Raw genomic sequence first — 50649 nt, 5'->3', positions numbered from 1 at the left:
GCGGCCCCGCCGGACCCGACGGTCCGGCGGGGCCGCCGACGTGTACCCGGGCCGTCACACCGACCGGTTGCCGGCTCACGCCCACGGGTCTGCGCCCGCCCGCCACTGCTCGACCCACTCCGCGAAGCCCTGTACCCCGGCGCCCGGAAGCGGGGCCGCGCCGACCTCGGACACCGCCCACACCTCCCCGCGACGGGGCCCGGTCGTCACCAGCAGCCAGAAGACCGGGCCCTCGTCGCAGCCGAGGACCACCGATCCGTGGGTGAACACGGCGGCGACGCGCGGATCGTCGGCGGCGGTGGCCCCGTCGTCCTCCCACGGCCAGGCGGCCTCCAGGGGGAACGGTTCGCCCGGCAGGCGCGGTCCCAGGTCCGGCCAGGTGTCGGGCAGCCATCCCAGCGGCTGGAGACCCCCGTCCTCGGGCGGTCCGAGGCCGCTGCCGTTGCCGATCCCGGCGATGAAGGTCCGGTAGGGCTCCGGAAGCGTCACGCCGTTCCCGGCCTCCCACGCGGCCACGCCCTCGTCCCCGAGCGCCGGCTCCCGCCACTCCGGCGCGAACGCGGAGCGGAGTGCGGCGAGTACGGCCTCATCGGGGCGCCCGGCCTCAGCGGAGTGCCCGGCCTCAGCGGGGCGCCGGTCGAACATGCCGGTCATGGGGGCATGCTCGCAGAGGCGTCCGACATCGCGACCCGAGGCCCGCAGGGGCGCCGCCCGCCCCGGTGGACGAGGAGCACCGGGCGCGGCGGCCCCACGTCCGGACGCGCCGACGCGGAAGCCCCGCCCCCGGCCTGTCGGCGGGGGCGGGGCGGGTGTGGCGGGAAGAGCGGGCGCGGCGGGCTCAGCGGCTGAGTCGCCCGTGCAGGACCAGGGCCCGGCCGAGCGCGACCAGGGCGGCGACGCACGCCACCGTACGGGCCGTGTTGGACAGCACCCAGGTGTCCTCGAAGCGGGCCCGCACCGCCGCCAGGTCGGCGATCGACGCCGGGTCCCCGGCCTGCGCCAGCTCGTTGTTGAGGGGCACGTTGACGCCCATGGTCAGTCCCAGCGCCACCGTGTACAGCACCAGCGCGGCCAGGATCCACGGGACCACCGCGTGCCGCCCGGCCCGCCGCTCCAGCCAGGCGGCGACCGCCGTCGCCACGAAGGCGCCCAGGAACACCAGGCCGAACACCCCGTTCTCGATCGCCTTGTTGATGTTCTGCATCACCGTCACGTAGGAGCGGTCGTCACCCTTGGCCAGCCCCGGCATCACCGACACGCTGAAGGCGAACAGCAGACCCGCCATCAGGCCCATGGCCACGGTGGCACCCAGGAGCACCCGCCCGCCGAGGGTGGACGCGGTCCGCGAGGCGGCGGGGGCGCCGCCCTCCCCGCCGGGTGCGGAGGCGGCGAAGGTGGTGGTCCGGTCGGTGCTCATGCTGTTCCTTCCTCGGGCGCGGTCACGGCGACCGCCGGTGGGGCCAAGTCACGTGCGTGGTGCGGTGATCGGTGACGCGGGGTCGGTGCTCAGACGGTCCAGACGCCGGCGGCGGCCGCGTCCCGGGCGTACCGGGTGAAGTCCTTGGGCGCCCGGCCCAGCGCCCGGAACACCCCGTCCGTCACACTGGCGTTGCGCCCGTCCAGGATCGAGGTGAACAGGTCGGCGAACTCCCCCGGCAGTCCGGCCTCCTGAAGGATGGCACGGAACTCCTCCGGCCGCAGCGGTACGAAGCGCACCTCCCGTCCCATCGCCCCCGACAGCTCCGCCGCCACCTCGGCGAAGCCCAGCAGCCGCGGCCCGGTCAGCTCGTACACCTCACCGTCGTGGCCCTCGTCCAGCAGCGCCGCCACCGCCACGTCCGCGATGTCGTCCGCGTCCACGAACGGCTCGACCGCCGCGGCGACCGGCAGCGCCAACTCGCCCGCCAGCACCGGCTCCAGCAGGAAGCTCTCGCTGAAGTTCTGGTTGAACCAGGCACAGCGGACGACCGTCCAGCCGGTGCCGGCCTCGCTCACGGCCTTCTCGGCGGCCAGCGCCGCCTCCTCGCCGCGGCCCGACAGCAGCACCAGCCGGCGCACCCCGCGCTCGGCCGCCAGCCGGGCGAAGTCGCCGACCGTCTCCACCGCGCCGGGGAAGGCGAGGTCCGGGGCGTAGGCGAGGTACGCGGCGTCCACGCCCTCCAGCGCCGGCCCCCAGGTCGCCCGGTCGTCCCAGTCGAACGGGATCTCGGCGCTCCGCGAGCCGATCCGCACCCGGGCGTCCCGCGCGGCCAGCCGCTGCGCCACCCGGCGGCCGGTCTTGCCGGTGCCGCCGGTGACCAGGACGGTGGGGGCGGCCCCGGTGCCGGCGGCCTGCGTGTTCTCTGCGTTCTTCGTGTTCTCCGTCATGACCACCAGTCAAGTCCACCGGCCCGGCCGCGACCATGGTCGTGGATCTCACCCCCATGCGAGATCGTCCACGATCGCGGCCGGGAGGCTCCGCGCGGGGTCAGCCGCAGAGCGTCGGCCCCTGCTCGGCGAGGACGGTCTCGGCGAGCGACTTGAGCGCGGACTTGAACGGGGTGACGTCGGCGCCGGGCTCGGGCATCTGGTCGGAGCCGAGGAACACGCTGACGTGGACCACGCGGGTGCGGTCCTTCGGGCAGTAGTCCACCATCATGCCGGTGGTGGAGGCCGAGACTGCGCCGCGGCCCAGGAGGTACGCGGGCTGCGCCTCGTCGTCCGTCGGCGGTCCGACCGTGTCGGCGGGCATGGCGATGGCGAGGACGTGGACGGCCTCCTTGCCGTCCACGGTGACGTCGCAGGACACCTGCTTCCCCGGCTCGTCGCTCTCCCCGCGTTCCTCGACGCCCGGCCGGCCCTTGGGCAGCAGGACGTCGAGCGGCGAACCGGCCTTCCGGGGCAGGCCGCACAGGGTCTGCACCGGCCCGCCCTCCTCGTCCTGGGCCGTCAGGTACAGCCCGACCCCGACCGCCACGGCCACCGCCACGGCGACTGCGCCCAGCAGCGGCCCCCACCGGCGGCGCGGGGCCGCCGGGGCCTCACGCCCGTCGGTGTCGGCCACGACGTCCGGCCCGTCGGCATCTATCCCGGTCACTCGTCCGCACTCCCCTCGAAACATCAAGATCGCCGGCGAAGCGTAGTACGTGGGGTGAGCCGGTGGGTACGAATATCAGCCGGAACGTGGTCCGGATCGATCCAGGGAGGCCCGATGGAGGCGTGGACGCTGCCCGCGGCGGACGAACTGCCGGCGGAGCTGGCGGAGTTGGGCGTACCGTTCGAGGAGGTGAACGACCTGCTGGCACTGCGGAACCGGCTGACCCGGGACACCGCCCTGCGGGCGGCCTTCGACGAGGCCGTCACCGCGGAGGCCGCGGCCGTCGGCACCCTCGGCCGGCCCTCCGCCCTCCCGGCCGGCTGGCCGCCGGACGGGCTGGACGAGCGGGAGGCCCGGCAACTGGCGACGCTGCTCTTCGTCGCGCTGGCGCCGCGCACCCGCGCCCTGCACCGCACCCGCGGCATCGCCCCCGAGGTCACCCGGCACACCCTCGCCGACCTGGGCCGGCAGATGGCCGCCGGCCGCCGCCGGGACGGCGACGCCGGGCTGCGCAACCCCTCCTGGATGCGCCACGTGTTCCGGGGGGAGCTGTACCAGCTCGGCCGGCTCCAGTTCGAGCGGCGCAGACTGACCGGCACGGAGGCGGCGGCCCTGGCGGACGCCGGGTTCGGTGGGTTCGGCGGGTGGAGCCTGGCCGTGCACATCCCCGGCTTCCACGGCCCGCTCGACCCCGCCGCCTGCGACCGGGCGTTCGCCCTGGCCAGGGGGTTCTTCACCCGCCACTACCCCGAGGAGCCGTACGGCACCTTCTGCATCCACTCCTGGCTGCTCGACCCCCAGCTCGCCCGCTACCTGCCCGCGGACTCCAACATCCTGCGGTTCCAGCGCCGCTTCACCCCGCTGCGCCCGCTCGGCGAGCCGGAGGACGACAACCCGCTCGCCTTCGTCTTCCGGGACCCGGACCTCCCGCTGGAGGAGCAGCCGCGCGACACCGTCCTGCGCCGGGCGATCGCCGGGCACCTGCGCGACGGCGGGCACTGGCACGTGGCCGCGGGGTGGTGCCCGCTCGCGGTCGACGGCTGAGCGGTCGGCGGCCTCCCGGGGGCGGGCGGCCTCCGGGCTGGCGGCCTCCCGGGGGCGGGCGGACGGGACGCACCGAAAACCGGTGGGTCCCGACCGCTCCCCCGGAGGGCTCCGCGCGGCTATCCTCGGCCGGACCGGCCACGGGCCAGTCCGGCCGGCGCAGCACAGCTCAGCCCCCGGAGGACGTCGTGTCCCGTGCCGCCACCGCAGTCAGCCAGCCGTCCGAGCCGGGCGCCACGCCCCCGGCCGGGCCCGTCCCCGCGCCGGAGCCCGCGCCGGAGCCCACTCCGGTGACCACGCGGGACGAGATCCCCGGCTGGTTCTTCCGGCTCGACCAGGAGGCCTTCGCGCACCTGCTGGCGGGCCAGAGCGCGGCCGGCACCACCGGTGACCTGCTGGAGCTGGGCAGCTACCTCGGGCGCAGCGCCGTCCTGCTCGGTGACCACCTGCGGCCGGGCGAGACCCTCACGGTCTGCGACCTGTTCGACTCCGAGGCGGGCGACGCCGACAACGCGGCGGAGATGGTGATGTCGTACCGCCGGACGCTCACCCGGGCCGCCTTCGAGGCCAACTACCTGGCCTTCCACCCCGAGCTGCCGGTGATCGTGCAGGGGCCGACCTCGCTCCTCGCCGACGGGCGGATACCCGCCGGCAGCTGCCGCCTCGTCCACGTCGACGCCTCCCACCTCTACGAGCACGTCGCCGGTGACATCCGGGTGGCGCGGGCGGCCCTGGTCGAGGACGGCCTGGTGGTGCTCGACGACTACCGCTCGGAGCACACGCCGGGCGTCTCGGCGGCGGCCTGGGAGGCGGTGTTCACGGGCGGGCTGCGGCCCGTGCTGCTGACCCCGATGAAGCTGTACGGCACCTGGGGCGACGCGGAGGCACTGCGGAGCCTGCTGCTGGAGCGGGACTGGCAGGCCGCCGGGTACGCGCTGGACGTGGACACCATCGCCGGGGCGACGGTGCTGCGGCTGAACGAGCTGCCGCCGTCCGCGCCGGCCCGGCCGAGCCGGTCGCTGCCGCGCCGGATCGCGCTGGACCTCCTGCCACCGGCGGCGACCCGGGCGACCCGGCGGCTGCTGGCGGAGCTGCGGAGGCGGCGGGCGGGGCGGTAGGCGGGGCGGTAGGCGGTACGAGCGGGGCCGGCCCGGAGTTTCGGGCGCGGCCGGCCCGGGGCTCTCCGACGGACGGAAAACCGGGTGCCCCGTGACGTGCCGTCGGCTAGCCTCCGGCGGATGAGTTGGCTTCCCCTTGATTTCGTCCACCCCGTCCGGGTCGAGCTGCCCGGCGGACACCACCTGCGCCCGATCCGGGGCACCGACACCGATATCGACTACCCCGCGGTGATGGGCTCGCGCGAGCGGCTCTGGTCCATCTACGGCAAGGCCTGGGGCTGGCCCCCGGCCTCCATGACGTACGAGCAGGACCTGGAGGACCTGATCCGCCACGAGAACGAGATCGCGGCGCACGAGTCCTTCAACTACGCACTGCTCGACGACGCCGAGACGGTGCTGCTCGGCTGCGTGTACATCGATCCGGCGCGGAAGGCCGGATTCGACGCCGAGATCTCCTGGTGGGTGGTGGACGACCGGGTCGGCACCGCTCTCGAACGGGACCTCGACGCACTCGTCCCCCGCTGGATCGCCGAGGACTGGCCGTTCGAGCGGCCGGCGCTCATCGGCCGCGAGATCTCCTGGGAGGACTGGCTGGCTCTCCCCGACGGGGACTGAGGCGCTCCCTCTCGCTCAACCCTCCGTCCACGAACTCCTGATTCCCGGGCAATAGTCATACGGATATCCCTCGAAAGGGCTTAATTCCCGTAAAGATTTGCCCACGGAAGATTAAAGCGCGCATAGTGATACGGGATCAGCCGGGCCTGGGACGCACCACGTTCGGGCAGCCTCCCGCACTGTCGCGCCGGTCGGCGCTTCCACGGCCGAGCAGGAGACCACGACCTTGAACCACGGACCCAGGACCCTCGACCACGGCCGCCGGCTGCGCGAGGCGATCGCCGCCCCGGGCACCACCCCGCTCATCGGCGTCCACGACATGTACTCCGCCTCCATCGCGGCCGGTCACTACGACGGGATGTTCGTCTCCGGCTTCGGGTTCGCGGCCTCCTACTACGGCCTGCCCGACATCGGGTTCATCGCCTGGCCGGACATGGTCGCGTTCGTGGAGCGGCTGCGCGGCGCCTTCCCCGAGCACCACCTGCTGGTCGACATCGACGACGGGTACGTCGACCCCGAGGTCGCCTGCCACGTGGTGCGCCGGCTGGAGCGGACCGGCGCCTCCGGGGTGATCCTGGAGGACCAGAAGCGCCCGCGCCGCTGCGGCCACGCCGACGGCAAGCGGGTGCTCCCGCTCGACGAGTACCTGGAGAAGCTCGACCAGGTCCTCGCCGCGCGGACGGACCTCGTCGTGGTCGCACGGACCGACGCCACCGAGGAGGGCGAGATCCTCCGGCGCGCCGAGGCCCTGGCCACCACCGAGGCGGACGTCGTGCTCGTCGACGGGGTGCGCAGCGAGGAGTGGATCCGCCGGATCCGCCGGGTGGTCGGCGACAAGCCGCTGCTGTTCAACCAGATCGCCGGGGGCAAGTCCCCCCGGCTGTCGCTGTCGGAGCTGACGGCGCTCGGGGTCGACGTCGCCATCTACAGCACCCCGTGCCTGTTCGCGGCCCACCAGGCCATGGACGAGGCGCTGGCCGGGCTCAAGGTCGCCGACGGACGGCTGCCCGTCGGCACCCCCGAGCTCCCGCAGATCGGGGTCGCCGAGTCAACCCGGCTGCTGGAGCGCAACCTCACCCGCCCCCGAGAGACGGTGACGGCCTGAGCCCCGGGCACGGCCGAGCACCGGAGCGAGCACCCCGCGGGTAGCGGGTGGCGGCCCCTGCCCAGGGCCGCCGACGGCTGCGGCAGAATCGGACGTCATGAGCGCGAACACCGATCCCGCCGTCCTCTATCCCGATGTCGCGGCCCACGGCGGCCTCGGTGCGGCACTCCGCGCGGCGGCCGAGGCGGGCGGTCTCACCGTCCCCGTCGAGTCCTCGGAGTCCCAGCCTCTGGGCGGTGCCACGGTGATGAGCCCGCTGGCGCACCGCAGGCCCCTGTCCATCAGTTCCTGGGCGGCCGAGCGGCGGTGGTCGATCCGCGGCGAGGAGTCCTTCCAGGGCATGGCCCTCGTCGAGGGCTCCACCGACGACCTCGCGCAGCTGGCCCGGGCCGCGCACGCGTGGCACGAGGGCGCGGCGTTGGAGGACATCCCGCGGGCCGCGCCGTTCGTACGGCTGACGGGCCGGTTCGAGGTGCCCGACCAGGACCTCGCGCGGCTGACCGAGTCCGAGTGGCACCACCTGCGCATCGAGGCGGAGGAGCAGGGCGCCGCCTACCGGGCGCTGATCGAGGCCGCGTACGCCGAGCCGGTGCTGCGCGGGCTCTTCCCGTTCACCAGCCACTGGGTGCTGAGGTTCTCGACGTCCACCCGCCCGTTCATGACGGCCGTCGGGCCGTGCCTGTTCGCCTCGGGGGTCGACCGCTACCGGGTGTGCGACGACATCCTGGGCGAGCACGTCCTCGACGTGGCCACCACCCCCGAGAAGGCCGTGGCCGCGGCGCTGCATCACCTGCCTGCCCGCCTCGGACCGATCACCTCGGGCGCCGTCCGCCCGAAGAGCGGCTGACCGGAGAGCGATCGACCGGAGAGCGATCGACCGGACAGCGACCCGGGGCCCGCCGGGCGAGGCCGACCGGCAACCAGACACCGCCGCCATCGGGCTCGGCTACGCGGGGCGCGCGGTCTGCCGAGGCGCGGTGACGGCGGAGGCGAAGGAGGTGTCGGCCATCGCCTCCCTCACCGTGTTGCTGGAGCTCCTCTGAGCCGTACTCCCCCGCTGCGGCCCGGTCAGCGGTCGGCGGTGATACGGAGGTTGGCGAGCAGGGTGGCGCCGTCCGGGCTGGTGGCGAGGACGCGGCCGCTGCGGTGCCAGTAGGTGACCGCGTCCGCGTGGCGGCGGAGGTGGACGGGGGTGAGGCCGGCGGCCGGCGCGCCCGGGGCGCCGGCGGCGGGGAAGACCGCCGTGAAGGACGGCGCCTTGGCGCCCCGGCCGGCGTGCAGGCGCAGGTCGGTGTCGGCGGGGGCGGCGAGCGGCGTGGTCAGCGCCCAGTGGTCGCCGTCCACGAGCGGCGAGGTCAGGGCCGCGCCCGCGAACAGCTCGTCGGGCGTGTACTCGCCGATGAAGCGGAGCGCCGTCCGGCCCTGACCGCCCTCCGGAGCCGGTTTCCGGGTGGTGGCGAGCAGCTGCCCACCCGCCAGCGTGCTGAACGGGTCGACCGTGCCGTCGGCGCCCTCGATCTCCTCCCGGCCCAGCGGGAGGCGGGAGCGCAACTCCCAGCCGGGCAGATCCCAGCGCCAGCGTTCCACCAGCGGGGTGCCGACATGGGTTCCGGTGACCACGACGGCCGAGCACCGGCTCGGCGTGCGGCTCACCCCGCCGAGGACGCGCTGCCCTCCGGGCGTGTGGGCGCCGCCCGGCTCCCGCCAGGTCACGGTGGGGCGGTCGGCCAGGGTGTCGAGGACGGCGATCCCGTCCTCGTCCTGGGTGATCAGCAGGCGGCCGTCGAAGGACGGGACGATCTGCCGGGTGCGCAGGGTGGCCCAGCGGCGTACGGCGCGGGTGGCGAGGTCGAGTCGCGAGACCTCCTGGACGCTCCCGTAGTCGGCGACCAGCAGGGCGCAGCCGCCGTGGTCGGCGAGGACCAGCCGGTCGGCGGGGACGTCCCAGCGGGCGCGGGTGCGGCCGTCGGGGGTGAGCAGCCGGACGCCCGCCTGTCCGCAGGCGATCAGCAGCGAGCCGGACGCCAGCAGGGCGGCGTCCAGGACGGGGAGTGTGCCGGGCCGGTCGGCGGCGACGATCTCGGACCGGGCGGGGGCGGCCGCATCGGCCGCCCGGGCCCCGGTGGCGGCCGTGGCACGCCGGGGTCGGGCCAGGTCGGCGGCGACCAGCGGGTCGGCGCGGCCCACCAGCTGGTCGAAGAGCCGCCGCCCGACGGCGCTGCCGACGGAGTCGCCGAAGCCGCGGTCCCGGACGGCGGCGCGGGCGGCGGCGGTGGCGAGTTCACGGTCGGTGGCCCGGTCGGCGCCGGGCAGCTCGGCGAGCGCCGCGACCAGCGCGGAGCGGCCGCCGGCCACGCCGCTGCCGGCCACCGCGCCGGCGTCGGCCGCGCCGTCGAGGATCGCCAGGGCGAGGTTCCGGGTGGCGTCCCCGGCGCCGAGGGCGAGCAGGTGGGCCAGGGCGCGGCCGCGGTCCGGGCCGCCGAGGGCCACCGCGTCGCGCAGGTCGGCGGCCACCGTGGGGCGCAGGGTCTCGTCCGGCCAGACGGCCTCGACGGCGCCGAGCCGGTCGCCGGCCTGCCGGCGGTGGTCGGCCCAGGCGAGTCGCAGGTCGCGGGCGGCCGCCGGGTCGGTGGCCGTGAGCCGTTCGACGGCGGGGGCGAAGGCGGCGCGGCGGTGGGCGGTCTCGACGGCGCGGGTCCGGTCGCCGGCCCGCCACCAGAGACGGACGACCAGATCGGCGGGGAGGTCACGGCCCTCGGCCAGTTCGGCGGCCTGGGTGGTGCGGCCGTGCCGGTCGAGCAGGGCGACCGCCTCGTCGGGTGCGGTGAGCAGGTCGGCGAGGACGAAGGCGGCCTCCTCGATCCGGCCCTCGCGTTCCAGGGCCTCGGCGGCCCGCCGGTAGAGCTCGGTCAGATGCTGGTGGACGGTGGGGCCGGAGAGCACCGAGGCGCCGCCCGGCACCGAGGGACGCGGGGTGGGGCGCAGCGCTCCGGTGTGCCGTGGGGGCAGGCCGAGGTCGAGCCACCCGGGTCGGTCCCCTCCGGAGCCGTCGGCGAGGTGGATCGCGTCGCGCAGGGCGTCCTCCCAGCGGCGCTGTTCGAAGGCCCGGGTGAGCCGCTGCAGGTAGCGGGCGTGGCGGCCGCGGACCAGGTGCGCGGCGGGGGTGCGCAGGGCGAACCGGGCGAGCAGTCCGCGCAGCGGGCGCCGCCGGGGCCGCGAGGGCTTCGACGCGCCCGCGTCACCGGCCGCGCTCTCCGCACCGGCACCCGCCCCGCTCCCCGAGCCGGTACCGGCACCGGCACCGGCTGCGGGCAGGGCGCCGAGCAGTCGGGGGCCGAGCGCCCAGGCGAGGCCCGCCGCGACGGCGACCGCCAGCAGCGGACGCCACCCGGTCGAGCCCTCGGGCGCGTGGTCGCGGACCGCCCGGCCGAGCAGGACCAGCGCTCCGAGGAGGACCACCACGGCGGCCGCCACCGCGAGGACGGAGGAGATCACGGCCGGGATCACCCTCGGCCGGCGCAGGCCCGGCCGGACGGACGACCCGCGGCCGGACGGGCGCCGACGCCGCCGGGCCCGCCAGGGCCGGCGGCCCGGCGTCTTCCCCTCGCTGCCCGGCCCGTCCTCGTCCGTCCCCGGCATGCCGAGCAGCCTGCGGGCCGCCTCGGAGCGCGGCCCGACGCCGGCCGCCGCGCGCAGGTCGGGCCGCGCGGGCCGCGGCACGCCGTCCTGGAGGACCTCGGGTTCGGCCGGGGTGCCGACCGGGCCGAGGTGGTGCACGGTGAGGCCGCGCGGGTCGAGCCAGCCCGCCGGGTCCAGCCGCGGCAGTTCGGCGGTCCGGTGCCGGACGGCGCGGCCGCCGACGGTCCGGACGAGGTGCCCGGCGGGTACCTGCGAGTCCGGTGCGGGGCCGGCGGGGGTGCCGAGGGCGAGCAGCGCGCCGTCCGCCCGGAGCACCGGCAGGCCGGGGGCCCGGTCGGCCCGGACGGTGACCGGTTCGGGCAGGACCAGCAGCCAGGCGCCGTCCGGCAGCGCGCGCAGCTCGGCACCGTCCTGCCACCAGGTCAGGACCCGCCCGGCGGCCTCGGGCACACCGGTGACGGGGACGTCCAGGACGAAGCCGGCGGCGTCGACGGTGGCCCGGAACGCGCCGCGCCCGGCCGTGCGGGCGGACTCGGCGGTGCTCACCGCTCGCTCCCGATGTGGTGGTGGACCCGGCCGGTCTCGGCGTTGCCGATCACGACGCGGTCGGCGGACGGGGTGGTGGCGATGAGGGGGTGGAGCGGGTGGACGGCGGGCCGGCCGGTGCCGCCCGAGAACCGGCTGAGGGTGCGCACACCGGTGGCCCGGACGGCGCGCACCATCCGGCCGCTGCGGCTGCAGGTGATCAGGGTCGCCTCGCCCAGGTCGTGGACCACGCCGACCACCTCGGCGTCCTCGCGGATGGTGATCCGCGGGTGGTCGCCGTTGCGGGTGCGGAGGTACCAGGCCCTGCGGTCGTAGGTCCAGGCGAGGGCGTCCCCGCCGTGCACCAGGTCGACGGCGCTCGCCGTCTCCGGTGGCAGCGGGCCCTTGTACAGCCGGGGTTCGCGGGCGCGGTCGAAGGGGCGGCCGTCGCGCCCGGTGACGGTCCGGCCCTCGTCGCGGACGTCGCCGTCGGGGCCGATCCGCCACCAGCGCCCGCCGAGCGGGCAGACCAGGTCCGTCCCCTCCAGCAGGACGGGCAGCGGCGGCAGGGTGAGCAGTTCGTCGAGCAGCGCGTCGTCGAGGCCGAGCGTGGCACGGTCCACCCGGTACGCACCGGGTTCGCCGAGCGGTCGGCCGCTGACGTACGGGAGCAGCTCGTCGCCGCGGACGTACAGGGCGATCAGGCGCCGGCCGTTGCGTCCGGCCGCGACGAGGGGGCCGGGCAGATCGTGGCGGCGCGGCCGGACGACGCTGGTGTCCCGTGCCTCACCGGAGGTCAGGTTGACGGCGATCAGGGTGGCGGGCCTGCGGCCGCGGGAGAGCAGGGTGCGGGCCCTGGTGGTGAAGGCGGGCCGCGCCTCGCCCAGGACCTCCCCCGGCAGTTCGACGACGCCCGGGGGCACCCGCCTGAACCCGGCGCCGCGCAGCGCCCGTACGGCGATGTCGGTGGCGGGCAGCGGCAGTTCGACCGCTGCGGCGGCCGAGGCGGCGCCGGGGGTCGGGCCCACCCGGACGGTGACGTGGGTGGCGCCGTCCTCGCTCCACCGGCTGGGCCGGGCGGTCAGCAGCCGTGGCCGGCGGGCCGCCCCGGCGGTGGACGGGCCGGCGGTGGACGGGCCGGCGGTGGAGGTGGACGGATCGGCGGCGAGGCGGGCGGCCAGCTGCTCCGAGGTGAGCACCCAGACCTGGTCGGCGGCGTCGGCCTCCCGCTGGGCGCCCGCCACGTCGGCCGGCGTGGGATCGTCCCCCCGGCGGGCTTCGAGCCAGGCGGGCAGCAGGTCGGCGAGGTCGGTGCCGAGCCAGGTCCCGGGCGGGTCGCCGAGGATGCCGACGCGCAGCTCGGTGCCGCGCGCGGCGGCCCGGCGGTGCAGGACGAGCAGGGCGGCGAGCTGGACGAGGCGTCCGGCGCCGGCCGTGGTGGGGCCGTTGTCGGCCAGGACGACGATCCGGCCGCGGGGCGCGGGGGCACGGAACTCGGGTGCCAGGTGGAGGAGTTCACGGTCGACGAAGCGGCGCAGGAACTCGTCCGGGAACTCCTCGGCGAGCAGCCACTCGGAGGGCAGCAGCTGGTCCGGACGGCCGCTGCGGGTGAGTCCGCCGTGGCCGTCCGGAGCGCCCCCGGGGTCGGTGGCGGGCTCGTCCTCGGTGACCAGCGTGTCCAGGCGGCGCAGCAGCGGGCCCAGGGCGGTGGCCAGTTCGGGGGTGAGCGCGGCGAGGGTGGCCGCCCAGGGGGCGAGGGCGGTGGGCAGGACGGCGGTCATGCGGGTCGGCCTTCGGTGTCCGGGCCGCCGTCCCCGCCCGGGCCGGCACCGTCCGGGCCGGCGCCGTCCGTGAAGCGGGTCAGCGCGGACGGGTCGGTGGCGGGCGGCGGCGGGTCGGCGACCAGGGCGTGGCCGGGGAGCAGGACGCACAGCTGGCCGTCCCGCGCGCCCAGCGCCGTCCGCCAGAGCGGCGCGGCGGGCCGGGGGCGGGCGGTGGTGGGGACCAGCAGGCCGTCCTCGCGCCCGAGGTAGCGGGCGCCGGCGGACCACGGCAGGTCGGCCGGTTCGCCGAGGACCAGCAGGGCGCGGTCGTCGGCGAGCACGCCGAGCCGCGCGCCGGCGCCGATCCGCTCGCGGGTGGCGGCGGCCAGGGCGGGGACGTCCGTGTCGAGGGCGAGCACGGCGGCGACCGGCAGCGGCGGCTCGCGCCGCTCCCAGTTCAGCGCGAACGACGGGCCGGACGACGGGGATCCCGGCTGCGAGGCGGACGGCGGCAGCTCCGGGTGCGGCGGGCTCACGTCGGCGAGACCGCCGCGACCAGCGCGGTGCGTATGCCCGCCAGCACGGCCGGCAGCTCGTCCGCGGCGAACCCGGCGTCGATCTCGCGCAGCGCGGCCTCCAGCCGCAGCCGCGAGTCGCGGCCGTCGGGCAGGGCCCCGTGCTCGGCGAGCAGGGCGGCGCCGGAACGGGCGAGCCGTTCGGCGCGGGCGAGCGTGCTGCGCGACAGCTCCTCGGCGGCGTTGACCAGGCTGCGGTTGGCGGACTTCTCGATCAGGTCGGCGAGGGTCTCGCGGGCGAGCGCCTGGGTGTCGGCGGTCGGGGCGATCAGCGGCAGCACCCACAGGTCGCGGGCCGAGGCGGTGTCGCGTCCGTCGAGCACGGCGGCGGCCGCGACCAGCCGCTGCGAGCGGACGGCCCGCCGGTCGCTGACCGGGACCCCGGCCGAGCGCAGCCGGCGCAGGGCGGTGCCGAGCAGCGGGGTGACCTGGTCGAGGTCGCAGGCGCGGGCGGCGACGGCCAGGCGGTCGAGGCCGCCGAGCAGGTCGCCGTCGGCGGCGGGGAGGGCGGTGGCGGGCCTGCGGCCGGCCTCCAGCAGCTCCTCCAGCCGGGCGTCGGCGACCGGTTCGACGAAGATCCGGGCGAGGAAGCGGTCGGCGACGGCGGCCAGCGCCGGGTCCTCGGGGAGGTGGTTGGCCGCGCCGACGCAGACCCGCAGGGGGCTGGCGAGGACGGTGCCGCCGCGCCGGAAGACCCGCTCGTTGAGCAGGCCGAGCAGGGTGTTGAGGACGGCGGTGGAGCCGAGGAACACCTCGTCCAGGAAGGCGATGTCCGCCTCGGGCAGCATGCCGGCGGTCTCGAACTCGACCCGGCCCTCGCGCAGGCGCCGCAGGTCGACCGGTCCGAACAGCTCGTTGGGCTCGGTGAACCGCCCGAGCAGGTACTCGAAGTAGCGGCCGCCGAGCTGACCGGCGACCCGCCGGACCGCCTCGGACTTGGCGGTGCCGGGCGCGCCGACGACCAGCAGGTGCTCCCCCGCCACCGCGCAGAGGGCGACCGTCTCGGCCACGGTCTCGCGGTCGATCAGCCCGTGGCCGGCGGCGGCCACGGCGGCGCCGATCAGTTCGGCGTCGGCGGCGAGGGCGCCGGGCCCGTCCTGCGGGTCGGCGGCGGCGGTTCGAAGATCGGTCACGAGCACCGGAGTCTACGGTCCGCCCGCGGACGCCCACCAACGGGTTATCGATCACACGCGCGGGCGCCGTCGTATGCTCACCTGCCGCCCGGACGCGCCGGCGGCCGGTACGGGTGAGGGAGTGACGCGGTGTACGGGACGGAGCCGGGGCCGGCCGAGGAGTTCGCGGCGGCGGTCGGCGCGCCGGCGATGGTGCTCTCGGCCGCGGAGGACGCCGCGTTCACCGCGCTGAGCCTGGACCGCTTCGCCGCCGTCGGCTCGACCCGGCTGGACTGGCGGGGCGCCCGGGTGCTCCGCCGCGTCGAGGACTTCGACGCGACGGCGCTGCGCGGACTGCTGGCGGAGCTCGCCGCCCCGCAGGAACTGGCGGTGCTGTTCTGGGGCAATCTGGCCGTGCCCTCGGTGGCCCTGGACGCGGCCCGGCTGGCGGAGCACGCGGAGGCGCTGCTGGACGCCTGCGGCCGGGAGTTCTGGGTGTTCCTGGTGGACAGCGGGGTCCTGATCGAGTTCCAGGACGGCGCGGGCCTGACGGCGGGCCGGCCCCCGGCCCGCTGACCGCCGGGGTCCGTGGGGCGGCGGCGGGCGCGGCGGGGCGTCGCCCGCTCGGGTCAGCCCGGGCGGCGGGGGCGGCGGGGGCCTGGGATCTTCGGAGCAGCGGCCGTGCCGCTGGGGCCCGGTGTCGTCGCCGCCCGGCGGCGACCCCTCGGGACCCGCTGACCCCGATGACCCACAAGACGCCCGACCCGTCGAAGACCCCCCGACCCGCCCGAAGAGCCCGACCCGTCCGAAGACCCTGACGCCCGAAGACCCTGGAGGCCCCGGAATGTGGGACGCTCCCCCTGCCGCCGCTCCCCCGCCCGGTGTCGGCGAGTTCCTGCCGGTGCTGGACCTGCCCGAGCCGGAGCAGCAGAACCGGCTGACCGTACTGCTGCGGCTGCTGCTGGCGATCCCGCAGTTCATCGTGGTGTGGGTGCTGTCCGTGGTGGCGTTCGTCGTCGCCGTGATCGGCTGGTTCGGCGCCCTGGTGCTGGGCCGGCTGCCGGAGTTCGCCGCCACCTACCTGTCCACCTACCTCGGGTACGAGACCCGGCTCACCGGTTACGCGATGCTGACGGTGGACCGCTACCCGCCGTTCGCCTTCCACGCGCCGGAGTACCCGCTGCAGATCGCGCTGAAGCCGGGCACCCTCAACCGTCTGGCGGTGTTCTTCCGCTTCATCCTGGTCATCCCGGCCGCGATCATCCAGAGCGTGCTGCTGACCGGCTGGTGGGCGGTGTCGTTCATCAGCTGGCTGGTGGTGCTGATCCTGGGCCGGATGCCGCGGCCGCTGTTCGAGGCGACGGCGGCGATCGTGCGCTACCGGCTGCGGTACCAGGCGTACTGGCTGATGCTCTCCTCCGCCTACCCGAAGGGGCTGTTCGGCGAGGACGAGCGGGAGCTGCTGGGCGGGCCGGTGCCCGGGTGGTCCGCGATGGGCGGGGCGGGGTCCGCGACCCGGCCGCTGGTGCTGAGCGGGGCCGGGCGCGGGCTGCTGGTGGCGTTCATCCTGATCGGGTTGCTGGCCTCGGCCACCTCCTCGGTGACCGGCTGGTGGACCGACGACGACGGCCGGTCCCCCGCGGTGACCGGCCCGCCGCGGCCCGGCCCGGCCGGCGGCTGAGCGACGGTGAACGGGCCGGGGCCCCGCGGCGTACAGCGCCGCGGGACCCCGGCCCGTGAGGGGACCCGCCGGGATCAGAAGGCCGGGATCAGAAGGTCAGGTTCCAGGCGTCGATCCTGCCGGTGTCCGCCGAGGCGATGTCGCGCACCCGCAGCTTCCAGGTGCCGTTGGCGACGCTGGACGAGGCGTTGACCGTGTAGGTCTTGGCGACGTTGTCGGTGCCGTCGCTGTCGGTGAAGTCCTCCAGCACGCGGACGGTGCCGTCCGGCGCGACCAGGGAGATCACCAGGTCGCCGCGGTAGGTGTGCTTGATGTCGACGCCGACCTTGAGGGTGGCCGGGGCGTTGCCGGTGACCCCGCTGACGGTGATCGCGCTCTCCACCGTGGCGTTGTCGTTGATGGTGACGTCGGTGAGGTTCTCGAAGTACTTGCCGGGCGGCGGGGTGCCGCCGACGGCCTTGAGGGCGTCGACCTGGCCCTCGCCGAAGAAGGCGTTGTTGGCGGTGGTGCCGGTGCAGCGGCTGTCCGACGGGCAGGCGACGTCGTTGGCGTCGGAGGCCAGGCGGGCGCGGAGGTCGGCGGGGGTCAGCGAGGGGTTGACGCTGAGCATCAGGGCGGCGACCCCGACCACGTGCGGGGTGGCCATCGAGGTGCCGTTCTTGTTGCCGTACTTGCCGCCGGGCAGCGTGGAGTAGACGCCGCTGGCGCCGTCACCGCCGGGGGCGGCCACGTCGATGACGCTCCGTCCGAAGTTGGAGTACGAGGCCTTGACGTTGCCGCTGCCCATGGCGGCGACGGTGACCACGCCCGGCAGCTCGGTCGGGATGTCGATGCAGGCGTTGGTGATGGTGCGGGTGACCGGCGTCGAGTCGTTGGGGCTGGTGGTGTCGGTGGTCTTGTTCGCCAGGTCGTAGTTGGAGTTGCCGGCGGCGGCGATCTGGAGCGAGCCCTTGCCCTCGGCGTAGGCCTGGGCGCGGCGCACGCCCTCGATGATGGCGGCCTGGTCGAGGTTGTCGGGGCAGTTGAACGCCCACGGGTCGGTGTAGTAGCTGTTGTTGGTCAGCTTGAAGCCGTGGTCGCCCGCCCACATGAAGCCGCAGACGGTGTTCTCGGCGAAGAACAGCGTGGAGGTCGGCTCGGCGATGCGCACCGAGGCGATCTTGACGCCCGGGGCGACGCCGACGACGCCCTTGCCGTTCTTGGCGGCCGCGATGGTGCCGGCGACGTGGGTGCCGTGGGTGTCGACGTCCCGCCAGGCGCCGGTGCGGGCGTCCGGCTTGCCGTAGGCGCAGGAGACCGAGTCGGCGGCGTTGAAGTTGGGCGCGAGGTCCTGGTGCTGGTCGTCGACGCCGGTGTCGAGGACGCCGACCTTCACGCTCGACGAACCGGTGGTGACGGCCCAGGCCTGGTCGGCCTTGATCTGGGTCATGTCCCAGCGGTTGGTCTCGGTGAGCGTGGTGGCCGACTGCGCCGGGTTGGCGGGCAGGGCCGGGTTGTAGGCGTCCGCCGGGACGTCGGAGGTGCGGGTGGCGCCGACCTGCTGGACGCCGCTGACGCCGCGCATCGTGGCGGCGAAGGAGGCGGAGGTCGAGTGGGCCACCAGGACGCCGATCGCGTCGTAGGCGGCGAAGACGCTGCCGCCGTTGGCGGTGATCGCCGAGCGGACGGCGGTGGTGTCGCCGGGGGTCGTGATGACCAGGTAGGCGCGGGTGCCGGCGGCCCAGGCGCTGCCCGCCGAGGCTGCCGCGGACGACCCGGCCGAGGCGGCGGACCCGGCGTCGGCGGGGGTGGCGGGGGCGGCGACCGCGAACGAGGCGGGCACCGCGAGCGTCATGGCCGAGGCGATGGCCATCGCGGCCAGGGGGCGTGCGAACCGCCGGGATATCAGGGGTGACAAGTGCGTCCTCCGGGAGCACCGGGCGCTGTTGGCGCGCCGATCGATCACCCGTTCGTGGGGCGAACGGGTGTAAGGGGGTGGACGCAACATGCCAGACCACCGGGTGCGCGGGGAAGACTTTTCGCGTGACTATTTGTCACAAGCGCGTCAACTTTTGCGCACCCGGTGGTCCGGCGGTCGTACCGGATCGGGTCAGGTCAGCTCAGTGATCGCCCAACCCCCCGGTCAGTCGGTCAGGTTGACCGGACGGTGGGCGTGGTACCCGTCGCCGGACCGCAGGCCGTAGGTGTGGGTCTTGACCCGGGTGCCGACCTTCCCGGCCTGCTCGTAGGCGACGTAGGAGGTGTGCTTGGCGTCCGTCCAGTGGTCGAACATGACCACGTGCCGGCGGTTGGAGCTCTTGCTGTCGGCCTTGATGACCAGGTCGCCCTGGCGCAGGGCGTCCATGGAGATGGGCCTGGTCCAGCCGTCGTTCTTCAGCTTGACGGTGTTCGGGGCGGGCTTGGGCAGCTTGAGCGCCATCGACACGAAGCCGGAGCAGTCCTGACGGTAGCCGTCCTTCCAGTTCTTCTTCTGGCTGTACGGGACGGGCTTGCCGTTGTTCGCGGTGAGCCAGCCCTTGGCACGCTGGATCGCCTCGTGCCGGGTGACCTTGGGCGCGGAGACCCGCAGGTCACCGGCGGCGCGCCGGTCGCCGCCGGACTGCTGCGCGTCGAGGACGGTCACGACGGCCGGGGCCGGCGGGACGGCCTCGGCGGCGGCCGGACCGGTCAGGGCCAGCGAGCCCAGCAGGGCGGTGGCGGCGAGGGCGGGGACGCTCCAGCGGCGGATGCGGTTCATGGTGGTTCCTCCTGAGATCTCTGATCTGCGATGAGTGGTGATGGGTGCGTGGTGGCGGGTGAGTGGTGACGGGCCGACCGGCGGTCAGCCCAGGTGCGCCAGGCGGCGCAGGGCGGCGCGGTCGCCGTGGAAGACGTTCGCGTCGACCTTGGTGCCGACGCCCGGCACGGGTCGGTGGTCGGAGTACTGCCAGAAGTCCCAGCCCCGGCCGCCCGGCAGCGGCCGCGGCGGGGTGTCGCCGTAGCGGGCGAGCCAGACCCGGTACCCGCTCAGCGCCTCGGTGCCGCCCAGGCACTCGTCCACGAAGGTGCGGCGGGTGTAGACGAGCGGCGCGCTGCCGGTGGCCCGCTCGACCCGGTCGAGGAAGGCCTTCACCTCGGCGAGCTTCAGCCGGTGGCCGCCGCGCTCGCACTGCTCCAGGTCCAGGACGGGCGGCAGCTCGCCGGGGTGGGTACCGGTGAAACCCTCGCGGCGCAGCACGTTCACGAAGTGGTCGGCCTGGGCGGCGCCGCCCTTGTCGGCGGTGAAGAAGTGGTAGCCGGAGCGGATCAGGTCGACCGAGCGGGCGCCGGCGAGGTCCCGGGCGAACCAGGGGTCGGTGAAGTCGGTGCCCTGGGTGGCCTTGAGGAAGACGAAGGACTGTCCGCCCCTGGCCACGGCGGGCCAGTCGAAGGGCCTGGTCTCCCGTTCGCCGTGGTCCCCGTGGTAGGTGTCGAAGCCGCGCACGGTGTAGGCGTCCGGGCCGGCGGCGCGGGGGTCGGCGCCGGCGACGGAGGGGCCGAACAGGGTGGTGCCCAGCGAGGCGGCCAGGGCGGCGGCCATGGTGACCGCCCTGAGTGCGGCGCGGAGGCGGGGGCGGGATCGCGGATTCACGGGGTTCTCCTCTGCTGTGGTTCCCGAGGGGTGTGGTTCCCGGGGATGGCGGGATCCGGCCTGGCGGTCCGTCACCCACCATCACCATCGCCGGGCCGCCGCCCGGGGTGAACCGGTTGCCGGTTGTCGTCCGGGCCTGGCATCACGACAACCCCTCTGACCTGCCGTTCTCACTCCATCGACGGGTTCTCGGCGCGGGGCGTGACCCCGGTACGGCACGCTCGTTGACCGGTCGGGGCCGAGGAGGAACGGGGGTACGGCGGTGACGGACGGTCAGCACCGGCAGGACGAGGCACGGATGGTCCGCCCGCGGACGGGCTCCGCGGCGGCAGCGGGCCGGCCGGCGGACGCGCCCGGGGCCTGCGACCCGGCCGGCGACCCGCTGGGCTTCGCGACCGCCCTGCGCGAGCAGCGGCTCGCCGCCGGCTTCTCGCAGGCCGAGCTGGCCCGGCGGGTCCACTACGACAAGAGCCACATCAGCAAGGTGGAGAACGGCGACAAACCCGCCACCGCCGACTTCGCCCGCGCCTGCGACCGGGCGCTGCGCGCCGACGGCGCCCTGCTGGGGCTGGCCACCCAGGGGCTCTGCCCGTACCCGGGGCTGGCGGCCTTCGGCGCGGCGGACGAACGGTGGTTCCACGGCCGGGCCCGCGCCCGTGCCGAGCTGCTGGGACTGCTCACCGACCGCTGCGCCGACCGCGGCGGCCCGGTGCTGGTGGTCGGCCCCTCGGGGGCGGGCAAGTCCTCACTGCTGCGGGCGGGGCTGGCGCCCGCGCTGCGGCGCGGCGACCTGGCGGGCACCGGGCCGACCGCTCCGGCCGTCCTCACCCCCACCGCCCGGCCGCTGGAGCAGCTGGACTCCCCCGCCGCCGAACGGGCCGCGGTGTGGATCGTCGACCAGGCCGAGGAGCTGTTCACCGTCTGCGCGGACGCCGGGCAGCGGCAGGCCTTCCTGGACCGGCTCTGCCACGAGGCCGGCCCGGACGGCGGCCGGCTGGTGGTGCTGGGCCTGCGGGCCGACCTGTACGGGCACTGCCTGGCGCACGACGGGCTGCTGCGGGCGGTCCGGCACGGGCAGCTGGCGCTCGGCCCGATGACCGCCGGGGAGCTGGCCGAGGCGATCACCGCACCCGCCCGCAGCGCCCGGCTGGAGCTCGAACCCGGGCTGCTCGACGTCCTGCTGACCGACCTCGGGCTGGCCGGAGGCGACGGCCGCACCGCCCCCGGAGCACCGCAGGCCCCGCCCGCCGGGTACGACCCCGGGGCGCTGCCACTGCTCGCCCACACCCTGCGCGCCGTCTGGCAGCAGCGCACCGGACGCTCACTCACCCTGGCCGGCTACCGGGCGATCGGCGGCCTGCGCGGCTCGGTCGCGGCCACCGCCGAGCGGGCCTGGCACCGGCTGGACGGGCCCGGCCGGGTGATCGCCCGGCGGGTGCTGCTGCGGCTGGTCCACCTCGGGCCGGACGGGCAGTGCGCCCGGCGCCGGGTGACCCGCGAGCGGCTGCTCACCGCCGGCACCGACCCGCACGCGCTGGAGCGGGTGCTCGGCTCCTTCGCCGCCGACCGGCTGATCACCCTGGACGCCGACGGGGTCACCCTCTCCCACGAGGCCCTGCTGCGCGCCTGGCCCCGGCTGCGCGGCTGGATCGAGGACGGACGCGCCGGTCTGCGGCTGCACCAGCAGCTCGCCCACGACGCCGAGGGCTGGGCGGAGGCCGAACGCGATCCCGCGCTGCTGTACCGGGGCAGCCGGCTGGAGCTCGCCGGGCAGTGGGCCGCGGACGACTCCGCCCCGGACGACTCCGCCCCGGACCCGCTGCTGACCCCGGTGGAGCGGGAGTTCCTGGCCGCCTCCGCCGAGCGGGCCCGCCAGGAGCGCGCGGCGGAGCGGCGCCGGGTGCGGACGCTGCGCCGGCTGGCGGGGGCGCTGGCGGTCCTGCTGGTCTCCGCGCTGCTGGCCGGGTCCTTCGGCTGGTACCAGCGGAACGCGGCGCTCACCGCCGACCGGGCCAGCCAGGCCCGCGCCCTGGTCGCCGACGCCGAACGCAACACGGCCCGCGACCCGTACGCCACGATGCTGCAGGCCGTCCAGGCGCGCCGGCTCGCCCCGGAAACCCAGCCGGACCTGCGGCGGCAGGCCGAGGACGCCGTGCTGGGCACCCAGGCGCAGTACCTCGCCGGGCGGATCGACGGCTTCGAGTGGGGCGTCAACGCGCTCGCGCTGAGCCCCGACGGGCGGCTGCTGGCCACCGGGGACTCGCAGGGACGGGTGGCGCTGTGGGACGCCCGGACCACGGCGCCGGTGGCCGAGCTGCTGGAGCACATCGGCGCGCCCGTGCAGGACCTGCGGTTCAGCCCGGACGGGACGGTCCTCGCCGCGGCGATCACCCGGGACCCGGAAGCCCGGCGGATCCTGCTGTGGAACGTCGCCGAACGCCGCCCGCTGCCCTCCCCGGTGCTGCCCGCGAGCACCACCGGCAAGGCCTCGGTCGCCAAGCGGCTGGCGTTCAGCGCGGACGGCACCCTGCTGGCCGCCGGCAGCAGCGACGGCGACCTGCCGGGGCGGCTGTGGGTCTGGCGGGTCGGGGTGGCCGAGCCGCCGCTGCGGACGCTGACCGACCAGCAGGGGGTGATCCAGTGCCTGGCGTTCGGTCCGGGCCACCGGCTCGCCAGTGCCTCGACGGACGGCACGGTGCTGGTCCGCGACCTGGACGCGTCCCCGGCCGGGGACGGCGCTCCCCCGCCGCCGGTCTTCTCCGGCCGGGTGCGCGACCCCCGCTCGCTGGTCTACGCCGCCGACGGCGCCCTGCTCGCGGTGGGCGACGGACGCGGCGGCATCCGGATCTGGCACCCGTCCACCGGAGGCGGCGCGGAGGGCACCGAGCTCACCGTCCCCGGCCCTGGCCGCGCCCACACCGGCCCGGTCAACGCCCTCGGACTGACCCCGGACGGCGCGACCCTGGTCTCCGCGGGCGACGACCAGAGCGCCCGGGTGTGGGACCTCGCCACCGCCCGGGTCACCGCCGAACTGCGCGGACACCCCACCTTCGTCCTGGGCCTGGCCGTGGGCGGCGACAACCGGACCGTCGTCACCTCGGCCGGTGTCGGCCGGCCCACCGGCAGCGTGCTCCTCTGGGACCTGCGACGCCTGCCGGACCTCGCGCCCGGCCCGGGCCGCCCGCCCGTCACCGCGGTCGCCACCGGCGGCGGCCGGGCCGCGGTGGGCACCGCCGACGGCCGGACCGCCCTGTGGGAACTCGGCGGCGAACGGCGCCCGGTGAGCGTCTCGCCCGCGAGCGGACGGCCGGTCACCGCGCTCGCCCTGGACCGCTCGGGGCGGCTGCTGGCCGGCGCCGAGGAGGACGGCACGGTCCGGATCCGCCGCGCCTCGGACGGCGTGGTCCAGGAGGTGTGGACGGCCGGGGCCCGGGTGACCGCGCTCGACCTGAGCCCGGACGGTACCCGGCTGGCCGTCGGCACGGCCGACGGCACCCTGCTCACCGGCCCGACCGACGGCACCCCGGCGCGCCCGCGCCTCCACACCGCCTGCGGCGCCGTCCACGCGGTCGCCTTCGTCGGCCCCGCCACGGTGGCCTTCGCCTGCGACGCGCGGGCGGTGCAGCTGATCCCGGCCGACGGCGACGAGCCCGCCCGGCGCAGCGCCACCATGAAGCACGACGACTACCTGCGGCGGATCGCCGTCAGCCAGGACGGCACGCGGATCGCCACCTACGCCGACGACCGGACGATCCGGGTCTGGGACGCCCGGACCGAGCAGCCGCTGCACCCGGAGGCGTTCACCGTGGGCAGCGACACCGTACGGGCGCTGGCCTTCAGCCCGGACGGGCGGACGCTCGCCGACGCCGGCGAGCACGGCGAGGTCCGGCTGTGGGACCCGCTGATCCCGGACGGCCCGCGGCGCACGCTCTCCTCCCCCGGCGGGCCGCTCGACGCGCTGGCCTTCCTGCCGGACGGCCGCTCGGTGCTGGCCGGGGGCGGGAACGGGGCCGCGCCGGTGTGGAGCCTGGACCCGGCGGAGGCCGAGGCCTCGGCCTGCGCCGTACTGCGGCCGCCGCTGCGGCGCTCCGAGTGGACGCGGCTCGCCCCGGGGACGCCGTACCGGGCGACGTGTCCGTGACGGTGGGTCACGGATGCGCACACCCCTGCACCCCCATTGGCCTGCCGATATGACGATCTGGTAGATCATCGGCATGCGATTCTCCTTCGACGCCCGGTGGTGGCGTGCGCTCCTCGTCGACGGCTACCGGGGGCCGGCGGCCCTGGGGCTGTCGGTGGCCGTGCTGGCGGTGTCCCCGGCCTGGGGCGGGGCCTTCGCGGTCCCGCTGTTCGCCCTCGGGATGGTCGGCAACCTCCTCCTGGTGCTCCCGCTGGCCACGGGCCTGCTGCTGGCGGCCACGGTGGTCGGCCTGATGGCCCTGCTGACCGCCCGCCGCGAGCGGATCCGGCGGCCCGGCAACTCCGTACTGGCCGGCTGCGCCGTGCTGGGCGTCACGGCGCTGCTGGCGTTCAGCCTGGCGGCCCCCGACTGGGGCATGCTCGGGCTGGGCGTCACGGCCGCCGGCGCGACGGCCCTGGTCTGGCTGGTCCGCCAGATGCTGATGGACCCGGACGAAGGGGATCGGCCCGAGGGCGCCTGGCGCTGGGCGGTGCCGCCGGCCCTGCTGGTCGCGACCGTCGCGCTGATCGTCCACCAGGTGCCGCAGCAGGCCCGCTTCGAGCTCAGCCGGCCCGCGCTGACCTCCTTCGCCGAGCAGGCGCTGGAGCGGGACGGGAACGGGCTGCCGCAGCCCGAGTGGGTCGGCGCCCTGCCGGTGAAGGACGTCACCGCGGTCGGCGGCACCGGGCTGCGGTTCACCGTCCCCGGCGGCGGCCTCTTCGAGGTCACCGGCTACGCCTATCTGCCGGACGGCCCGCCGGTCGCCCGCGACGGGAACACCTACACCTGGATGTCCGGCGACTGGTACCGCTGGACGGACAACGGGAACTTCTGAGCAGGGCGGCGGCCGGGCCCCTCCCCGGGGTCCGGCCGCCCTGGCGGGATCTTGACGACCATGGGTGATCACGCCGCCCGTGGAGCCCGGTGGCGGCGCGGGAGGATCGTGGCACGCCCTGACCGGGGCACCAACACCGCCCGGCGACCCGAGTCCGGCCCCTGACGCCCGGGCGCCGGGCCCGGCCCGTCGCTCAGGGGTGGTCCGTGCGCAGCACCGCGAACGGGCCTCGGCCGGGGGTGCCGTCCGGGCGGGTCCAGTGGCCGGTGACCGAGCCGACGCAGCGGCGGGATTCCGGGCCGGTGGCGTCCGCGGGCCGGGCGGCGGGCGGGCCGTCGAGCACCCGCGTCAGGTGCAGCGCCGGGGCCTGCGGACCGTTCAGGCCGGGCAGCCGGGTGCCCGCGGCGCCGTCCACGGCCGGGGCGAAGTCCTGCGGCGCGGGGACCTGGACGTCCTCGCCGAGGGCCACGGTGACCTCCGGGTCGGGGGTGTCGCTCTCGGACTGGGCCTGCGCCCGCACCTCGCCGCCGAGCAGCGCGAGCAACTGGGCGACCAGCACGGGATCGTGGGCGCCGTCGTAGACCCAGCGCCGGCCGAGCACGCCGTGCTCCATGGTGCCGACCAGCGCGTGCTCCGCGCCCTCCAGCGGGGCGCCGCGGTAGGTGAGCGGCGTCAGATAGGTCACCGGCCCGGCCCCGGCGGTATCGGTGACCACCATGAACTCGATCCCCACCTCGCCCTCCGGGTCGTCCAGCCGGAAGCCGCCGGCCCGCTCCAGCCGCGGCTCCTGCCCGTCCCCGCGGTACCAGGCCCGGCCGGGCAGCCAGGCGGTCAGCAGCTCGCCCTTGGTCGGGCGGAGCGTGGTGTGGTGGATGACGGCCATGGTGTGAGGTCCCTTCAGCGCGTTCGAGATGGTGCGGGCCGGTCGCTCAGCCCCTGGAGGTACGGGGTGGTCACGCTCGGCGCCCGTACAGGTACGGGGTGGTCACGGTCAGCTCCCGTACAGGTAGGGGGTCGTGACGGTCAGGGCCGCGAAGCCGAGGCGGTGCAGGATGGGCCGGCTCTGGTCGGAGGCGTCGACCTGGAGGTAGCGGTAGCCCCGCTCGGCGGCGATCCGGGCCCGGTGGGCGATCAGCGCGCGGTAGACGCCCCGGCCGCGCCAGCCCTCGACGGTGCCGCCGCCCCACAGGCCGGCGAAGCCCGTACCGGGGTGGAACTCCATCCGGGCGGAGCTGACCGGGGTGTCGCCGGCCATCGCGAGGACCACGGTGATGATGTCCGGGGCCTCGGTCAGCTGGGCGAGGATCCGGGCGCGCAGCCGGGAGCCGTCGGTGCCGAAGGCCTGCTCGTGGACGGCGATCACCAGGTCGACGCCGGCCTCGTCGGTGACGGCGCGCAGCTCGATGCCCTCCGGCACCGCGGTGGCGTCCGGCAGGTCACCGATCCCGGCGACCATCAGCGTCTCGGGGTCCTCGGGCGTGAAGCCGGCCGCCAGCAGCCGGGCCGGGAGGGAGGCCGGGCGGTCGTGGGCGTAGTGCTTCCACTCGAAGTCCACGCCGAGGGCGGTGTAGTGGGCCACCTGTTCGGCGATCACCGCGTCGACCGCGGCCTCGTCGGCCCCGTCCAGGCCGGACCAGAGCACGCCGTTCCAGGCGTCGGCCTCCCCCGTCTGCCGCACCACCGCGCCGGTCCACTCGACCCGTGCCCGGGGGCTGTCGGGCCGGGCCTCGCGGCGTATCCGCTCGTCGAAGAGCCCCAGTACCTCGTCATGATCCATCCGGCTACCCCACCACCGGGCGGGGCGGACACACAACCGGGATTCCGCCTGCTCCGGCCGGGTGCCCCAGGGTGGGCGGGCCGAACCGGGCCAGGTAGTGCCAGACCCGCTTGAGCGCCTGCGGGTCGTGCCGGCCCGACCGGTCGGCGTCGCCGAGGACCCGGGGGTCCAGCAGGCCGTCCACCGCCAGCGCGGTGCCCAGCTCCACGAACTCCGGGCCCCGGTAGTCCGGGTGGCGGCGCAGCAGCTCGGTGCCCAGCCGGAAGCCGCCGTGCCACTCGACCGGGCAGCCCAGGGCCCGGGCCGCCGTCTCCACGGCGGTGCCCCGGTAGCACGGGTCCAGCACCAGCGCCTCCACGTCCCGGGTCAGGCTGACCGGGCCGTGCACCTGCGCCTCGACGTAGTCGTCCAGGTCGTCCTGCCGGTCGGCCAGGGCCAGCTCGATCAGGGCCATCCGGGAGGCCACGCCGAAGTCGGCCGGCTCCAGGTAGCTGTCCGGGTAGCAGAAGGTGGTCCGCTCCAGGGTCGCGGCGGCCAGCCGGAAGTGGGCGGAGCCGAACCGCGGGGCGCCGCCGGCCGGCTTCCGGCGGAAGTTCAGCGCGCCGTACACCGGCCGCTCTTCGGCGGGCGCCCCGTCGTACGCGCCGTCGAAGATCCGGCTCTCCCAGCGCCAGCGGTCCCCGCCGGGAAACGCCGTCAGGCCGCCGTTGCCGGTGCCGGTGACGAACTGGGAGCGGTAGACGCCGTCCTCGGCGAGCCGCTCCAGGATCGGGCGGCCCCGCACCAGCCGGTCGGGGTGGAAGTTGAGGGTCACCCGGAGGCCGGGCTCCAGGGGGTCGCCCTTCGCCAGGCTCTCGACGTGGCGCAGGGCCCGCCGCTGCGGGGTGTCGGGGCTGTCGGTGTGCATGGGCGCAGTCTGCCCGGGGCGGGCCCGGTGGTGCATCAGGGTTTCCGGGGCGCCGCGACGGGCCGGCGGGCGAGCAGGTGGGCCTGGAGGAAGCGTTCGTCCTCGCGCGGCTCGCGCGTCAGCCGGGCGACCTCGACCAGCCCGGCCGTCCGCAGCCGGGCGGAGAGGGCGCCCTGGGTCCAGCGGTAGGCGGGGGCGACCTTGTGGTCGAACGGCGTCGGCGCGGGCTCCCCCGGCTCGTCGGGATCGTCCGGCTCGTCGGGATCGTCCGGCTCGTCGGGATCGGGAGCGGAATCGGGCTCGGGGTCGGCCTGGAAGGCGAGCAGCAGGGGTGCGCCGGGGGCCAGCGCCCGGTGGAACCCGGCGAGCACCGCGGGTACCCGCTCCGGCGGGGTGTGGATCAGCGAGTAGCGGGCCACGATCCCGGTGAGCGAGCCGTCGGGCACGCCGAGTTCCTCCATCCCACCGACCTCGAAACGCAGGCCCGGGTACGCGTCACGGGCCAGCCCGACCATCACCGGGGAGAGGTCCCGCCCGTACACGTCGAGGCCCAGGTCGTGCAGGTACGCGGTCACCCAGCCCGGGCCGCTGCCCAGGTCCGCGACCGGTCCGCCGCCCTCCCGGACCAGCTCGGCGAAGGCGGTCAGCATCGCGCGGTCCAGCGGGCGTTCCGCCAGTTCGCCGGTGAACAGCTCGACGTAGCGGACGGCGAGCGCGTCGTAGCCGTCCCGGGTGATGGCGAGGTCGGTCCGGTCGTCGGTCGTGTCGTTCACCGTGGTCACCGCTTTCAGGAGCCGGCCCGGGGCGCCGGCCGGGGCAGCGGGCGCGGGGCGGCGAAGTCGGAGTTGTCGATCAGCAGGTCCACCCCGGGCAGCGGATCGGCCTCCGCCAGGTAGAGGTGCTCGGCGACCAGGTAGCGGTCCCGGTGGATGGCCTCCGCGTCGGAGCCGGCCCAGTTCCGGTCGCGCTCGGCGCCGCGGCGCACCGAGAGCTCGTCGTCGACCTGGAGCCAGATCCGGTAGTCCCAGTAGTGGTCGATCTCCGGGCGGAACGCGAAGACGCCGTCCACGATCAGGACGGTGTCCGCCGTCAGCGGGGTGGTCCGCGCGGAGTGGTCGACCTGGGTCAGCGGGTCGATGGAGCACAGGGAGCACCGGGTCGCCCCGGAGTCGCGGCAGGGCCCGAGGAGCAGCCGCTCGGCGGCGGCGTAGTCGTACGCGTGGCGGTAGTAGCCCTCGCCGGACTCGCGGTCGTAGAGGTGGCGGTCGCGCCAGGGGTTCTTGAAGTCGTCCAGGGTGGCGCGCAGCACCGGGCGCCCGCCCAGGGCGGCCGTCCGCTCGGCCAGTTCGTGGCCGAAGCTCGTCTTGCCGGCCGCCGTGAACCCGTCGATGCCGACCAGCAGCCGGCCCGGGCCGAGGGCCAGCACGTCCCGCGCCGCCCGCTCCACCAGCGCACCGCGTTCGGTCGAGGCGGGAGCCGGGAGCGGCTGCTGCCAGGTCGACGTCGAGTGGTGGACGGGAGCGGGAGCGGCGGGGGCGTTCATGCGTGGGTCCTCTCGGCCGGGCCGGTGCGAACCGCACCGGCCGACGTTCCGTCAGGGCGGGTACGAACCTAGCAGTTACCCGGTTCCGCCCGGCCGGGTGGCCACCACCACCGTCGCGTACAGCTCCTCGCACTCGGCGACCCGGGCCGTGAGCCCCGCCCCCGTCACCACGGCGAGGGCGTCCGGCACCTGCCGCTCGCTGGTCTCGAACAGCAGGCTGCCGCCGGGGGCGAGCCAGCGCGGGGCCCGCGCCGCCACCGCGCGCAGCACGTCCAGGCCGTCCGCACCGCCGTCCAGGGCGAGCGGCGACTCGTGCTCGCGGGCCTCGGCGGGCAGCAGGGCGACCTCCTCGGTGGGCACGTACGGGACGTTGGCGAGCAGCACGTCCACCCGGCCGCGCAGCCCGTCGGGCAGCGGCTCGTACAGGTCGCCCAGGTGGACCCCGGCGGCGACGCCGTCGAGGTTGCGCCGGGCGCAGGCGACCGCCGCCGGGTCCAGGTCGGCGGCGTGCAGCTCCAGCGGGCCGGGAGCGGCGGCGGCGAGCGCGGCCCCCAGCGCGCCGCTGCCGCAGCACAGATCGACGGCGACCGCGTCCGGCGTGGCCGGACCGCCCGGCGCGTCCGGCGCTGCGGGCCCGCCGAGCAGGGCGGCGGCCTCGCTGACCAGGAACTCGGTGCGCCGCCGCGGGACGAACACACCCGGATCGACGGCGATCCGCAGTCCGCAGAACTCGGCCCAGCCGAGCACGTGTTCCAGCGGCAGCCCGGCCGCCCGGCGGTCGACCATGGCGGCGAGCTCGGCGGGCGTACGGGCGGTGGAGAGGATCAGCCGCGCCTCGTCCTCGGCGAAGACACAGCCGGCGGCGCGCAGCCGGGCCACGACGGAGGAGCGGAGACGGGAGGAGGAGAAGATCGACACGAGAACCCTTCGGATGACCACCGGGGCTCCCTCGACGCCGGGCCTCAGGCCGACGCGAACGTCCGACCGCCCGGGGGGAGCACCCGACCTGACACTGCGGTAATGGGTCTCACCTCCCGGGTTGATCGCGGTACGGACGGGAACGACCCTACCCCATCCTGAGCCAAGGGCTACCGTGGTCGACCGTGACCGAACCGGACTTCCTGAGGGCCACCCGCTCCTCCTACGACACCGTCGCCGCCGACTACGCGGCCCGCTTCCGTGCCGAGTTGACCGGCAAGCCGCTGGAGCGGGCGATGCTCACCGCCTTCGCCGAGCTGGTCCGGGCAGGCGGCGGCGGCCCCGTCGCGGACGTGGGGTGCGGACCGGGTCGGGTGACCGCCCTGCTGCACGGGCTCGGGCTGGACGTGTTCGGGATCGACCTCTCCCCGGCAATGGTGGCGGTGGCCCGCCGGGACCACCCGCACCTGCGCTTCGAGGAGGGCTCGATGACGGCCCTCGACCTCCCGGACGCCTCGCTGGCCGGCCTGGTCGCGCTGTACTCGGTCATCCACGTGCCGGACGAGGCGCTGCCCGGGGTGTTCGCCGGGTTCCACCGGGTGCTGGCCCCGGGCGGCCACCTCCTGCTGGTCTTCCAGGCCGGCGACGAACGGACGCACCACGCGGAGCTGTTCGGCCACCGGGTCGACCTCCACCTGCATCGTCGCCGGGCCGACCGGGTCGCCGCCCTGCTCACCGGCGCCGGCCTGGAGGTGCGCGCCCGCCTCGAACGCGAGCCGCACGACGACGGCGCCGAGAAGGTCGGCCGCGTCCACCTGCTGGCCCGCCGTCCGGCGGGCACGGCCCGGCCGTACGGCGGTGGCGCCCGATGAGCGGCCCGACCCGGGAGGAGCGGGCCGTCGGGGCGGTCCTGGGCTCGGCGGTCGGGGACGCGCTGGGGGCGCCCTTCGAGTTCGGGCCGGCGGGGGCTTTCTCGGCCCGGTTCCCCGAGGCGGGGGCCGACGGCGGGGCGGACGACGGCTGGAGGGCCGGGAGTGGGACGGCCGGGAGTGGGACGGCCGGGAGTGGGACGGCCGGGAGTGGGACGGCCGGGAGCGAGATGGCCGGGAGCGAGATGGCCGGGGGTGGCGGCTGGGATCCCGGCGAGGCCACCGATGACACCCAGATGGCCGTCCTGATGGCGCGGTCGCTGCTGGAACGCGGCGGCCTCGACCTGCCGGACGTCTTCGCGCGCTTCCAGCGGTGGGCCGCCTCCGACCCCAAGGACATCGGCATCCAGACCGCGGACGTCCTGACCAACGGCATGCCCTGGGACCTCGCCGCGGCCGTGCACTTCCAGGTCAACCTCCGCGCCGCCGGCAACGGTTCGCTGATGCGCGCGGCCACCTCGGCCGTGTACTTCGCGGCCGCCGGACGGGAGGCCACCATGACCGCCGCCCGCCGGCTGGCCGCGCTCACCCACGGCGACCGCGCGGCCTGGGAGGGCACCGCGGTGCTGCACGAGCTGGTCCGGCTCACGTTGGAGGGAGCCGATCCGCTCGCCGCGCTGCCCGAGGTCCTGGCGGCCGTCGACCCCGGGGACCGGCCGCGCTACGCCGTGGTGCTCGCGCCGGACTGGCACCCCGCCATGGCCACCGAGTTCAACGGTGCTGTCTGGCCCTGCCTGGGCTCGGCGGTGTGGGCGGTGCGCACCACCCGGGGGTTCGAGGAGGCGCTGCGGGCGGCCGTCGACCTCGGCGGCGACACCGACACGGTGGCCGCGGTCACCGGCGCGCTGGCCGGTGCCCGCTACGGGTCGGGGGCCGTCCCGGCGCGGTGGACCGAGCCGTTGCACGTCCCGCTGCCGGGCTTCGACGGGCCGGCGCTGCGCGCGGGCGACCTGATCGACCTGGCCCGGCGGCTGGCGGCCGGACCGGGCTGAGCACCGGGCACCGGGCACCGAGCACTGGTGAAACCGTCCCCGCTGTTTGTTTCCCGGTACCCGGACGACCGGAGGCCTGACGGGCTCAGTCGGCGGCCGTGACCGCTTCGTCCGCCCGGAGGGCGGCCAGCTCGGCGGCGACCTGGGCCCCGCGGCCCGGGTCGATCCGCAGGCTGGCCAGCACGCCGGGCATGGCGATGCTCGGCATCAGGTGCCGGAACAGGGTGGAGATCCGCTGCTCCAGGTCCGCGCGGTTGGCCAGCTTCTGCGACTGGATCTGGGTGCCCGTCCAGCAGGCGGTGATCAGCCAGGCGGTGTCGGCCGGGACCACGTGGGGCAGCAGCTCGCCCTGGTCCCGGGCCTCCGTCAGGACCGTCTCCAGCCGGGCGATCCACCCGACGATCGCCCCGCCCCGCAGGCCGTCGAAGGTGTCCTGGCCGAGCGCCAGCCGTGCCCCGGCGCTCAGCAGCGGGTCCCGCGGCATCAGGTGGGCGATCACCATGCCGGTGTCGACGAGCTCCTGCAGCTTGCACGCCCGGGACGGCACCGGCTCCTGGCGGAACTGCTCCTCGACCACGCCCTCCGCGAGCTTCTGCTTGGAGGCGAAGTGGAAGTACAGCGCGCCGCGGGTCACCCCGGCCCGCGCGACCACCTCGCCGATCGTGGCGGCCTCGTAGCCGACCTCGTCGAACACCGAGGCGGCCGCCTCCAGGATCGCCCGCCGGGTGCGTACCGCACGTTCCTGCCGCGCCACGGCGCCCTCCTGCCACTGCCGGCGCATCCTGCCGCTGCCGCGCGCTGAAACCAAACCAAACAGTCCGTACCTTACTGTCCGCTTCGGTTCGATGCGACAGTGCCGCAGGTCACCGTGGGTGCACCCACGGCCCGCGCGACTCACCGGCCGTACCACTCCGTGGGGGCGGCCGGCGGGCCCTACGTCGATGCGGGCCCTTACGGCCGGGGGCGCTCAGGGGGCGGCGCGGGCACCGGGGTGACGCGCTGCGCCGTGAGACCGGCGGTCCGGCCCGAGCGGGGCACGCCGTGGCGCCAGCGCAGTTCGCGCCGGATGTCGGCCGCGATCGCCGCCGCCCGTACGGGGTCGGCCCGCCGCTCCGGCTCCCAGTCCACCGTCTCGGGCTCCATCCGGCCGACCGGCCGGCACACCGGGCAGACCCCGCTGTCGTCCAGCAGCCAGCCGTCCTCGCACTGCGTCACCCGGCACGGGTGCGGGATCACCAGCCAGTACGCGACGTCGTCCGGCCCGTAGCCCTGGTCGTCCTCGCTGCGCGGCACGCTCAGCGGGCGGTGCGACCAGAACGCCCACCACCGCCGCTCGATCCGGGCGATCAGCACGTCCGCCGACAGCCGCTGGAGCTCCTCGCGCACCGTCTCCCGCACCAGCGCGTCCGCGCTCCCCCCGCACGCCCGCAGCAGCACGGGCGGCAGCGCCGCCAGCACCCGCGCCACCGGGTGCGCGTTCAGGTACACGCTGCGGCAGGCCCGGCAGAGCCCGGCGGGCGGCCGGTCGCCCTGCCGCTCGGCCTCGGACAGCGGCGCCCGGCACTGGGCGCACCCGGCGCGCCCGTGCTGCTCGCCGGAATAGGGGGGACGGTGGTCCATGCCTGGCCTCATCGGATCGGGGCGGCTGGTCGGGCCGGGGCGGCTGGTCGCTGCACCGATCGTATGCCCGCCATCGGGCGGAAATCAGCCCACCTCGGGAATCCCCGACTACTCGGATCATCCGACCTATCCACCCGATCGGCTCAACCGGCCGTGACCGCGGCGGGCACGGGGCGTTGTGTGGGCGGATCCGACTGGCGCGGATCCCGACGCGCGCAACCGAACTCGCGCGGATCCGCACTCCCGGAGGCAGCCCGATGACGCGCACGACCCGAATCGCCCGCCGGACCCACTGGACCCGCAGGACGCTCGGCGTACCGGTGCTGCTCGCCGCGATGACGGCCGCCGTGGTACCGGCCGGGGCGAGCGCGTCGGCAGCGGAACGGGCGGAGCCGGCCGGGCAGGTCAACCAGGGGTACAGCATCCCGGTCGGCGGGATCACCGACCTGGGCGCACTGCCGGTGGTCGGCTCACTCGGCTACGACCTCGCCCGGCTGCTGGGGCAGGGCTGAGGCACCCCGACGCCTAGAGCGTGTCTCTTTGATGGGCTGATCAGTTGATCGGATATGTCCGTCCGGTTAGTGATCACTGATGCGATGTGGGACCGGATCGAGCCGCTGATGCCGGCCCATCCAGTCCGCGGCCGACGGTGGGCCGATCACCGCCGAACCCTGGAGGCCATCGCGTGGAAGTACCGCACCTGCTCGCCCCGGCGGGACCTGCCGGACGAGCTCGGCTCGTTCCAGACCGCCCACAAGCGGTTGATCCGATGGGCCGTGGACGGCACCTGGAAACGCATCCTTGCCGCGGTGCTGGCAGCGGCCGAGGGTGCCGACGACATCGGCTGGACCGTGTCGGTGGACTCCACCGTCTGCCGAGCTCACCAGCACGCAGCAGGCGCCCGGAAAAGGGGGCTCCAGGCCAGGCCGAACCCGACGACCACGCGCTTGGACGCTCCCGAGGCGGCCTGAGCACAAAGATCCACCTTGCCGGCGACGGCCATGCACGACCGCTGGCCCTCCATGTCGCCGCAGGCCAGGCGGGTGACGCCCCGGTCTTCGAGACCGTCATGGCCGCCATCCGTGTTCCGCGCACCGGCCCCGGACGACCGAGAACCCGACCCGATGCCGTCCTGGCGGACCGCGCATACTCATCCCGCGCGATCCGGAGTCACCTCCGCCGCCGCGGCATTCGCGCTGTCATCCCCCAGCCCTCCGACCAGATCGGCCACTGTCTGCGGCGAGGCCGCGCCGGAGGCCGCCCGCCCGCCTTCGACGCCGAGACATACAAGGAACGCAATGCCGTCGAGCGGTGCATCGCCCGACTCAAGCAGTGGCGCGGCCTCGCCATGCGGACCGACAAGCTCGCCATCGCTTACCAGGCCACACTGCACCTTGCCGCCATCCTTATCTGGACCCGGCGCTGAGCAAGGCGTCCGAGGGGTTCGTCAGGCCAGCCGATGGACGACGAGCCGGTTCTGCTCTCCGTCAAAGGTGTCGGCCAGGATGTTGGCCTCCTGCCGGTGCCCGTCGAAGAGACCCCGCTGATCGACGTGCACGATCAGGATGTCGTGCCTGTCGATCACCTCCCGCATGGCCCTCCTTCTACAGGTGGATGAAGGCCGGCTCGGACGGGTGACCAAGGGCGGTTCTGTGGGGGGATGTGGGCGGCGAGGCACTCTGTGAGCGTTGTGGCGTTGCCCATGCCACTCAGGAGATTGCCGTGATCTCAGCAAAGCCGCTGCTCGCCGATCCGAACACTGACGCCGGCAGCGGCATCACTGAAGACACCGCTGCCCTCACTCCTCGTTGGGTGGTGTTGGCAGCGAAAGCCGTGCCACTGGTCGTGTTGCCGTCAGGGTTGTGGCGGATGGCAATGGCGATGGGTATTCCTGTCGGCTGGAGCGGAGAACTCGCGAAGGACTGGCAGCCTGGTCTGGAAACCTCCTCCTACATCACGTTGCTGACCCTCGTCACCGAGGGACTTGCCTTCCTGACGGTGGGTCTGGTCAGGCCGTGGGGCGAGAGGGTCCCGTCCTGGCTCCCCGTTCTGGGCGGCAGGCGTATCCCGATGTGGGCGGTGGTCGTTCCGGCGGCACTGGGGTCTCTTGCGGCGACGGCGGTCACACTGCCGATGTTCTTGGGCGGCATGCCCGCCGACGCGGGCGGCTCGGACGGTCCCCAGGGAGTAGCAGCCTGGATCATGAACGCCTGCTACGTGCCGCTGTTGCTGTGGGGACCGCTGGTCGCCGTCGTCACGGCCGCCTACACCCGGCAGCGCATGCGCAATGGCTGACCGAACCGACCCGCTCCGCATCAAAGAGACAGGCTCTAGCTTGTTCTTTAACCTTTTCGATCTTGATGTTCGGCCATGGTGAGGCCGCGTTTGACGGTCTTGCCTGCGTCGTAGCGGGGAGCGGGCCTGCGGTTCTTCGAGCCGTGCGGGCGTCCAGGACCGGGCCTGCCGGGTTTCGGTGCCCTGGCGGGCAGAGCGGTCATCGGGCGGATGTTCCGGAACCCGCGCCGGACCCGGGCCGGAGTGAGCCGTCCCGGCTCGGCGGGCTTCTCCCACGGCCGGCGGAGATCCTCGGCCAGAGGGCGGGCGAGGCGGAGCTGGGTGTGGGCGGCGATGACGATCCAGGTCCAGCGGTCGGCGGCCTCGGGAGTGCGGATCTTCGGGCGAGTCCAGCCCAGGGTCTGTTTGAACAGCCGGAAGGTGTGTTCGAGGTCGAATCTGCGCAAGTAGGACCGCCACCAGCGGTCGATATCGGAGGCGGTGGCGTCGATGGCCGAGGACCACAACCAGACCGGGTCGGGGTTGCGGTCTCCGGACAGGTGGTCGACCTCCAGGCGGAGCAATGTGCCCTCGATGACCGGCGGTTCACCGTCGTGGTCGAGCCAGCAGGTGCGGTGCGTGAGCCGCGGGTGAAGCCGGTCCCAGCTACGGGCCGTGGCGGTGCCGTAGCGGGTCGTCTCGGTGGTCGTGATGTGCTCGGGCTCCGGCCAGGTGGCGGGCTTGGCCAGCGCGAACTCGGGACCGTGCTTGGGCGGCCGTCCGGTGGTTCCCGGCAGTCTGGGCGGTTTGGGCAGCCGCAGCACCCGGTCGGAGCGGATCCGGCCAAGCACCTCGACGGGCAGGTCCGCCAGCACGAACGCGAGCCGGGTGACGTCGTAGCCGGCGTCCATCACCACCGGGATGTCCGGATCGCCCTCGTGCCAGTGTCCGGCCGCGATCAGCCGTTGGACCACGCCGCGGAGCTGGTCGGCGGTCACCGCAGTGGCATCGTCTTCAGGCCCGAGCCGGACTGCGTCCAGGATCCCGGTCCATGACGTGCGCCCGGACTCCAGCGCGGCCACGAAGGAGTACGGCCAGCCCGGAATGAACTGCGAGACGCTCTTCGCCCGACCGTAGACATGGCAGAACAGCCTGTCCGCGCTGGTCGGCGCGTCGGAACGCAACCACGGGCTGACGTCCACCGCCAGCACGATCCGGCCGTCGTCCGTCCGCGGCAGGGGCAGCCCGGCCAGTTCGGCACGCAGCCGGTTCGCCTCGATCCGGCCGCAGTTCAGTCCGTCGTAGAGCGCGCCGTGGCCTCGTCGGTGCTCGGCAATCAGCGTCAGGTCGACCAAGGACTTCACCGGTCCGTCGGCGCACAGCAGCGCATCCGTCAGCTCGAACAGGGCATCCGCGCGGGCGGTCAGGCAGTCGTAGAAGTCGGCCCGGAACCCGGACAACACGGCCAGGGATTCGACGTGGGCGGCGTCGTGCAGCAGACTCACCTTCACGGCCTTGGGTTGGATCACGGCGTCTCGACAGCGCACATGATCACCCCAAGGCCGCTCCACTGTCCGGCGAACGGCCAAGCCCGTCGGGATGCGGGCGAAGCTGACGACAGTAATCCCGCTGCGGATCACACGGCTTGAGCAGGCCCGGTCCGCAGGTACCGGGCCCAGATCTGGGCCTTCCGATACGGGCCGCCACCATTGCTGTCGTACTGCGGTTCGTCGAAGCTGACCCAGTACGCCAACTCGCCGTCCCCTGCCCGAGGGTTCCCAACGGGCTCCGGCGCTCCCATCGCGTCGATCGTGCCCAGGAACTCCACCTGCCACGGCCCACCCCACCCCGGGTCGCGGACCACCGTGACCCGGCTGCCTGGGGCCAGCGCACCCGTCGGCCACGCATGGTTCAACGGGCGGCCCAGAAGCTGCTCGACAGCTTCCCGGTCCCGGGTCTGCGCTGAGTCGGAAGATGAGTCAACAGTCATGCGCCCAGCTTCCCCGGACGGACTCCAAGAAGCCACAAGTTAAAGAACAAGCTAGTCCGGGGCGGACATCAGGCCGCCCCGGTAGGCGAGGGCGACCGCCTGGGCGCGGTCGCGGGCGTCGGTCTTGGCGAGCACCCGTTTCATGTGGGTCTTCACGGTGGACTCGGCGAGCACCAGTACGTCGGCGATCTCGGCGTTGGAGCGGCCCTCGGCGGCCAGCCGCAGGACCTGCCGCTCGCGCGCGGTCAGCCGGGCCAGCCGGCCGCCCTCGGCGGTGTCCGGCCCGGGCGCGCGGGCGACCAGGTGGCCGACCAGGTCGCGGGTGACGGCCGGGTCGAGCAGGGCCTCGCCGGCGGCGACCGTGCGCACCGCGTCGATCAGGCGTTCCGGGGAGGCCCGCTTGAGCAGGAAGCCGTCGGCCCCGGCCCGCAACGCCCCCCACACGTAGTCGTCGTGGTGGAAGGTGGTGAGCACCAGCACCCGGACCGGCAGTCCCTCGCCGACGATCCGCCGGGTCGCCTCGACGCCGTCCACGCCGGGCATCCGCACGTCCATCAGCACCACGTCGGGGTGCAGCGTCCGGCACAGTTCGACCGCCCGCAGCCCGTCGGAGGCCTCGCCGACCACCTCGATGCCGTCCTCGGTGCCGAGGACGAGGGCGACGCCGGCCCGCAGCAGGGCGTCGTCGTCGGCCAGCAGGACCCTGATCATCGCGGCACCCTCCACCCGGTCCGTCGGCCTTGTCGGCGCCGGCCCCATCGGCATCGGCCTCATCGGCGTCGGCCCATCATGTCAGCGGCAGTTCGGCGCGTACCCGGAAGCCGCCGCGTTCGGCCCCGCCGTGCTCCACCCGGCCGCCGAGGATGGAGACCCGCTCGGCGATGCCCAGCAGCCCCCGGCCGGGCACGCAGCCGGCCGCGGCGCCTCGCCCGTCGTCGCGCACCTCGATGTCGAGCCGCTCCCCCGGTCCGGCGCCGCCGCGCCGCACGGTGACCTCGGCGTGCTCGGCGCGGGCGTGCCGCACGGTGTTGGTCAGCGCCTCCTGGACGATCCGGTACGCCGACACGTCGACCGTGCGCGGGAGACCCGGGGTGGCCGGGTCGATCCGGACGGTGACCCGCAGGCCGGTCCGGCGCACCCGTTCGGCCAGCCGGGGCAGGTCGGCGAGGCCGGGTTGGAGGCTGGGGCTCTCGTCGGCCCTGTCGGCCCCGTCGGTCCCGTCCGCCCGGTCGGTCCCGTCCGTCCTGTCCGCCGCGTCGGCCGTGTCGACGGCGGTGGCGGGCGCGGTGCGGCGCAGCAGGCCGAGGATGCGGTCGAGCTCGTCGAGCGCCTCGCGGCCGGTCTGCTCGACGCCGGTGATCAGTTCGCGGGTGCGGTCGGGGTCGCGGTCCAGCAGGCGGCGGGCGGCGCCGGCCTGGACCAGCATCAGGCTGACCGTGTGGCCGACCAGGTCGTGCAACTCCCGTGCCAGCCGGGCGCGTTCCTCGGCGGCGACGCGTCGGCGCAGCAGCCGGCGGGCGGCGTCACGCTCCTCCTGGCGGCGGGCGGTGCCGTAGCCGACCGCCCAGGCGAGCAGCCAGAGGAACAGCACACCGGCCGGGATCTCCGCGTAGCGCCCCGGCCCGTCGAGGTCGGTGAAGTAGGCCGCCATACCGAACAGCACGATGACCGGGGCCACCTGGGCCCGGCGGCGGGTGGCGTGCAGGCCGAGCGAGTAGAGGCCGATCAGGTTGGCGTACGGGGAGACCGGGCTGGGGAGGACGAACAGCGCCTCGACGGAGAGGGCCGCGGAGCCGGTCAGGTAGGCGGCCAGCGGGGCACGGCGGCGCAGCGCGAGCGGCCCGGCGACGGCGGCGCTCAGCGCGAGGGCGGCCGGCAGGACGGTGGGCGACAGCCCGGCGGTCACGCGTTCGTAGGCCATCACGGCCACGAACGCGGCGGCCAGCGCGGTGTCCGGGGCCGGGCCGTCGAGGAGGGCGCGGAGGGCACGGAGAGTGGCCGTAGGGGCCGGGCGGGCCACGCGCACCGTACGGGCCGTGGGCCGCGGGGGCGCCGAGGACGGCGGTGGCGGCGGGTTCATCGCGGGCTCCGGTCTCTGCGGGCTGGGGGTCTTCTCGGGCTGGGGGTCTTCTCGGGCTCGGGGTCACTGCGGGCTCGGGGTCACTGCGGGCTCGGGCACCGGGCACCGGTCCGGGCCGGTCGGGCGCCACCGGTGCGGCACCCGGGACGGACGTTAGCCAGCGTGCGGGGCGGGCGCATCGCCCTGTGGGGGTACCCGGGCGGCCGTCGGGGGTACCCGGGGTGACCCCGCGCGGGGGACGCCGGCCGCCGGGGTGCTCCGTAGCGTTCCGGCCATGACCGAACGCCCCTCCGAACTCCCCCGCGAGGTACGGACGATGAAGACCGCGACAGTACGCCGGGCCGGCTGGGCCGCGATGACCGGGCTGGCCGCTCTGACGGTGCTGTTCACCGCGCGCTACCTCACCCTGGACCCGGACACCTTCCTGGAGGAGCAGCGGGCGGTCTACGTCGCGAACCTCGTGCCGCTGATCCTGCACGTGGGCGCCGGAATCGTGGCGATGGCGCTGGGACCGTTCCAGTTCCGGTCCGGGCTGCGGGCGCGGTGGCCCCGGGTGCACCGGGTGTCCGGCCGGATCTACCTGGTGGCCGTGCTGTTCACCGGGGTGGGTGGCCTGCTGCTGGCGCCGCGCGGGCTGGTCGGCCCGATCGCCCCGATGGGGTTCACGGTGATGGGGGTTCTGCTGCTGTGGTCCTCGGTGGCGGCGTTCGTGACGATCCGGCGGGGCGAGGTGGTCCGCCACCGGGTGTGGATGATCCGCTCGTACGCGCTGATCCTCGGCGCCGGCACGCTGCGGCTGTGGCTGCCGGTGATGGGTGCGATCGGCGTGCCCTTCGACCAGGCGTACGCGACGGCGGCCTGGACCTGCTGGCTGATCAACCTGGTGGTGGCCGAACGCCTGGCCGCCGGCGTCCGGGCCGGGGACGGACCTGCCGCCGTCCGGGCCGGGCACCGCGCGGAGCGGTGACCGGCCCGGGCCCCTCACTCGTCCCAGAGTTCCGGGCTGCGGGCGTCCACCAGGGCGCGGACCCGGGCCAGCGCCTCGGCCGCGGGCAGGACGCCGGGGCGCCGGCCGTCCCGCAGGCGCAGCGCCACCCGGTCGTCGGCCGCCTCCGCGGGGCCGACGACCGCCAGGTACGGGACCTGGCGGGCCGCGCGGACGCGGGCACCGAGGGTGCCGTGCTCCGGTCCGGCGACCTCCGCGCGCAGCCCCTGGACCAGGCAGCGCCGACGCAGCTCCTCGGCCTGCCCGAGCTCGCCGTCCGAGACCGGCAGGACCAGCACCTGGACGGGGGCCAGCCAGGCCGGGAAGGCCCCGCCGTACAGCTCGATGAGGTGGGCGACCAGCCGCTCCACGCTGCCGATGACGCTGCGGTGGACCATGACCGGCCGGTGCCTGGCGCCGTCCGGGCCGATGTAGTGCAGGCCGAACCGCTCCGGCTGGTGGAAGTCGATCTGGACGGTGGACAGGGTGGACTCCCGGCCGGCCGCGTCCGCGATCTGCACGTCGATCTTCGGGCCGTAGAACGCCGCCTCGCCCTCGACCGCCTCGTGGGGCAGGCCGGAGCGGTCGAGCACCTCGGTGAGCAGGGCGACGGCCCGCCGCCACAGGGCCGGGTCGGCCACGTACTTGCCGCCGGCGCCGGGCAGCGAGAGCCGGTACCGGACCGGGCGGACGCCGAGCGCGGCGTGCGCCTCGCGGATCAGCTCCAGCGCGGCGAGGGCCTCGTCGGCGGCCTGCTCCGGGGTGCAGAAGACGTGGGCGTCGTTCAGCTGGATCGCCCGGACCCGGGTCAGCCCGCCGAGCACGCCGGACGGCTCCGCGCGGTGCATGCCGCCCAGTTCGGCCATCCGCAGCGGGAGTTCGCGGTAGCTGTGGGAGCGGGACCGGTAGATCAGGGCGTGGTGGGGGCAGAGGCTCGGTCGCAGCACCACCTCCTCCGCGCCGAGGCGCATCGGCGGGAACATGTCGTCGCGGTAGTGGTCCCAGTGCCCGGAGATCTCGTACAGCTCGCGTTTGCCGAGGACGGGCGAGTAGACGTGCCGGTAGCCGGCGAGCCGTTCGCGCTCGCGGATGAACTCCTCCAGGGCGTGCCGGACGGCCGCGCCGTCGGGCAGCCAGTACGGGAGGCCGGCGCCCATCAGCGGGTCGGTGTCGAACAGGTCCAGCTCCCGGCCCAGCCGTCGGTGGTCGGGCGCGGGCCGGGGGTCGGGGTGGGCACCGTCCACGGGCCGGGGCCGGGGCCGGCGTACGGGCTGGGCGTGGCGTACGGGCTGGGGCTGCTTCACGGGGTCGGCTCCACTCGTGCGGAAGGGGCGAGTGGGACGGCCGGGGAACGACGAAGCCCCGGGGCACTCGCCCCGGGGCTTCGGACAACGTCAGGTGTCAGCGCGCCGGGACCTGCTCCGGCGTCGTCGTCTCGATCGCGGCACGCTTCATACCGTGACCGTAGCAACGGCCGAACGCGGCGGGCGACCGGTTTTCCGGAGCCCGGACGCGTTCGGTGCCCGGACGCGTTCGGCGCCCGGACCCGTCCGGCGTCCCGACCTGCCCGGGTCAGCGCAGCACGACGCAGCCGCGCCGCTCCAGGGCGGCGATCAGCCCGGGCGCCGGGGCCGGGTCGTTCCAGCGCAGGTCCAGTTTCTCCAGCGCCGGCAGCCCGGTGAGCCAGTCGGGCAGTACGGCGAGGCGGTTGGACCGCAGGTCGAGGTGGCGCAGCCGGGGCAGCGCGGCGAGGACGTCGGGGACGGCCGTGAAGGCGTTGTCGCGCAGGTCGAGGTGGCGCAGCTCGGTGAGGCCGGCCGTACCGGCGGGGAGGGCGGTGAGCGCGTTGCCGCGCAGCCACAGCTCGCGCAGCCGGTGGAGGCCGCCGAGGCTCTCCGGGAGGGTGATGAGCCGGTTGTGCTGGGCCCGGAGCTCGATCAGGCCGGTCATCCCGCCGAGGGTGGCGGGCAGCTCGGTGAGGCGGTTCTCGCCGACGTTGAGGTACCGCAGGGCGGTGAGGCGGCCGAGGGAGTCGGGCAGCCGGGTGAGGGCGTTGTCGTGCAGGTAGAGGAAGTCGCCGAGCGCGGTGAGCTCACCGATCTCCTCGGGGACGGCGGTCAGCGCGTTGTGGCCGAGGTCCAGGGTGCGCAGGCGGCGCAGCCGGCCGACGGCGGGCGGGAGCGCGGTGAGACCGGTCTCGGCGAGGATCAGCACCTCCAGGTCGGTGCGCGTCCAGAGGTCCGCCGGGGCCTCGCCGAGCCCTCGGCGCCAGAGGTTGAGCGTGGTGGATGTGGTCACCGTCGCATCCTCCCGCTTCGTGCGGGGCCGGGCGGCGAGCGGCTGCGGGGCCGGGTGGCCGACCGGCTTCCGGCCCGCGAGCACGTCACGGTAGGGTGCATCACCGAACCGCCTGATCGAAAGGCCCGCACAACCGATGGCCCCCCGCCTCTCCGTCGTCGTCCCGATCTACAACGTCGAGCGCTATCTAGCGGAGTGCCTCGACTCGATCATCGCCCAGACGTTCCAGGACTTCGAGTGCGTCCTGGTCGACGACGGCTCGACCGACTCCAGTGCCTCGATCGCGGAGCAGTACGTCGCCCGGGACTCCCGCTTCCGGCTCGTCCGGCAGGAGAACAAGGGCCTCGGCGCGGCGCGCAACACCGGGTGGCGGCACATCGACCCGGCCGCCGAGTACCTGACCTTCGTGGACAGCGACGACACCCTCCCGCCGGGCGCGTACGAGCTGATGGTCGGCACCCTGGACACCACCGGCTCCGACTTCTGCACCGGCAAGGCGCTGCGGCTGCGGATCGCGGGCCTGTTCCCGTCGGGCGCGCACACCAAGCCGTTCGCCGAGACGCGGCTGAAGACGCACGTCAGCGAACTCCCCTCGCTGGTCACCGACCGCACGGCGTGGAACAAGGTCTACCGGCGCGGCTTCTTCGACGAGGTCGGGGTGCTCTACCCCGAGGGCATCCTGTACGAGGACGCCCCGGTGAGCGTGCCCCACCACTACATCGCCAAGAGCGTGGACGTGCTCTCCGAGCCGATCTACCACTGGCGGATGCGCGAGACCACCGGCGACCTGTCGATCACCCAGGTGAAGACCGACCCCAAGGTGATCGTCGACCGGGTCCGCTCGATGGAGCTGGTGCGCGAGTGGCTGCAGGCGCAGCCCGAGCCCAAGTACCGCGACTTCCTCGGCTCCTACGACCACAACTGCCTGGTCGAGGAGATCCCGATGTACTTCTGGTCGGTGCCGGACGGCGACCGCGCCTACCGGGCGGCCTTCCAGGAGCACGTGAGCCGGCTGCTGGAGGCCATCGGCCGGGAGCGCGTCAGCAACCTGAACAACTCGCTGCTGCGGCTCAAGTACCAGCTCACGCTCTCCAACCGGATGGACCAGTTCGTGGCGCTCCAGCGTCTGCACCGGCTCTACCGCCGCAAGGTGGTCCAGCGCCGGCAGCCGGCTCCGCAGCCGATCGCGCCCGCGGCGGGCTGAGCCGCTCCGCACGTGGCCGGGGCCCGGGGATCCAACGATCCCCGGGCGGTCCGACGGCCTGGAACCGACCGGGATGGCGGACGCCCGGGTCAACCGGCCCGGGCCGACCGCACCGCACCGCACCGCACCGCAAGATCCACCTGATCCACCGGACCCGTGTCACCCCCGAGGTCCGCGCCACCCTGGCGACGCAGGAGTTCGACGGGCTGCCCGACGGGAGCCACGACGTCGGCGACGTCGTGTGGAGATGTGGGTGCCGGGCCTGGCCGCCGCAGGTGCCGGGTCACCACCGGCTGATGAGTGGCGTGTCCGGTTCGAGCCGCCGCCAGGCTTCGGTGAGGCGGGTGAGGCGGGCGGGGGCGGCGATGCCGCGCACGGTAGCGATCCTTCCGCCCGTGATGTCGAAGGTCACGGAGCCGACGACCTGATCGCCGACCACGCTGAGGATGGCGGGGGTGCCGTTGACGACCGCGTAGTGGATGGCGGGCGTGCCGCCGGCCAGTCGCCGCTTCGCCGGGGTGGGCTTGAAGCCGGCCCGGGCGACGGCGGCGACGCGCTGCGGCGTGTCGAACCGGAGCAGCTTCTCGGCCAGGCCCGCGCCGTCGGAGATCGCGATCACGTCGTCGGTGAGCAGTGCCACCAGGCGTTCGGTGCGGCCGGAGGAGGCGGCGGCGAGGAACTCCTCGACGATCCTGCGTGCGGACGCCGGGTCGACCTCGCCGCCGCCGCGGCGGCGGCCGGCCGTGACGCGCTGTCGGGCCCGGTGGAGGTGCTGCTGGCTGGCGGACTCGGTGATGTCGAGGATCTCGGCGATCTCGGCGTGGCCGTACGAGAAGGCCTCGCGCAGGACGTAGACGGCCCGTTCGTGGGGTGACAGACGCTCCATGAGCGTCAGCACGGCCAGGGAGACCGATTCACGCTGCTCGAAGGTGTCGGCGGGACCGAGCATCGGGTCGCCGTCGAGGAGCGGTTCGGGCAGCCAGGCGCCGACGGCGCGTTCGCGGCGGGCCTGCGCCGAGCGGAGCCGGTCGAGGCAGAGGTTGGTGACGACCTTGGTCAGCCAGGCTTCCGGCACCTCGATCCGCTGCCGGTCGGCGGCCTGCCAGCGCAGGAACGCGTCCTGCACGGCGTCCTCGGCGTCGACGGCGGAGCCCAGCAGCCGGTACGCCAGCGAGGCCAGCCGGTTGCGGTCGGCCTCGAACCGGGCGGTGTCGAAGCGATCAGTGGCGGTGCTGTCCACGGGGACCACCCTAGAGGATCTTGCGGAAGTGGACGAAGGGGTCAGGCCGTCGCACGGGCGGCCGGGTTCCCGACGGTGGTGGCGGTGGAGCGGGCGCGCAGGCCGCCGGCCAGGCACAGCACCAACCCGAGCGTGAGCCAGGCCGCCAGGACGGTGCCGGAGAAGGCGGCACCGCGGCCGTCGAAGAAGGCGGTGGAACGTAGCAGTCGGCCACCGGCCCCGGGCGGCAGCAGCTGACCGAGGGCGCCCGAGCGGCCCGGCAGCATCTCGGGTGCGGTCGCGGTGCCGGACAGGGGGTTCCCGACGAGCATCATGGTGGCGGCGCCGAGGCCGAAGCCGACGTACCCGAGCAGCGACACCAGACCGAGGATGCCCAGGGAGGTGGCCGCGACGGTCAGGGCGACGGCGCCGCTGTTCGCCAGGTAGGAGCCGCCGAGTGAGCCGAGCCAGAACTGCAGGATCGCCGCCACGGCGAGTCCGCCGGTCACGGCGAAGGTGAGTGCTCCGGTGACGCGGCGGGCGCTGCCGCGGACGACCCTGGTCAGGAGCAGGGCGGCGAGCAGGCCGCCCATGACCAGCGGCAGGGCCCCGGCGGCCAGTCCGGCGCCTCGCGGGTCGTCGGCCGGCAGCGGGACGAGGTCGCGGGTGGTGACGGCCGTACTGGTTCCCCCCGCCCGGCCCAGGCCGGTCGCGATGCCGTTCAGCGTCTGGACGACGGTGGTGCTCGCGGCGGACGCGGTGATGACCTGCGGGGTGCCGGAGCTGAGGTCGATCGCCCCGTACACCTCGCGGTCGCGGATCAGTCGTTCGGCGGCGGCGGTGTCGGGGACCTCGGTGACCTCGAAGCCGCCGGGAAGCCGTCGTTCGAGGGACAGGGTGAGCTGTTCGACGGCGGAGGCGGGCCCGGCGACGGCGATCGGCACGTCGTGCACCGACGAGCGTACCGACGGCCAGGCGAAGGCGGTGAGCAGCAGGCTGATGCCCACCGTGAGCAGGGCGACCGCCCTGGCCACGGTGGGCCACGGTGAGGGCGGGACCTCGGCGGCGGGCGCGGTCTGTGAGGACACGGTTCGCACGGCTACGCCACCGCCTTCTCGGCGGACGGTCCGACGGGCGCGGCGACCAGGCGGTGCTTGCGCTTGGGCAGGCCGAAGGTCGGGTGCGAGGTGGCCCAGAGTGACATCCTGACGATGCCCGCCTTGATCCGCGCGGCCTTCCGGCCGCCCATGTACTTCGGCTTCGCCCAGCCGTCCTCGTCGACCATCTGAAGGATCCCGTCCCGCCGCCCGAGGCTGATGTGGTTGCCCGGGTACTCCAGCTTGGTGTTCGCGATCGTGCGGTCGGTCAGGCGTCCCACGATCGCGTCCGTGGCCTGCCGGCCGGTGTAGCCGGCCGAGGCGCAGGACATCGGCAGCGGCCGGCCGTTGTCGCCGATGGCGTAGGCGCTGTCGCCGACGGCGTAGACGTCCGGGTGCGAGACCGACCGCATGGTGCGGTCGACGACGATCCGATCGTTCTCGGTGACCTCCAACCCGGCGGCGGTCGCGAGGGGATCGACCGTGAACCCGGCGGTCCACACGGTCGCGTCGGACGCCAGGACGGTGCCGTCGGCGCACAGCACCCGTGTCGCCTCGACGGCCTCGACATCGGTGTGCTCCAGGACGGCGGTGCCCAGCCGGTCGCACGCCCGGCGCAGGTGGCCGCGGGCCCCTGCCGAGAGCCGGGCGCCCAGCTCGCCGCGGGCGACCAGTGCCACCCGCAGGCCGGGCCGGGACTCGGCGATCTCGGTGGCGGTCTCGATGCCGGTCAACCCGTCGCCGACGACCACCACACGCCCGCCGTCGCCGAGGCCGGCCAGGCGTTCGCGCAGGCGCAGCGCCGAGGGCCGGGCGGCGACGTCGAACGCGTGCTCGGCGACGCCGGGGACGCCGTGGGTGTCGCCGTGACTGCCGAGCGCGTAGACGAGCGTGTCGTAGTCGAGCTCGCCGCCGCCGTCGGCGTCGGCCACGGCGACGACCTGCCGCTCGGGGTCGACGGCCATGACACGGGCCAGGCGCAGCCGGATCCCCGTGCCCGCGAAGACGTCGGCGAGCTTCGGAGCCTCGATCTCCTGCCCGGCCGCGAGCTGGTGCAGCCGCAGCCGCTGGACGAAGTCCGGCGCGGCGTTGACCACGGTGATCTCGATGTCCTCCGGGGACAGCCGACGGGCCAGGGTCCCGGCCACGTAGGCCCCGGCATAGCCGGCACCGAGGACGACGATGCGGTGCTTCATGTCTCTCTCCTGTCGTTCCGCCTGTTCTCGGTGGCTTGAGCGGGACAGCGCCCCGATTCCTGACAGGAAACGAATGTGATGCGGGTCACATGGAGCACGGGGTCATCGCCCGGCCGCGTGCGAAGCCGGGGCGGTGCACGCCCGGCTGCGCGCGGAGCCGAGGCGGTGGAGATGCGGACCGGGTCGGGCGAGGGAATCACCGGGGCCTGGAGATCGCCGGATCCCCGGCTCGGCACGGCGGCCGGCCCTCGGTGTTGGACCGGGCGCCCTCCGGGGGCACTTCGTGAGCTCTCGGGGGGCTCCGGGGTGTGGCGTGAACCGCCGGGCCCTACCGTTCGTTGGGCCGGAAGCACCGCCGGGCGCGACCGGCCCGGCCCACGTCCACCGAGGAGGTCCGTGCCCATGAGCACCAGCGGAGCGACGAGCGGGGAAGCGTTCCGGACGGTCAAGGTCCGGGTGACCGGCCTGGTCTTCTGCGGCGACGACCTCGCGCTGCTGCGCCGAAGCCGTGCCGGTTCGCCGCACTACAGCACCGTCGGCGGCAACGTGGACGCCGGCGAGGACTTCCGCGACGCCGCCGCCCGGGAGCTGCGGGAGGAGCTCGGGCTCATGCCCGAGCGGTCCGACGGCCTGGAGCTGATCGGGATGGCGGACGCCCGCGTCACCCGGCCCGGGCCGACCGCGTCACCCCGCAAGATCCACCTCATCTACCGGACCCACGTCACTCCCGAGGTCCGCGCCACCCTGACGGCCCAGGAGTTCGACGAACTGCCCGACGGCAGCCACGACGTCGGCGAGGTCGTGTGGATCGACTACCGCGAGATCGGCGGACTGCCGCTGTTCCCGCCGATCGGCGGGGTCATCGCCGGGCTCGCCTCACCGCGCGCACCGCTGCCCGCGTTCGAGCTGGAGCCGGTCACCGACCGGAACTACACCTGGGTGTGAGCCCGTCCGGTGCGGGTCCCGGGTGCTGCGGCCCCGGGCACGGTACGCGGCCGGTGTCGCCCGGCCGGCGCGGGTCCGCTGCCGCCCCGCCGGCCGGGTGGCCGGCGGGGCGGACCGCACGGTCGTGTCACATGTTGATCATGTGGCCGGCCAGGCCGTGGATCGCCTCCTTGACGGCCTCGCCCAGGGTCGGGTGGGCGTGGACGTTGCGGGCCACCTCGTGGACGGTGAGGTCCCACTGCTGCGCCAGGGTCAGCTCGGGCAGCAGCTCGGTGACCTCGGGGCCGATCAGGTGCGCGCCCAGCAGCTCGCCGTGCGTGTCGTCGCAGATCACCTTGACGAAGCCGATCGGGTGACCGAGACCGTGGGCCTTGCCGTTCGCGGTGAACGGGAACTTGGCGACCTTGACGTCGTAGCCGAGCTCGCGGGCCTGCGCCTCGGTGTAGCCGAAGCTGGCGATCTGCGGCTGGCAGTAGGTGGCCCGCGGGATCATCACGAAGTCGAGCTCCATGGTCTCGGCGCCGGCGATGGTCTCGGCGGCGATCACGGCCATGGACTCGGCCGCGTGGGCCAGCATCAGCTTGGCGGTGACGTCACCGATCGCGTAGATGTGCTCCACGTTGGTGCGGCCCCGGCCGTCCACCGCGATCGCGCCGCGCTCGGTGAGCTTCACGCCGGTGTTCTCCAGGCCGTAGCCGTGCACCCGCGGCGCGAACCCGATCGCCTGGAGCACCTTGTCGGCCTCCAGCACCTGCTGCTGGCCGTCCTTGGTGGTGACGGTGACCTTGACCTTGGCGGCCGGGTCCTTGTCGTCGATCGAGTCGACCCGGGTCGAGGTCAGCACCTGGATGCCGAGCTTGCGGTACTGCTTGGCCAGCTCCGCCGAGACCTCGGCGTCCTCCAGCGGCACCATCCGGTCGAGGAACTCGACGATGGTCACCTTGACCCCGTAGTTGTGCAGCACGTACGCGAACTCGACGCCGATCGCGCCGGCGCCCGCGATGATGATGCTCTCCGGCAGCTCCTCGGTGAGGATCTGCTCCTCGTAGGTCACCACGCGGTCGCTCAGGCTGGTGCCCGGCAGCAGGCGCGTGGTCGCACCGGCCGCGATGACACAGTGGTCGAAGGTGATGATCTCGAAGCCGCCGCCGTTCAGCGCCACCTGCAGCGTACGGTCGTCGACGAAGGTGCCACGGCCGTCGTACTCGGTGATGCCGTTCTTCTTCATCAGGTAGTGCACGCCCTTGACCCGGCCGTCGGCGACCGAGCGGCTGCGGCGGAACGCCTCGCCGAAGTCGAAGCTCACCTGGCCCTCGACCTTGATGCCGAAGGTCTTGGCCTCCTTGGTGAAGATGTGCGCGAGCTCGGCGTTGCGCAGCAGGGCCTTGGAGGGGATGCAGCCGACGTTCAGACAGACGCCGCCCCAGTACTTGGCCTCGACGACGGCGGTGCGCAGGCCCAGCTGGGCCGAGCGGACGGCCGCGGTGTAACCGCCGGGGCCGGCGCCGAGGACGACGACGTCGTAGTGCGTGCTGCTGCTCATGGTGCTTGACTCCTCCGAGGGCTGCCGCGCGTCGGGTGACACGGTCAGACGTGATCTTCTGTCATCGTGGCACCCCGCGCAACGCCCGGCAGCTCGGGCAGGGGCTGCGGGCGGGTTCATGCAGGCGGTGGCGGTGGGGGCGGGCGACGGGCGGCGGGGGCCGGCCGGGGGCGGGGGGCGGCCGGGGGGGGGCCCCCCCCCGCGACGCGGGCGGGGACGGTTGGCGCGAGTACGACGACGCGGTGCCGGTCATC

Annotated in this window: 46 protein-coding genes; 17 read left to right on the top strand and 29 right to left on the bottom strand. The window is 75.0% G+C overall.

Annotated elements, in window-relative coordinates; all coding sequences use genetic code 11:
- Positions 1-75: 75 nt before the first annotated feature.
- The 4 genes from ACWEQL_RS14965 to ACWEQL_RS14950 all read right to left on the bottom strand — a co-directional run bounded on the left by ACWEQL_RS14965 (position 76) and on the right by ACWEQL_RS14950 (position 3076).
- Positions 76-654 carry an SMI1/KNR4 family protein gene (locus ACWEQL_RS14965; protein WP_452150653.1) on the bottom strand — a complete coding sequence of 193 codons (579 nt, stop codon included), beginning with the start codon at positions 652-654 and terminating at the stop codon, positions 76-78.
- Between the two features lie 184 nt (positions 655-838).
- The gene (locus ACWEQL_RS14960; RefSeq protein ID WP_452150652.1) at positions 839-1417 is read right to left on the bottom strand and encodes an anthrone oxygenase family protein; all 579 of its coding nucleotides are present in this window, start codon (positions 1415-1417) and stop codon (positions 839-841) included.
- 89 nt (positions 1418-1506) lie between these two features.
- Complete coding sequence (locus ACWEQL_RS14955) at positions 1507-2367, bottom strand: NmrA family transcriptional regulator (RefSeq protein WP_452150651.1); 861 nt, start codon at positions 2365-2367, stop codon at positions 1507-1509.
- Between the two features lie 100 nt (positions 2368-2467).
- A complete protein-coding gene (locus tag ACWEQL_RS14950; RefSeq protein WP_452150650.1) occupies positions 2468-3076 on the bottom strand; it encodes a hypothetical protein in 609 nt (202 codons plus the stop codon).
- A gap of 114 nt (positions 3077-3190) precedes the next feature.
- On the opposite strand from ACWEQL_RS14950, the gene ACWEQL_RS14945 reads away from it, so the two are divergent.
- The 5 genes from ACWEQL_RS14945 (at position 3191) to ACWEQL_RS14925 (ending at position 7805) form a co-directional block, all read left to right on the top strand.
- Positions 3191-4120, top strand: a complete 930-nt coding sequence (locus ACWEQL_RS14945) for an acyltransferase domain-containing protein (RefSeq protein WP_452150649.1) — start codon at positions 3191-3193, stop codon at positions 4118-4120.
- A 290-nt stretch (positions 4121-4410) separates the two neighbouring features.
- Positions 4411-5238, top strand: a complete 828-nt coding sequence (locus ACWEQL_RS14940; protein ID WP_452150648.1) for a class I SAM-dependent methyltransferase — start codon at positions 4411-4413, stop codon at positions 5236-5238.
- Between the two features lie 120 nt (positions 5239-5358).
- Positions 5359-5853 carry an N-acetyltransferase gene (locus ACWEQL_RS14935; protein WP_452150647.1) on the top strand — a complete coding sequence of 165 codons (495 nt, stop codon included), beginning with the start codon at positions 5359-5361 and terminating at the stop codon, positions 5851-5853.
- A gap of 226 nt (positions 5854-6079) precedes the next feature.
- On the top strand, positions 6080-6958 hold the full coding sequence (locus ACWEQL_RS14930) for an isocitrate lyase/PEP mutase family protein (RefSeq protein WP_452150646.1): 879 nt from the start codon (positions 6080-6082) through the stop codon (positions 6956-6958).
- A gap of 97 nt (positions 6959-7055) precedes the next feature.
- Complete coding sequence (locus ACWEQL_RS14925) at positions 7056-7805, top strand: DUF6193 family natural product biosynthesis protein (RefSeq protein WP_452150645.1); 750 nt, start codon at positions 7056-7058, stop codon at positions 7803-7805.
- Positions 7806-8026: 221 nt separating this feature from the next.
- On the opposite strand, the gene ACWEQL_RS14920 is transcribed toward ACWEQL_RS14925, so the two are convergent.
- From ACWEQL_RS14920 to ACWEQL_RS14905, 4 genes are read right to left on the bottom strand one after another with little or no spacing between them, the layout of a single operon-like run.
- A complete protein-coding gene (locus ACWEQL_RS14920) occupies positions 8027-11143 on the bottom strand; it encodes a bpX6 domain-containing protein (protein ID WP_452150644.1) in 3117 nt (1038 codons plus the stop codon).
- Positions 11140-12903, bottom strand: coding sequence for a hypothetical protein (locus tag ACWEQL_RS14915; RefSeq protein ID WP_452150643.1), 1764 nt, complete (start codon positions 12901-12903; stop codon positions 11140-11142). The genes ACWEQL_RS14920 and ACWEQL_RS14915 overlap by 4 nt, the downstream gene beginning before the upstream one ends.
- A complete protein-coding gene (locus tag ACWEQL_RS14910; protein ID WP_452150642.1) occupies positions 12900-13421 on the bottom strand; it encodes a bpX5 domain-containing protein in 522 nt (173 codons plus the stop codon). Before ACWEQL_RS14910 ends, ACWEQL_RS14915 begins: the two co-directional genes overlap by 4 nt.
- Positions 13418-14593, bottom strand: a complete 1176-nt coding sequence (locus ACWEQL_RS14905; protein WP_452150641.1) for an AAA family ATPase — start codon at positions 14591-14593, stop codon at positions 13418-13420. The genes ACWEQL_RS14910 and ACWEQL_RS14905 overlap by 4 nt, the downstream gene beginning before the upstream one ends.
- Positions 14594-14722: 129 nt before the next feature.
- Between ACWEQL_RS14905 and ACWEQL_RS14900 the strand changes: the two genes are divergently transcribed.
- Together ACWEQL_RS14900 and ACWEQL_RS14895 are read left to right on the top strand one after the other, a co-directional pair.
- Entirely contained in the window at positions 14723-15148 is a 426-nt protein-coding gene (locus ACWEQL_RS14900; protein WP_452150640.1) for a hypothetical protein, read from the top strand.
- Positions 15149-15416: 268 nt separating this feature from the next.
- Entirely contained in the window at positions 15417-16253 is an 837-nt protein-coding gene (locus ACWEQL_RS14895; protein WP_452150639.1) for a DUF4389 domain-containing protein, read from the top strand.
- Positions 16254-16341: 88 nt separating this feature from the next.
- On the opposite strand, the gene ACWEQL_RS14890 is transcribed toward ACWEQL_RS14895, so the two are convergent.
- The 3 genes from ACWEQL_RS14890 to ACWEQL_RS14880 all read right to left on the bottom strand — a co-directional run bounded on the left by ACWEQL_RS14890 (position 16342) and on the right by ACWEQL_RS14880 (position 19863).
- Positions 16342-18105 carry a S8 family peptidase gene (locus ACWEQL_RS14890; protein WP_452150638.1) on the bottom strand — a complete coding sequence of 588 codons (1764 nt, stop codon included), beginning with the start codon at positions 18103-18105 and terminating at the stop codon, positions 16342-16344.
- A gap of 270 nt (positions 18106-18375) precedes the next feature.
- Positions 18376-18990: a hypothetical protein gene (locus ACWEQL_RS14885; RefSeq protein ID WP_452150637.1), complete on the bottom strand. Its 615-nt coding sequence runs from the start codon at positions 18988-18990 to the stop codon at positions 18376-18378.
- An 84-nt stretch (positions 18991-19074) separates the two neighbouring features.
- Entirely contained in the window at positions 19075-19863 is a 789-nt protein-coding gene (locus ACWEQL_RS14880) for a glycoside hydrolase family 25 protein (protein ID WP_452150636.1), read from the bottom strand.
- Positions 19864-20125: 262 nt separating this feature from the next.
- Here ACWEQL_RS14880 and ACWEQL_RS14875 point away from each other — a divergent pair, with 262 nt between their 5' ends.
- Together ACWEQL_RS14875 and ACWEQL_RS14870 are read left to right on the top strand one after the other, a co-directional pair.
- On the top strand, positions 20126-24004 hold the full coding sequence (locus ACWEQL_RS14875) for an nSTAND1 domain-containing NTPase (RefSeq protein WP_452150635.1): 3879 nt from the start codon (positions 20126-20128) through the stop codon (positions 24002-24004).
- A gap of 73 nt (positions 24005-24077) precedes the next feature.
- A complete protein-coding gene (locus ACWEQL_RS14870; protein ID WP_452150634.1) occupies positions 24078-24878 on the top strand; it encodes a hypothetical protein in 801 nt (266 codons plus the stop codon).
- Positions 24879-25071: 193 nt separating this feature from the next.
- Here ACWEQL_RS14870 and ACWEQL_RS14865 read toward each other — a convergent pair whose 3' ends face one another.
- From ACWEQL_RS14865 to ACWEQL_RS14840, 6 genes are all read right to left on the bottom strand, one after another.
- Positions 25072-25761 carry a maltokinase N-terminal cap-like domain-containing protein gene (locus ACWEQL_RS14865; protein ID WP_452150633.1) on the bottom strand — a complete coding sequence of 230 codons (690 nt, stop codon included), beginning with the start codon at positions 25759-25761 and terminating at the stop codon, positions 25072-25074.
- Positions 25762-25869: 108 nt separating this feature from the next.
- A complete protein-coding gene (locus ACWEQL_RS14860) occupies positions 25870-26655 on the bottom strand; it encodes a GNAT family N-acetyltransferase (RefSeq protein WP_452150632.1) in 786 nt (261 codons plus the stop codon).
- 4 nt (positions 26656-26659) lie between these two features.
- Complete coding sequence (locus ACWEQL_RS14855) at positions 26660-27562, bottom strand: DUF3626 domain-containing protein (RefSeq protein WP_452150631.1); 903 nt, start codon at positions 27560-27562, stop codon at positions 26660-26662.
- A gap of 35 nt (positions 27563-27597) precedes the next feature.
- The gene (locus tag ACWEQL_RS14850; protein WP_452150630.1) at positions 27598-28335 is read right to left on the bottom strand and encodes a class I SAM-dependent methyltransferase; all 738 of its coding nucleotides are present in this window, start codon (positions 28333-28335) and stop codon (positions 27598-27600) included.
- 14 nt (positions 28336-28349) lie between these two features.
- Positions 28350-29105, bottom strand: a complete 756-nt coding sequence (locus ACWEQL_RS14845) for a uridine kinase (RefSeq protein WP_452150629.1) — start codon at positions 29103-29105, stop codon at positions 28350-28352.
- A gap of 75 nt (positions 29106-29180) precedes the next feature.
- Positions 29181-30023, bottom strand: a complete 843-nt coding sequence (locus ACWEQL_RS14840) for a putative protein N(5)-glutamine methyltransferase (protein WP_452150628.1) — start codon at positions 30021-30023, stop codon at positions 29181-29183.
- A gap of 185 nt (positions 30024-30208) precedes the next feature.
- Here ACWEQL_RS14840 and ACWEQL_RS14835 point away from each other — a divergent pair, with 185 nt between their 5' ends.
- Positions 30209-30895 carry a class I SAM-dependent DNA methyltransferase gene (locus ACWEQL_RS14835; protein WP_452150627.1) on the top strand — a complete coding sequence of 229 codons (687 nt, stop codon included), beginning with the start codon at positions 30209-30211 and terminating at the stop codon, positions 30893-30895.
- Positions 30892-31944: an ADP-ribosylglycohydrolase family protein gene (locus ACWEQL_RS14830; RefSeq protein ID WP_452150626.1), complete on the top strand. Its 1053-nt coding sequence runs from the start codon at positions 30892-30894 to the stop codon at positions 31942-31944. Before ACWEQL_RS14835 ends, ACWEQL_RS14830 begins: the two co-directional genes overlap by 4 nt.
- A gap of 85 nt (positions 31945-32029) precedes the next feature.
- Here the strand turns inward: ACWEQL_RS14830 and ACWEQL_RS14825 are convergent, their stop codons facing one another.
- Positions 32030-32698: a ScbR family autoregulator-binding transcription factor gene (locus ACWEQL_RS14825; RefSeq protein WP_452150625.1), complete on the bottom strand. Its 669-nt coding sequence runs from the start codon at positions 32696-32698 to the stop codon at positions 32030-32032.
- 197 nt (positions 32699-32895) lie between these two features.
- On the bottom strand, positions 32896-33564 hold the full coding sequence (locus tag ACWEQL_RS14820; RefSeq protein WP_452150624.1) for a hypothetical protein: 669 nt from the start codon (positions 33562-33564) through the stop codon (positions 32896-32898).
- A 257-nt stretch (positions 33565-33821) separates the two neighbouring features.
- Here ACWEQL_RS14820 and ACWEQL_RS14815 point away from each other — a divergent pair, with 257 nt between their 5' ends.
- Positions 33822-34076, top strand: a complete 255-nt coding sequence (locus tag ACWEQL_RS14815) for a hypothetical protein (RefSeq protein ID WP_452150623.1) — start codon at positions 33822-33824, stop codon at positions 34074-34076.
- 54 nt (positions 34077-34130) lie between these two features.
- Positions 34131-34990 (top strand): IS5 family transposase gene (locus ACWEQL_RS14810; RefSeq protein WP_452150622.1). Its coding sequence is split into 2 segments (ribosomal slippage): positions 34131-34482 and positions 34482-34990, totalling 861 coding nucleotides; the frame shifts between segments, so codons are not numbered across the junction.
- Positions 34991-35011: 21 nt separating this feature from the next.
- On the opposite strand, the gene ACWEQL_RS14805 is transcribed toward ACWEQL_RS14810, so the two are convergent.
- Complete coding sequence (locus ACWEQL_RS14805; protein WP_452150621.1) at positions 35012-35158, bottom strand: hypothetical protein; 147 nt, start codon at positions 35156-35158, stop codon at positions 35012-35014.
- A 128-nt stretch (positions 35159-35286) separates the two neighbouring features.
- On the opposite strand from ACWEQL_RS14805, the gene ACWEQL_RS14800 reads away from it, so the two are divergent.
- Positions 35287-35859, top strand: a complete 573-nt coding sequence (locus ACWEQL_RS14800) for a hypothetical protein (RefSeq protein ID WP_452150620.1) — start codon at positions 35287-35289, stop codon at positions 35857-35859.
- A gap of 47 nt (positions 35860-35906) precedes the next feature.
- Here the strand turns inward: ACWEQL_RS14800 and ACWEQL_RS14795 are convergent, their stop codons facing one another.
- From ACWEQL_RS14795 to ACWEQL_RS14785, 3 genes are all read right to left on the bottom strand, one after another.
- Complete coding sequence (locus ACWEQL_RS14795) at positions 35907-37343, bottom strand: NF041680 family putative transposase (protein ID WP_452150655.1); 1437 nt, start codon at positions 37341-37343, stop codon at positions 35907-35909.
- 536 nt (positions 37344-37879) lie between these two features.
- Positions 37880-38539 (bottom strand): response regulator, encoded by a 660-nt coding sequence (locus ACWEQL_RS14790; RefSeq protein WP_452150619.1) that lies wholly within the window; start codon positions 38537-38539, stop codon positions 37880-37882.
- A 76-nt stretch (positions 38540-38615) separates the two neighbouring features.
- Positions 38616-39908 (bottom strand): sensor histidine kinase, encoded by a 1293-nt coding sequence (locus ACWEQL_RS14785; protein ID WP_452150618.1) that lies wholly within the window; start codon positions 39906-39908, stop codon positions 38616-38618.
- A gap of 274 nt (positions 39909-40182) precedes the next feature.
- On the opposite strand from ACWEQL_RS14785, the gene ACWEQL_RS14780 reads away from it, so the two are divergent.
- Positions 40183-40875: a DUF2306 domain-containing protein gene (locus ACWEQL_RS14780; RefSeq protein WP_452150617.1), complete on the top strand. Its 693-nt coding sequence runs from the start codon at positions 40183-40185 to the stop codon at positions 40873-40875.
- Positions 40876-40889: 14 nt separating this feature from the next.
- Here ACWEQL_RS14780 and thrS read toward each other — a convergent pair whose 3' ends face one another.
- On the bottom strand, positions 40890-42137 hold the full coding sequence (thrS, locus tag ACWEQL_RS14775; RefSeq protein WP_452150654.1) for a threonine--tRNA ligase: 1248 nt from the start codon (positions 42135-42137) through the stop codon (positions 40890-40892).
- Between the two features lie 328 nt (positions 42138-42465).
- Complete coding sequence (locus ACWEQL_RS14770) at positions 42466-43191, bottom strand: leucine-rich repeat domain-containing protein (protein WP_452150616.1); 726 nt, start codon at positions 43189-43191, stop codon at positions 42466-42468.
- Between the two features lie 136 nt (positions 43192-43327).
- Here ACWEQL_RS14770 and ACWEQL_RS14765 point away from each other — a divergent pair, with 136 nt between their 5' ends.
- Positions 43328-44395, top strand: a complete 1068-nt coding sequence (locus ACWEQL_RS14765) for a glycosyltransferase family 2 protein (RefSeq protein WP_452150615.1) — start codon at positions 43328-43330, stop codon at positions 44393-44395.
- 283 nt (positions 44396-44678) lie between these two features.
- Here the strand turns inward: ACWEQL_RS14765 and ACWEQL_RS14760 are convergent, their stop codons facing one another.
- The 3 genes from ACWEQL_RS14760 to ACWEQL_RS14750 are packed head-to-tail and all read right to left on the bottom strand — an operon-like array spanning position 44679 to position 47907.
- Entirely contained in the window at positions 44679-45635 is a 957-nt protein-coding gene (locus ACWEQL_RS14760) for a sigma-70 family RNA polymerase sigma factor (protein ID WP_452150614.1), read from the bottom strand.
- Positions 45636-45676: 41 nt separating this feature from the next.
- On the bottom strand, positions 45677-46702 hold the full coding sequence (locus tag ACWEQL_RS14755; protein WP_452150613.1) for an ABC transporter permease: 1026 nt from the start codon (positions 46700-46702) through the stop codon (positions 45677-45679).
- Positions 46703-46713: 11 nt separating this feature from the next.
- A complete protein-coding gene (locus ACWEQL_RS14750) occupies positions 46714-47907 on the bottom strand; it encodes an NAD(P)/FAD-dependent oxidoreductase (RefSeq protein WP_452150612.1) in 1194 nt (397 codons plus the stop codon).
- A gap of 402 nt (positions 47908-48309) precedes the next feature.
- On the opposite strand from ACWEQL_RS14750, the gene ACWEQL_RS14745 reads away from it, so the two are divergent.
- The gene (locus tag ACWEQL_RS14745; RefSeq protein ID WP_452150611.1) at positions 48310-48852 is read left to right on the top strand and encodes an NUDIX hydrolase; all 543 of its coding nucleotides are present in this window, start codon (positions 48310-48312) and stop codon (positions 48850-48852) included.
- 127 nt (positions 48853-48979) lie between these two features.
- On the opposite strand, the gene lpdA is transcribed toward ACWEQL_RS14745, so the two are convergent.
- A complete protein-coding gene (gene lpdA / locus ACWEQL_RS14740) occupies positions 48980-50395 on the bottom strand; it encodes a dihydrolipoyl dehydrogenase (protein ID WP_452150610.1) in 1416 nt (471 codons plus the stop codon).
- Between the last annotated feature and the right edge of the window lie 254 nt (positions 50396-50649).

The sequence above is a fragment of the Kitasatospora sp. NPDC004240 genome, from assembly GCF_053603215.1.
The sequence above is the reverse complement of the archived record's forward strand: the minus strand, read 5'-3'. Positions and strand labels throughout refer to the sequence as shown.

Coding starts and splice junctions, on each gene's coding strand:
- ACWEQL_RS14965 (WP_452150653.1), bottom strand. CDS start 654: ATGACCGGCATGTTCGACCGGCGCCCCGCTGAGGCCGGGCACTCCGCT.
- ACWEQL_RS14960 (WP_452150652.1), bottom strand. CDS start 1,417: ATGAGCACCGACCGGACCACCACCTTCGCCGCCTCCGCACCCGGCGGG.
- ACWEQL_RS14955 (WP_452150651.1), bottom strand. CDS start 2,367: ATGACGGAGAACACGAAGAACGCAGAGAACACGCAGGCCGCCGGCACC.
- ACWEQL_RS14945 (WP_452150649.1), top strand. CDS start 3,191: ATGGAGGCGTGGACGCTGCCCGCGGCGGACGAACTGCCGGCGGAGCTG.
- ACWEQL_RS14935 (WP_452150647.1), top strand. CDS start 5,359: ATGAGTTGGCTTCCCCTTGATTTCGTCCACCCCGTCCGGGTCGAGCTG.
- ACWEQL_RS14925 (WP_452150645.1), top strand. CDS start 7,056: ATGAGCGCGAACACCGATCCCGCCGTCCTCTATCCCGATGTCGCGGCC.
- ACWEQL_RS14915 (WP_452150643.1), bottom strand. CDS start 12,903: ATGACCGCCGTCCTGCCCACCGCCCTCGCCCCCTGGGCGGCCACCCTC.
- ACWEQL_RS14895 (WP_452150639.1), top strand. CDS start 15,417: ATGTGGGACGCTCCCCCTGCCGCCGCTCCCCCGCCCGGTGTCGGCGAG.
- ACWEQL_RS14890 (WP_452150638.1), bottom strand. CDS start 18,105: ATGGCCATCGCCTCGGCCATGACGCTCGCGGTGCCCGCCTCGTTCGCG.
- ACWEQL_RS14885 (WP_452150637.1), bottom strand. CDS start 18,990: ATGAACCGCATCCGCCGCTGGAGCGTCCCCGCCCTCGCCGCCACCGCC.
- ACWEQL_RS14870 (WP_452150634.1), top strand. CDS start 24,078: ATGCGATTCTCCTTCGACGCCCGGTGGTGGCGTGCGCTCCTCGTCGAC.
- ACWEQL_RS14865 (WP_452150633.1), bottom strand. CDS start 25,761: ATGGCCGTCATCCACCACACCACGCTCCGCCCGACCAAGGGCGAGCTG.
- ACWEQL_RS14860 (WP_452150632.1), bottom strand. CDS start 26,655: ATGGATCATGACGAGGTACTGGGGCTCTTCGACGAGCGGATACGCCGC.
- ACWEQL_RS14855 (WP_452150631.1), bottom strand. CDS start 27,562: ATGCACACCGACAGCCCCGACACCCCGCAGCGGCGGGCCCTGCGCCAC.
- ACWEQL_RS14845 (WP_452150629.1), bottom strand. CDS start 29,105: ATGAACGCCCCCGCCGCTCCCGCTCCCGTCCACCACTCGACGTCGACC.
- ACWEQL_RS14830 (WP_452150626.1), top strand. CDS start 30,892: ATGAGCGGCCCGACCCGGGAGGAGCGGGCCGTCGGGGCGGTCCTGGGC.
- ACWEQL_RS14820 (WP_452150624.1), bottom strand. CDS start 33,564: ATGGACCACCGTCCCCCCTATTCCGGCGAGCAGCACGGGCGCGCCGGG.
- ACWEQL_RS14815 (WP_452150623.1), top strand. CDS start 33,822: ATGACGCGCACGACCCGAATCGCCCGCCGGACCCACTGGACCCGCAGG.
- ACWEQL_RS14805 (WP_452150621.1), bottom strand. CDS start 35,158: ATGCGGGAGGTGATCGACAGGCACGACATCCTGATCGTGCACGTCGAT.
- ACWEQL_RS14790 (WP_452150619.1), bottom strand. CDS start 38,539: ATGATCAGGGTCCTGCTGGCCGACGACGACGCCCTGCTGCGGGCCGGC.
- ACWEQL_RS14785 (WP_452150618.1), bottom strand. CDS start 39,908: ATGAACCCGCCGCCACCGCCGTCCTCGGCGCCCCCGCGGCCCACGGCC.
- ACWEQL_RS14780 (WP_452150617.1), top strand. CDS start 40,183: ATGACCGAACGCCCCTCCGAACTCCCCCGCGAGGTACGGACGATGAAG.
- ACWEQL_RS14765 (WP_452150615.1), top strand. CDS start 43,328: ATGGCCCCCCGCCTCTCCGTCGTCGTCCCGATCTACAACGTCGAGCGC.
- ACWEQL_RS14750 (WP_452150612.1), bottom strand. CDS start 47,907: ATGAAGCACCGCATCGTCGTCCTCGGTGCCGGCTATGCCGGGGCCTAC.
- ACWEQL_RS14745 (WP_452150611.1), top strand. CDS start 48,310: ATGAGCACCAGCGGAGCGACGAGCGGGGAAGCGTTCCGGACGGTCAAG.
- lpdA (WP_452150610.1), bottom strand. CDS start 50,395: ATGAGCAGCAGCACGCACTACGACGTCGTCGTCCTCGGCGCCGGCCCC.